Annotated in this window: 49 protein-coding genes and 1 pseudogene (1 of these 50 cut by a window edge); 18 read left to right on the top strand and 32 right to left on the bottom strand. The window is 31.8% G+C overall.

Features of this window, described 5'->3' with window-relative positions; translation table 11 throughout:
• The 3 genes from Q0975_RS11125 to Q0975_RS11115 all read left to right on the top strand — a co-directional run.
• Positions 1-137, top strand: the final stretch of a protein-coding gene (locus Q0975_RS11125; RefSeq protein WP_299436542.1) for a LysR family transcriptional regulator. It extends 763 nt beyond the left edge of the window; only the last 137 of its 900 coding nucleotides appear in the window; the start codon falls outside the window, past its left edge; its stop codon occupies positions 135-137.
• Positions 138-499: 362 nt separating this feature from the next.
• Positions 500-2,065, top strand: coding sequence for a lytic polysaccharide monooxygenase (locus tag Q0975_RS11120; protein ID WP_299436540.1), 1,566 nt, complete (start codon positions 500-502; stop codon positions 2,063-2,065).
• Positions 2,066-3,034: 969 nt separating this feature from the next.
• Positions 3,035-5,314 carry a lytic polysaccharide monooxygenase gene (locus tag Q0975_RS11115; protein ID WP_299436536.1) on the top strand — a complete coding sequence of 760 codons (2,280 nt, stop codon included), beginning with the start codon at positions 3,035-3,037 and terminating at the stop codon, positions 5,312-5,314.
• A gap of 25 nt (positions 5,315-5,339) precedes the next feature.
• Here the strand turns inward: Q0975_RS11115 and Q0975_RS11110 are convergent, their stop codons facing one another.
• A complete protein-coding gene (locus Q0975_RS11110) occupies positions 5,340-5,570 on the bottom strand; it encodes a hypothetical protein (RefSeq protein ID WP_299436533.1) in 231 nt (76 codons plus the stop codon).
• 453 nt (positions 5,571-6,023) lie between these two features.
• On the opposite strand from Q0975_RS11110, the gene Q0975_RS11105 reads away from it, so the two are divergent.
• The 3 genes from Q0975_RS11105 to Q0975_RS11095 all read left to right on the top strand — a co-directional run bounded on the left by Q0975_RS11105 (position 6,024) and on the right by Q0975_RS11095 (position 9,306).
• The gene (locus Q0975_RS11105; RefSeq protein WP_299436530.1) at positions 6,024-7,124 is read left to right on the top strand and encodes a helix-turn-helix domain-containing protein; all 1,101 of its coding nucleotides are present in this window, start codon (positions 6,024-6,026) and stop codon (positions 7,122-7,124) included.
• A 111-nt stretch (positions 7,125-7,235) separates the two neighbouring features.
• Complete coding sequence (locus Q0975_RS11100; protein ID WP_299436527.1) at positions 7,236-7,796, top strand: hypothetical protein; 561 nt, start codon at positions 7,236-7,238, stop codon at positions 7,794-7,796.
• A gap of 100 nt (positions 7,797-7,896) precedes the next feature.
• The gene (locus tag Q0975_RS11095) at positions 7,897-9,306 is read left to right on the top strand and encodes a S41 family peptidase (protein ID WP_299436524.1); all 1,410 of its coding nucleotides are present in this window, start codon (positions 7,897-7,899) and stop codon (positions 9,304-9,306) included.
• A 274-nt stretch (positions 9,307-9,580) separates the two neighbouring features.
• Here Q0975_RS11095 and Q0975_RS11090 read toward each other — a convergent pair whose 3' ends face one another.
• From Q0975_RS11090 to Q0975_RS11075, 4 genes are all read right to left on the bottom strand, one after another.
• On the bottom strand, positions 9,581-10,825 hold the full coding sequence (locus tag Q0975_RS11090; protein WP_299436521.1) for a serine hydrolase: 1,245 nt from the start codon (positions 10,823-10,825) through the stop codon (positions 9,581-9,583).
• Between the two features lie 86 nt (positions 10,826-10,911).
• The gene (locus Q0975_RS11085) at positions 10,912-12,711 is read right to left on the bottom strand and encodes a serine hydrolase domain-containing protein (RefSeq protein WP_299436519.1); all 1,800 of its coding nucleotides are present in this window, start codon (positions 12,709-12,711) and stop codon (positions 10,912-10,914) included.
• Between the two features lie 58 nt (positions 12,712-12,769).
• On the bottom strand, positions 12,770-14,620 hold the full coding sequence (locus tag Q0975_RS11080; RefSeq protein WP_299436516.1) for a serine hydrolase domain-containing protein: 1,851 nt from the start codon (positions 14,618-14,620) through the stop codon (positions 12,770-12,772).
• A 25-nt stretch (positions 14,621-14,645) separates the two neighbouring features.
• A complete protein-coding gene (locus Q0975_RS11075; RefSeq protein ID WP_299436513.1) occupies positions 14,646-16,337 on the bottom strand; it encodes a DUF5050 domain-containing protein in 1,692 nt (563 codons plus the stop codon).
• 251 nt (positions 16,338-16,588) lie between these two features.
• Here Q0975_RS11075 and Q0975_RS11070 point away from each other — a divergent pair, with 251 nt between their 5' ends.
• Together Q0975_RS11070 and Q0975_RS11065 are read left to right on the top strand one after the other, a co-directional pair.
• Positions 16,589-18,268: a histidine kinase gene (locus Q0975_RS11070; RefSeq protein WP_299436510.1), complete on the top strand. Its 1,680-nt coding sequence runs from the start codon at positions 16,589-16,591 to the stop codon at positions 18,266-18,268.
• A 4-nt stretch (positions 18,269-18,272) separates the two neighbouring features.
• Positions 18,273-18,971 (top strand): LytTR family DNA-binding domain-containing protein, encoded by a 699-nt coding sequence (locus Q0975_RS11065; protein ID WP_299436507.1) that lies wholly within the window; start codon positions 18,273-18,275, stop codon positions 18,969-18,971.
• A 147-nt stretch (positions 18,972-19,118) separates the two neighbouring features.
• Here the strand turns inward: Q0975_RS11065 and Q0975_RS11060 are convergent, their stop codons facing one another.
• The 9 genes from Q0975_RS11060 to Q0975_RS11020 form a co-directional block, all read right to left on the bottom strand.
• The gene (locus tag Q0975_RS11060) at positions 19,119-19,415 is read right to left on the bottom strand and encodes a hypothetical protein (RefSeq protein WP_299436504.1); all 297 of its coding nucleotides are present in this window, start codon (positions 19,413-19,415) and stop codon (positions 19,119-19,121) included.
• Between the two features lie 4 nt (positions 19,416-19,419).
• Positions 19,420-20,394, bottom strand: a complete 975-nt coding sequence (locus tag Q0975_RS11055) for a deoxyhypusine synthase family protein (RefSeq protein ID WP_299436501.1) — start codon at positions 20,392-20,394, stop codon at positions 19,420-19,422.
• Positions 20,384-21,325 carry an agmatinase gene (gene speB / locus Q0975_RS11050; protein WP_299436498.1) on the bottom strand — a complete coding sequence of 314 codons (942 nt, stop codon included), beginning with the start codon at positions 21,323-21,325 and terminating at the stop codon, positions 20,384-20,386. The genes Q0975_RS11055 and speB overlap by 11 nt, the downstream gene beginning before the upstream one ends.
• Before the next feature lie 30 nt (positions 21,326-21,355).
• A complete protein-coding gene (locus tag Q0975_RS11045) occupies positions 21,356-22,810 on the bottom strand; it encodes an arginine decarboxylase (RefSeq protein WP_299436495.1) in 1,455 nt (484 codons plus the stop codon).
• A 582-nt stretch (positions 22,811-23,392) separates the two neighbouring features.
• Complete coding sequence (locus tag Q0975_RS11040; RefSeq protein WP_299436492.1) at positions 23,393-23,737, bottom strand: 5-carboxymethyl-2-hydroxymuconate Delta-isomerase; 345 nt, start codon at positions 23,735-23,737, stop codon at positions 23,393-23,395.
• 3 nt (positions 23,738-23,740) lie between these two features.
• Positions 23,741-24,595: an NAD(P)H-binding protein gene (locus Q0975_RS11035; protein WP_299436489.1), complete on the bottom strand. Its 855-nt coding sequence runs from the start codon at positions 24,593-24,595 to the stop codon at positions 23,741-23,743.
• Between the two features lie 96 nt (positions 24,596-24,691).
• Complete coding sequence (locus Q0975_RS11030; protein WP_299436486.1) at positions 24,692-25,186, bottom strand: DUF1772 domain-containing protein; 495 nt, start codon at positions 25,184-25,186, stop codon at positions 24,692-24,694.
• Positions 25,187-25,189: 3 nt separating this feature from the next.
• Complete coding sequence (locus Q0975_RS11025; protein WP_299436483.1) at positions 25,190-25,591, bottom strand: DUF5367 family protein; 402 nt, start codon at positions 25,589-25,591, stop codon at positions 25,190-25,192.
• A gap of 143 nt (positions 25,592-25,734) precedes the next feature.
• The gene (locus Q0975_RS11020) at positions 25,735-26,589 is read right to left on the bottom strand and encodes an AraC family transcriptional regulator (RefSeq protein ID WP_299436480.1); all 855 of its coding nucleotides are present in this window, start codon (positions 26,587-26,589) and stop codon (positions 25,735-25,737) included.
• A 215-nt stretch (positions 26,590-26,804) separates the two neighbouring features.
• Here Q0975_RS11020 and Q0975_RS11015 point away from each other — a divergent pair, with 215 nt between their 5' ends.
• A complete protein-coding gene (locus Q0975_RS11015; protein WP_299436477.1) occupies positions 26,805-27,725 on the top strand; it encodes an ABC transporter ATP-binding protein in 921 nt (306 codons plus the stop codon).
• A 35-nt stretch (positions 27,726-27,760) separates the two neighbouring features.
• Positions 27,761-28,876: an ABC transporter permease gene (locus Q0975_RS11010; protein WP_299436474.1), complete on the top strand. Its 1,116-nt coding sequence runs from the start codon at positions 27,761-27,763 to the stop codon at positions 28,874-28,876.
• A gap of 88 nt (positions 28,877-28,964) precedes the next feature.
• On the opposite strand, the gene Q0975_RS11005 is transcribed toward Q0975_RS11010, so the two are convergent.
• The 8 genes from Q0975_RS11005 to Q0975_RS10970 form a co-directional block, all read right to left on the bottom strand.
• Positions 28,965-30,614, bottom strand: coding sequence for a S41 family peptidase (locus Q0975_RS11005; RefSeq protein WP_299436471.1), 1,650 nt, complete (start codon positions 30,612-30,614; stop codon positions 28,965-28,967).
• A gap of 70 nt (positions 30,615-30,684) precedes the next feature.
• The gene (locus Q0975_RS11000) at positions 30,685-31,971 is read right to left on the bottom strand and encodes a M20 family metallopeptidase (protein ID WP_299436468.1); all 1,287 of its coding nucleotides are present in this window, start codon (positions 31,969-31,971) and stop codon (positions 30,685-30,687) included.
• A gap of 111 nt (positions 31,972-32,082) precedes the next feature.
• The gene (locus Q0975_RS10995; RefSeq protein WP_299436465.1) at positions 32,083-32,838 is read right to left on the bottom strand and encodes a LytTR family DNA-binding domain-containing protein; all 756 of its coding nucleotides are present in this window, start codon (positions 32,836-32,838) and stop codon (positions 32,083-32,085) included.
• On the bottom strand, positions 32,819-33,913 hold the full coding sequence (locus tag Q0975_RS10990) for a histidine kinase (protein WP_299436462.1): 1,095 nt from the start codon (positions 33,911-33,913) through the stop codon (positions 32,819-32,821). The genes Q0975_RS10995 and Q0975_RS10990 overlap by 20 nt, the downstream gene beginning before the upstream one ends.
• Before the next feature lie 3 nt (positions 33,914-33,916).
• Entirely contained in the window at positions 33,917-34,717 is an 801-nt protein-coding gene (locus Q0975_RS10985; RefSeq protein WP_299436458.1) for a hypothetical protein, read from the bottom strand.
• On the bottom strand, positions 34,714-35,136 hold the full coding sequence (locus tag Q0975_RS10980; protein ID WP_299436454.1) for an ABA4-like family protein: 423 nt from the start codon (positions 35,134-35,136) through the stop codon (positions 34,714-34,716). Before Q0975_RS10980 ends, Q0975_RS10985 begins: the two co-directional genes overlap by 4 nt.
• A 380-nt stretch (positions 35,137-35,516) precedes the next feature.
• Positions 35,517-36,188, bottom strand: a complete 672-nt coding sequence (locus Q0975_RS10975; protein WP_299436451.1) for a LytTR family DNA-binding domain-containing protein — start codon at positions 36,186-36,188, stop codon at positions 35,517-35,519.
• Between the two features lie 10 nt (positions 36,189-36,198).
• Positions 36,199-37,224, bottom strand: coding sequence for a histidine kinase (locus Q0975_RS10970; protein ID WP_299436448.1), 1,026 nt, complete (start codon positions 37,222-37,224; stop codon positions 36,199-36,201).
• Positions 37,225-37,365: 141 nt separating this feature from the next.
• Between Q0975_RS10970 and Q0975_RS10965 the strand changes: the two genes are divergently transcribed.
• The 5 genes from Q0975_RS10965 to Q0975_RS10945 all read left to right on the top strand — a co-directional run bounded on the left by Q0975_RS10965 (position 37,366) and on the right by Q0975_RS10945 (position 45,023).
• A complete protein-coding gene (locus Q0975_RS10965; RefSeq protein ID WP_299436445.1) occupies positions 37,366-38,235 on the top strand; it encodes a hypothetical protein in 870 nt (289 codons plus the stop codon).
• A gap of 86 nt (positions 38,236-38,321) precedes the next feature.
• On the top strand, positions 38,322-39,041 hold the full coding sequence (locus Q0975_RS10960) for a hypothetical protein (RefSeq protein WP_299436442.1): 720 nt from the start codon (positions 38,322-38,324) through the stop codon (positions 39,039-39,041).
• A 5-nt stretch (positions 39,042-39,046) separates the two neighbouring features.
• Entirely contained in the window at positions 39,047-39,736 is a 690-nt protein-coding gene (locus tag Q0975_RS10955) for a M23 family metallopeptidase (RefSeq protein ID WP_299436439.1), read from the top strand.
• A gap of 428 nt (positions 39,737-40,164) precedes the next feature.
• Positions 40,165-41,604 carry a LuxR C-terminal-related transcriptional regulator gene (locus Q0975_RS10950; protein WP_299436437.1) on the top strand — a complete coding sequence of 480 codons (1,440 nt, stop codon included), beginning with the start codon at positions 40,165-40,167 and terminating at the stop codon, positions 41,602-41,604.
• A gap of 170 nt (positions 41,605-41,774) precedes the next feature.
• The gene (locus Q0975_RS10945) at positions 41,775-45,023 is read left to right on the top strand and encodes a T9SS type A sorting domain-containing protein (RefSeq protein WP_299436434.1); all 3,249 of its coding nucleotides are present in this window, start codon (positions 41,775-41,777) and stop codon (positions 45,021-45,023) included.
• A gap of 93 nt (positions 45,024-45,116) precedes the next feature.
• Here Q0975_RS10945 and Q0975_RS10940 read toward each other — a convergent pair whose 3' ends face one another.
• From Q0975_RS10940 to Q0975_RS10910, 7 genes are read right to left on the bottom strand one after another with little or no spacing between them, the layout of a single operon-like run.
• Positions 45,117-45,923 (bottom strand): PhzF family phenazine biosynthesis protein, encoded by an 807-nt coding sequence (locus tag Q0975_RS10940; RefSeq protein WP_299436431.1) that lies wholly within the window; start codon positions 45,921-45,923, stop codon positions 45,117-45,119.
• A 10-nt stretch (positions 45,924-45,933) separates the two neighbouring features.
• On the bottom strand, positions 45,934-47,379 hold the full coding sequence (locus tag Q0975_RS10935; protein WP_299436428.1) for a pyridoxal-dependent decarboxylase: 1,446 nt from the start codon (positions 47,377-47,379) through the stop codon (positions 45,934-45,936).
• 55 nt (positions 47,380-47,434) lie between these two features.
• On the bottom strand, positions 47,435-48,556 hold the full coding sequence (locus tag Q0975_RS10930; protein WP_299436425.1) for a PLP-dependent aspartate aminotransferase family protein: 1,122 nt from the start codon (positions 48,554-48,556) through the stop codon (positions 47,435-47,437).
• Complete coding sequence (locus Q0975_RS10925; RefSeq protein ID WP_299436422.1) at positions 48,553-48,897, bottom strand: n-acetylglutamate synthase; 345 nt, start codon at positions 48,895-48,897, stop codon at positions 48,553-48,555. Before Q0975_RS10925 ends, Q0975_RS10930 begins: the two co-directional genes overlap by 4 nt.
• A 6-nt stretch (positions 48,898-48,903) precedes the next feature.
• Positions 48,904-49,356, bottom strand: a complete 453-nt coding sequence (locus Q0975_RS10920; RefSeq protein ID WP_299436419.1) for a GNAT family N-acetyltransferase — start codon at positions 49,354-49,356, stop codon at positions 48,904-48,906.
• Entirely contained in the window at positions 49,356-49,748 is a 393-nt protein-coding gene (locus Q0975_RS10915) for a rhodanese-like domain-containing protein (protein WP_299436416.1), read from the bottom strand. The genes Q0975_RS10920 and Q0975_RS10915 overlap by 1 nt, the downstream gene beginning before the upstream one ends.
• 11 nt (positions 49,749-49,759) lie before the next feature.
• Positions 49,760-50,065 carry an NIPSNAP family protein gene (locus tag Q0975_RS10910; RefSeq protein ID WP_299436413.1) on the bottom strand — a complete coding sequence of 102 codons (306 nt, stop codon included), beginning with the start codon at positions 50,063-50,065 and terminating at the stop codon, positions 49,760-49,762.
• Between the two features lie 246 nt (positions 50,066-50,311).
• Between Q0975_RS10910 and Q0975_RS10905 the strand changes: the two genes are divergently transcribed.
• Positions 50,312-51,199: a LysR family transcriptional regulator gene (locus Q0975_RS10905; protein WP_299436410.1), complete on the top strand. Its 888-nt coding sequence runs from the start codon at positions 50,312-50,314 to the stop codon at positions 51,197-51,199.
• Positions 51,200-51,242: 43 nt separating this feature from the next.
• Here Q0975_RS10905 and Q0975_RS10900 read toward each other — a convergent pair whose 3' ends face one another.
• On the bottom strand, positions 51,243-53,078 hold the full coding sequence (locus tag Q0975_RS10900) for a S41 family peptidase (protein ID WP_299436407.1): 1,836 nt from the start codon (positions 53,076-53,078) through the stop codon (positions 51,243-51,245).
• Positions 53,079-53,236: 158 nt separating this feature from the next.
• Here Q0975_RS10900 and Q0975_RS10895 point away from each other — a divergent pair, with 158 nt between their 5' ends.
• Together Q0975_RS10895 and Q0975_RS10890 are read left to right on the top strand one after the other, a co-directional pair.
• Positions 53,237-54,361 (top strand): histidine kinase, encoded by a 1,125-nt coding sequence (locus Q0975_RS10895; protein ID WP_299436404.1) that lies wholly within the window; start codon positions 53,237-53,239, stop codon positions 54,359-54,361.
• Complete coding sequence (locus tag Q0975_RS10890; protein ID WP_299436401.1) at positions 54,362-55,063, top strand: LytTR family DNA-binding domain-containing protein; 702 nt, start codon at positions 54,362-54,364, stop codon at positions 55,061-55,063.
• Positions 55,064-55,147: 84 nt separating this feature from the next.
• Here Q0975_RS10890 and Q0975_RS10885 read toward each other — a convergent pair.
• Together Q0975_RS10885 and Q0975_RS10880 are read right to left on the bottom strand one after the other, a co-directional pair.
• A pseudogene (locus Q0975_RS10885) lies at positions 55,148-55,339 on the bottom strand (T9SS type A sorting domain-containing protein); the annotation flags it as partial.
• A gap of 266 nt (positions 55,340-55,605) precedes the next feature.
• A complete protein-coding gene (locus tag Q0975_RS10880) occupies positions 55,606-57,588 on the bottom strand; it encodes a T9SS type A sorting domain-containing protein (protein ID WP_299436398.1) in 1,983 nt (660 codons plus the stop codon).
• Positions 57,589-57,671: the final 83 nt, after the last annotated feature.

Below are 57,671 nucleotides of genomic sequence, written 5' to 3'. Positions count from 1 at the left end.
TTTTTAAGCGCATTAGTAAAAATGGTTTAAAACGTAATCATTACTTAGTGGTAAAAACAAAGTATAGAAATAAGAAGTATATCCATGATTTTATATCCAGTTTTGAAGAAGATTTTTTAGAAGTAAAATCCATATAAAATTTGTCTGATGAAGTTTTGGTAGATGAACGCATATTTTTAGTTTTTCTGTTTGGCAGAATCACTAAATTCTATGTATCATATATCAAACTGTGAGTAACTATATAAAAGCCAATTTGCGTCTTATTTCTAATAAAACAAACATTTTGTTAGGAAACTGTTGGAATGAAATCTGTATTAATCCCAGTATAATAAATTAAAAGTGTTTTTATTTTATATAATGTTTCTTTTCTCCAAGATTTTAATCAAATTCATCAAGCCATTTATAACCTTTTCGCAATAAACTGACAAAATTTAAGTTACGAAGACATTATCGCTATGGTTATGTAGCGATGAAATCGTATAACACAAACTATCACGTCATGAAAAGAAAAACTCTAAGAAACCAACATGTAAAAAGAAGATATTGGCAGACTTTAATTTGTCTCTCCTTATCATTAGCTTTTGTACAATCTATATCTCCTCATGGAACGGTCACCAGCCCTCCTAGCCGGGTTTGGACTTGTTTTCAAGAAAACCCTGAAAGTCCAGACTCACCTGCCTGCCAAGATGCTGTTATTGGTTGGGGTACACAAGCTTTTTATGATTGGAACGAAGTTGCCAGAATGGATGCTAACGGAATGCATATGGATATTATTATGGATGGTAACCTAGCCAGTGCTGGACGACCTGACAAATACGGAGGATTGGATCAAGTAAGAGATGATTGGGTCGCAACATCGGTTACTCCTGGTCCATTTACGGTAACTTGGACTAATTCTGCACCACACGAAACCTTGTATTATCGAGTTTATATTACAAAAGCAGATTGGACACCAAATCAACCACTCACTTGGGATAGTCTAGAACTCCTGGTAGAAACAGATCCTAGACCAGCAGCTGAAACTGATAATATTGATGTGGTATTACCTGCAAGAACCGGTAAGCACGTAATCTACAGTATTTGGCAACGCTCACTTACCGGAGAAGCGTTTTACTCAACAAGTGATGTTGATTTTGGAGCAACATCAGAACCTTTACCTCCTATTGCTTCTTTTACAAGCGATAATGGAAGATGTGGTGGTCCTAATGTTAGCTTTAGTGCAGCTGATTCTTATGATCCTAATGGAGATCCATTGACCTATTCTTGGGATTTTGGAGATGGAACAACTGCTGAAGGTGTTGAAGTTTCTCATACATATACTAACTTACAGAGCGCTACAGTTACATTGACTGTTAGTGATGGGGAGTTTAGTAGTGGTGCCGTAGAAACAATTAACTTAATAGCAGATACAGAATGTGAGGAAAACCCTTGTACTTTTGATACACCAAGAACAGCTCCTTTACCTACATTAAACGAAACTTATAACTATGTATATGTGATTGGTGATAATGGACCTGATTTTAGTGATCTTCAGAAATTTTTCATCAATTGGGATTTAAATAACCAGGGCTTATATAATTTTGATTATCAAACTGTAAGTACGTATACTTCGTTTATAGAAATGTCTAATAATTTTGCAGAAGCTAATCCCGAAGTGACCTTTGTAGATACTGAAATTGAAGGATTAGATGGTTCTTATTACGTTACTGTAGATAATGGTAATTTTGTCATGGTTTCTAAAACAAAAGGATTTACGATATATTTTAGTTTAACGGACTCAGAACCTTCGTGTGCTACGCTATCCGTTGGTTCTTTTGACGAATTAGGGCTTACAGTATTTCCTAACCCGTCAAACTCTGTAATCAATATTTCAGGAACTTCTAGCCTTAATGGAGCTATCGTACAACTTGTAAGCCTTACCGGAGCAATACTTAAGTCTGATCGTATTTCTGAAGTATCTACTTATACAATTGATGTAAGTGATGTGGCTTCAGGTTTATATTTATTGACTTTAGAATCAACAACAGGTAAAAAATCAATGACCAAAGTTTTTGTGAATGAATAAGGTATATAGTTAGAAGAAAATACTTTGTTAACTAAAAATTTTGGCAAAACAAAAGCCCTCAACATATTGGGGGCTTTTATTTTATAACATTACTTACACATTTTTATCTACTCATTTTTCAAAGTGTTTAAAAATAGAAACTCTTAGAAATATGTTAAGTGAATCATCCCTTTTATTCCATAATTGTCTATGAGAAAAAATATTGTCTGTTATTTTTTAAATAATAATTTAACTATTTTTATAATGTATGTCTACAAATTATTTCAAAAAACATTTTTTTTCATAATAAATCTGCCGATTTTTATCATTAACGTATATATTTTTACTTAAAAACTAAGGTTTTTGAGCTTGATTTTCTTTTTTCATTCTTAGTCTCTTCTTAACATAAGATGAATATGAACTTATAGTATGCAGTCAATATAATTTTAATACTCTTCTTGAAACACTATGATAGTAGTAAATTATGATATAATTGTTATATAAATAACAACTGTTAAGACTTTATAAAGGTGTCTAAACCAATAATTTCATCTAATTATTCTCTTTTTAGTAAACAATTTTCATAAATTTAAAAGAGACTCTGTATTAATATATGGTTAGCATGTTAATTGGCTAACAATCAAATTTTGTTTGCTATTTATGATAGACGACAGTAAGATTAAAAATTAATAATAATCGTTTCATTTAACCTCTAAAATTTATGTTTGATATGTTTTTTATCACGTAATAAAGCGAAATATAAATAAACAATGATGCGCCGCTGATGGCACATAGTTTAGTAAATCGGCTAACATTGGCTGTACTAATTTTTCGCTTTTTCAGAGTTTTCCATTAATAATATGTCTGTTATAAACTAATAACAAAGAACGTATTAGCACAGAAGCTAAAGCAAACTATACGAACGCACACAGTGCCACTATTTTTTTGACCAATCGGCACAAACCATAATTCTTAAAACCTAAAACTATCATGAAAAAAAAACCTCAAAGAAATGAGATCCTAAAAACTATAGGTTTTCATTTAAAAAGACGTTCCTTACAGATCCTACTATGCACAGGGCTGTTCTTAATTCCTAATCACTCAGTTTCTCCACATGGAACAGTAACAAGTCCACCAAGCCGGGTTTGGATTTGTTTTCAAGAAAATCCTGAAAGTCCAGACTCACCTGCCTGCCAAGATGCAATCATTGGTTGGGGTACACAAGCTTTTTATGATTGGAACGAAGTTGCCAGAATGGATGCTAACGGAATGCATATGGATATTATTATGGATGGTAACCTAGCCAGTGCTGGACGACCTGACAAATACGGGGGATTGGATCAAGTAAGAGATGATTGGGTAACGACATCGGTTACTCCTGGTCCATTTACGGTAACTTGGACCAATTCTGCGCCACATCAAACTTTGTACTATCGAGTTTATATTACAAAAGCAGATTGGGCACCAAATCAACCGCTCACTTGGGATAGTTTAGAACTCCTTGTAGAAACAGATCCAAGACCAGCTGCAGCTATTGATAATATTGATGTGATTTTACCAGCAAGAACCGGTAAGCACGTAATCTACAGTATTTGGCAACGCTCACTTACTGAAGAAGCATTTTACTCAACCAGTGATGTTGATTTTGGAGCAACATCCGAACCTTTACCTCCTATTGCCTCTTTTACAAGCGATAATGGAAGATGTGGGGGCCCTAATGTTAGTTTTAGTGCGGCTGATTCTTATGATCCTAATGGAGATCCATTGACCTATTCTTGGGATTTTGGAGATGGAACAACTGCTGAAGGTGTTGAAGTTTCTCATACATATACTAACTTACAGAGCGCTACAATAACACTTACTGTTAGTGATGGTGAGTTTAGTAGTGGTGTAACAGAAACGATTAGTTTAATTATAGACCCTGACTGCCAAGAAATAATTTGTCCTTTTGATACACCAAGAGCAACGGCATTACCTTCCATAAATTCCTCATATGAAAATGTTTATGTATTAGGAAATAATGGACCAAATTTAGATAATGTTGCGAATAGTTCTATCAACTGGGATTTAGGAAATAATGGTTTATATCAATTTTCTCTAAGTACCAACAACGGTATTCCAGATTGGTATAACAATTTAATATCTGTTTCGACTCAAAACTTTAATTCCGCGGAACCTCAAATCACTATTTCAGGTTCAAGTTTTGTTGGCTTGGATGGTGCATATTACGCCACCGTTGACGGAGATAACCTTGTATTAGTTTCTACTACTGGAGATTTTACTATTTATTTTAGTAATTCGGCAACTGCTCCTGATTGTGATGATCCTACAGGACCTACAAATACCGCTCCTGTTGCAGCTATAACAGCGAGTCCAAATACTGGAGTAGCTCCATTAACAGTCGTTTTTGATGCTTCTGGATCCACCGATGCTGATGGAGATTTATTAACATATAGTATTGATTATGGAGATGGTAATTCTGGAACAGAAATCACTTCTACTCACGTATACAACGTAGGAGAATATATTGCTACCCTTACCGTAGATGATGGTAATGGTGCTACTGACACTGCTTCTATAGCGATAACAGTGGAAGAAGATATCATTATCGGACCACCGACTGGTGATTGTACTTTTGATACACCAATAAGCACTTCATTGGTTAATGTGAATACTTCTTATGAAAATGTGTATGTATTAGGTGTTGGCGGTCCAAATTTAGACAATGTTACTTTGTTTACTCTAAATTGGAATTTAGCTAATAATGGTTTGTATCAGTTTTCATTTAATTTAAATACCGCACCTTGGTATATTGATTTTTCGGATGCTACTCAAAATTTTAATGAAGAAAGTCCGCAAATTTCTTTAACGGGTACAGGTATTTCTGGTTTAGACGGAGATTACTATGTAACTATTGACGAAAGAAACTTTGTATTGGTGGCAGATGGATATACTATTTATTTTAGTAATTCATCAACTGCTCCTGATTGTACAACAGTAACAAATAGAATGAACAATGAGGACGAGCCTTCTTTTAGTATGTCACCAAATCCAGCAGTATCAAGCATTTTTATACAAAATAAAACAGATCTGAAGAATAGCTTAATCACGATCTCAGATCTCAGCGGAAAGGAAATAAAATCATTACAAGTAATTGAAAACACAAAAAGTATGGTTATTGATGTTTCTGATCTTAAAACCGGACTGTATTTAGTGCGGATTTTAGATCGCTCAGGCTCTAAACGTGTCCTAAGATTATTAGTTGAATAATGATCATGTTTGAAAATAATTCGAATTAGTAGTGTACTTCTGGTAATGTAATCAGTGTATTCCTACCCACTATTTTCACAAAAAACGACCTTCTAAATATAAGAAGGTCGTTTTCATTTATCTTTTGGTTTAATCCAGGATATAGTTTATAAAAAAGATAATTATCTCTGGATAAGACATTAAAAAAGGAAAGTAATGTTGCTTCCATTTTTAGATTCAAAGTGTTCATTTTTTTGGTTGATAAATTTCGACTCATTTTATGGCTTTTGGAATCCAAGTTCTTGTTGTCACAGTTTCCTGTGCATACTCCTTAAAGTCAATTGTTTTTCTTCCTATAATAATTTTGTTATTGGTGATTTCAGCATTATTAGGATTATCCAAAACTTCTGATAATAAATACTATACCATGTATTTATGAAATAATAATACCATTCTGCACGAATTTGATCTTATACTGTCATCAAGTCGCAAGATAAATATTACATTAATTAAAAAAAACATTTAGTTCATTGGTAGCTATTAATGTAACTAGTCATACCTCCAATAGATATTAGAAGCTGATTTTTGATCAATTATAAAAACTCTTGTAATATCTCAGAATATTTATAGTTATTGGTATGGATGTATAGCGTATTGAAGACATGAAAGATTCATGCTAAAATAATTTACGCTTCTCATTGAATTTTAATGTCGTTAATTTCTATAAAGATTGAATAAAATAATATTAGACATTGTTATTATTGCTATTATCGCTAGTGGAATTGTAGGATATTTTATTAGTATTGCATTAGTTACTAGTTCTTTTTATAAGAGTCGTGCTAACAACTATCTCGCCTTATCAATATTCTTACTAACAAGTTTGACTCTTCTAGGGTCATTTGATATACAAAATATTGTTTTAGAATTTTTAAATAATCCTACAATGGAGTATCTGTTTGGAGTTACTTTATTTACCTATTTTCTGATTCAAATTCAGCATAAATATCTTAAAGAAAGTTGGCGTAAATTGCTCTATCTTCCTGTTATCTGTTCTTTTATTATAGAAACTGTTTTTTATTTAGGAAATGTTCTTAACCTTTATAATATAAGTTTTGATGATCTGGTATTTGATATTATGGACCAAGCATCATTTGCCTATAATACATTTTTAATTCTTTGGGGAAGGAAATTAATAAAAAGAGCTACTACTATTTCTGAAGATAAAAAACGATGGTTACTAAGATTAAACCTTTTTATTGTATGTGTTATTATATGTTGGCTTTTATCCAACATAGAATTTTATGTATTCGATTCAGAATATACCACGGATTTTTTATGGATATTACTTTCTTTTTTATCGTGGTGGATATTGTACTATGGAGTGTTCAAACTACAGATAGTTGTTCAAAAAGACGAAATACACCAATATTTAATGTCAAAAACATCGAATGATGTTCAAACAAAAAAGAAAGTAAGCGAAACAACAGCTTCTAAGATCATTACTCAGCTCTATATAATAATGGAGGAAGAAGAGTTATACAAAAATCCTCTTTTAAGTCGATTAGATCTAGCAACTCGATTGGGAACAAGTGAAGGGTATTTATCACAGATTATAAATCAGGAAATCAATAAAAGCATCATTCAGTTTGTAAATGAATATCGAATCGAAACTGCTAAAAATCTATTGCATAATCCGATATTTAATAAATATTCTATTGAAGCCATTGGTATGGAATCTGGTTTTAAATCTAAGAGTGCCTTCTATAGTATTTTTAAAACTAGTTTAGGGGTATCTCCAGGAGCTTATAGAAAACTTCAAAAAACGTCCTGATTCGTATAGTTCTACTGTTTTAGCACTTCTCCCGTCGCAAAATTACTTTATTATTTTTTTGATCCTGATACTTTTACATCAGTAAATCAAAAAACATAAATAATGTTTCGTATGAATAAAGTAGTTTTTATTTCCATTTTAATAATGAGTTCCTATTTCGGGTTTTCTCAAAATATACAAGAGGTATCCGTGGAAAAATCAACCTTTGGAATTCAAATCGGAGTTATGGGCGTGTGGGTTCATAATGAATTAAAAATATCCAATCAAGTTGCTTTACAAAGTGAAATAGGAATAGCAATTGTAGGTTTATGGACGGATGGTAATGATACTCAAGTTGGTAATGGTTATTCATTACCTATAGTAGCATTAGAACCTCGTTGGTACTATAATTTAAAAAAACGAGCAAGTCAAGGTAAAAGAATAGATGGTAACAGTGGTAATTATATATCGTTACGAGGTAGTTACTATTTTTATGACCATTCTGATACTGGTACTAATAGAAATTTATCTAGTCATCCATTTACAGCAGTAAGCTGGGGAATTAGAAGAAATATTGGTAATCATTTTAATTATGAAGTTGGAGTTGGTGGTGGGATTGGTTTTGGAAACGAGACTGGCAGAGAAATTGGTTTGACACCTTATATTAATCTTAAAATTGGATATCGTTTCTAAATACAGTCTTATAAGAATTAGGTTCTATTTTCTTCAGTTTTAGTAAAACGCTGCCTTAGTATTTACACAATATTTTACTTCACAAAAAAAATCAAAAATTATGATATTACATATAATCAAAAAAGAAATCCCTTTCGTTATTATTAAAAAATGGCCTGTATGTTTCTTGCTGCTATTTATTTCTTCTTGTCAATCAGATGATGATACCACTCCACCAGCTAAAGATTCGATAAACGGTTTTTGGTTATCCGCTGAAAAAGGATACATTTTTGAGTTTACAGATGGTAAAGATGTATTTTATAATATAAATGCTGTAGGATGTTCCATTCAGGATGATGATTTTATTCCTGAAGATTTTTTTGGATTAAAATTGGACCTAATAAATATAAATGAGCTAATAGCCTCTACAGATTTATCGGATTCAGAAGTGAAATTTACTAGATTATTAAATCAAAATCCATTTTGTCTCCCTGATCAGGTTTCTGAAACAAAAGATCCAAAGGTAAATTTTGACCATTTCTGGAATATTTTTAATGACTACTATGCTTTTTTTGAAACCAGAAATGTAGACTGGTCTCAGTATGAGAGTTTGAGAGATCAAGTAACAGCGGATAACTTCTATGATGTTTTAGAAGAGTTAGCATTTTTGTTAGAAGATGGACATGTAAGTATCTACGATGAAGACAATGGCATTGAAATTCAATCAGGAGATCCAAAACTACTGGAAAGACTCAATGAGAACCTAAGTGGAGATCTCATCATAGAAAATTATGATGATTTTTTTGATCTTGGGAATGAAAAATTAGCAACCATTGTTACCGATTATTTAGGAGGAGATTTTGAAACAGATGAAAATGAGAATATCATATGGGGATTGATCAATGATGATATTGGATACATTAATATCATAACAATGGAAGGATATGGAACTAATTTTATTGATGAACTCTCAGCATTAAATATTGTATTAAATAGAATGATGAATGATCTTTCAGCATCCGGAGTTTCTAAACTAGTTCTCGACATGCGTTTTAATGATGGTGGCTACGATACAGCGGCGTTAGATATGGTTTCTCGTTTTATGGATCAAGAACGAGTTTCATATTTCAAAAAAGCTCGATTAGGTAACAGTTTTACAGAAAATAAATCTTTTTCCGTAGGACCTAAAGGAGATTTTCAATTCACTGGAGATATCATATTACTTACGAGTCCATTTACCATAAGTGCAGGAGAACTTTTAACGCTATGCATGAAAGATTTACCATATGTAACCATCGTGGGAGAGAACACAAATGGTGCTTTTTCTACTATTCTAACACATATCTTGCCTATTGGCGCAGAAGTAGGATTATCTAATGAAATATATAGTGATGCACAGGGAGAAGTTTTTGAAGTAGTTGGTATTGGTCCCCAAAATCAAGAAAACCGAGTGCCATTTTTGTCAACCTCAGATTTCGAAGAAGGAATAGATAGTGGAATAGATCGTGCTATAGAAATATTAGAAAACTAAATAATTTATATACACAATAAACAAAGCTGTCTATAAGAAGATAGCTTTGTTTACTTCCACTTAAGCATAGGATGTTAAACATAAAAAAATTATAGCTATTCACATCAGGATTCTAGATACATTTACTCCTCGTTTTCTGTTTTTTTTAGTATTGTAAGCATTTAAAAATAGAGTCAATACAACTATTAAAAGTAGTTTCCTTTTCTGTTTTTCATAGTTTATAATTGTCTACTAAGGTCTAGATATTTGATGTACTATATCTTTGTTGGTCATTTTATTCAAGATCAAATAGTCCTGATTTGGAAAGCTGTCGAGAAATGACTTCAAGTTGATTCCTTTGACGATCAGTATTAGAAGTTCCGAAAAATGCAATAACCAAATCTTTCGAAGGTGATATATAAAGGCCTTGACCTCCATGTGCTCCTTTATAAAAATCACCATCATCGAATACTGCACCCCATTGATAACTGCTATATATCGTTTCTTTAAAATTCCGTGAAGTCTCCTTGAGGTTTTTATTTACATTCCGTATTTTAAATAAGTGCGCATCAGAAATTATTGGATTGGCACTCTTTCTACCACTAGGCGTAAAAGCAAGACCAAATTTAGCAAGATCTCGAAGTGTTGTTGACATGCCATCAACATATGAAGCAGAGGTCCCATTCTTATTGATTGCTAAAAGGGCACTATGTTCTGATCCTATCTTTCTCCATATTTCCTGTTCCACAAAATCACGAAAAGGAAGATCACTAATTTTTTCAACAAGTAGCGTTAATACCATAGCATCGGCATTCGACCATTGGTACTCCATTCCTGATGGCGTAGCAGACTTTGCTGTAGCTAAATCCTTAATGGGGTCAAAACTCACCTCATACGTATCCAATGGGACACGATCAATTCCGGAACTCATGGAAAGAATATCTAGTACCGGAACACCTTCCCACCCTGAATTTTTAAGGGCATCAAAATAGTAATCAATGGGTTTGCTAGTATCGATTAAACCTCTATCCTCCAAAATAGCAATTGAAGTACTCACAAAAACTTGGGTTATTATCATATTAATATGCAAATCGGTTGGGAACATTCTCGGGTAACCTTCAAAGACGATTTTGCCTTTATGAATTATAATTAACCCATTAACTTCTACTTGCTGTACATAGTCGTTTAATGATAGTCCACCTCCTTTTTTTAAATCTGTTGAGGTAATGAAATTTTTCACATCATCTCTCGGTGTTTCTTCAAGAATTTTTGGTGTATCTGACCTAAGTATGCGTGAATGATTCTTTATTTCGGAGAAGTTTAGGTAAAAATACCGCTCGGTATCACCATATACCGTCCAATCCCCACCTTCATAAATATGTTTATGGATTGCGTAAATTTCTTCTTTTGTAAATCCAGAATAATTATACGTTTCATATTTTGGAGGTGCAGTGTTTAAGGTATCAGAGTCCTTTTTTGACTCGTTTTTACATGCAAGAAAAAGAAGTATTAAAAGTAGTAGTCCTGTTATGTTTTTCATAATGTTCTTAGTTTATAAATGTTTGGAATGACTTGTTAATTACTATTTCTATCATAAAGCACTATTAAATTAGATGAAAGCTTGTTTCATTCACTTTTTTGTAATTCCTTAAGTATATGCTTGGCATTGTTATTTTGAGGATTTAATTCAAGTGATTTCGTATAATTTAAAATTGACAAATCTGTTTCTCCTGCTTTCATACAGGCTTCTGCATAACTATCATATACTTTGTAACTATCAGGATAGAGCATCATATTCACTTTGAAAGTGTTTAGTGATAGTGTCATTCTATCGGAGTGGTAAAAATCATAACCAATGTCATTTATATAGCCTTCTGTCACACTTGGATGGGTAGGATCCAGTTCCATTAAATTCTTATAGGCTACAAGTGCGTTTTCAAAATCGTCTTCAAGAAGGAATTCCACGGGATGCTTTTTATAATTGGGAACCTTAACTATTGTTGAAACTAAGGCCCCATCGTTTCTATTCAGATATTGTAAATTGATCGTTCCATTTTTAGCATCTGATTTAAGCTGAATAAATCGGCTGGAATTTCTTCGGGCGAAAAGGCTATCGGATACTTTAATGAGTTCTACTCCCTGTTCGTCAAGTATGTTTTTGTAAAACAGTTGATTGCCCTTTTGATAGATTTCCACAATTACTTCATCGGATTGGTACCTCCCTGCAATTTCTTCAACTAATGACTCTTCAATTTCCATTTTTTGATGAACCGAAACAAAATTACTCCAATCATACGCCAGGGCTATAGAGCGCATCACTTCAGCATTAAATTCGGGAAAAGTTGAATTTGTAAACACCACCACACCATAACCTTTGTCTCTATGAGCCATAATCTCAGCATAAAAACCTCTATTCCATCCGTGATGCCTTAAGTAGATTTCACCGTTTTTATTGAAAAGCTGAAACCCTAACCCGAGTGTAGCTGACCATCCAGAATTACGCACTCCATATGGTGTACCCATCAATTCTGTCAGCTCTTTTGATTGCTGTATATGGGTTATAAATTTTGCATAGTCCTCGGCAGTTGTCCATAATCCATTTGAAGCCATAACAGGATAGATATGTCTTCTGCCTTTTACCACGGAGCCATCTTGTAAATAACCTGTTGCTACCTTCTCTAATTGCGCTGCTGTAAGAGATTGACTAAATGTGCTGTTGTTCATTTCTAAGGGTTGTAGCACAAGCTCATCCATGATTTCTGGAAATGTTTTCCCCTCAACATCCAGCATCATTTGTTGTATGGACACATAGCTAGCGTATGCAAAACGAACACTTTCGCCTGGCTCTTTATTTACTGTTATTGGCTCGTTTGAGGCTGGAGGAGTCCCATTCAGAATCTCTACAAGTGTTGGAATTTTTGCATTTATATTATATGATCCCGTACCACGAGGATGTATTCCGGCAGAATGATTTAAAAGATTTCTTATAGTGACTTTCTTTTCTTTGGTAAACTTATTTTCTGGCACTTTCCAAGATTTTAAGTAGCTGTTAATGTTTTCATCTAAGGCTAAATTATTTTCTTCTGCAAGTCGCAATGCTCCGTAGGCCGTAACCGGCATAGTAGTTGCTGCTGCCTGGAAAAGGGTTTGTTCTGTCACAGGGACTTTACTTTCTTTATCCACGACACCATAACCTTTTGTCCATGCAATTTTACCATCATGTATTACTGCAATGCTGACACCTGGAATTCCATAGTGTTTCATACGTTGTTCTATAGACCATGTGGAATCACCTTCTATATATACCCGAGTTGTGAGACCTGTTTCTACCTTTTTAATTAAATCAATTGCAGTATCGGTATTTGATTGTGATCCACATGATTGTAAAAGAATTATGATGAAGAGAACTGAGACACTATTTTTCATATTTTTTTATTTATAAATGTTTGTAACCTGAAATCCATTCAAAAAATGGAAGTTCATTTTATTCACTTTTTTGTAATTCCTTAAGCTTATCCTTAGCATTGTTATTTTGAGGATTTAATTCAAGTGATTTCGAATAATTTAAAATGGCCAGATCAATTTCCCCTATTTTCTTGCAGGCTTTTGCATAACTGTCGTATACTTTAAAACTATTTGGATAGAGCATCATATTCACTTTGAACGTGTTTTGTGCTAATTTCAATCTATTCTCGTGGTAAAAACTATCACCAAGATCATTTAGGTAGTCTTCAGTAACTGTAGGATAAGTAGCGTCATGTTCTTTTCTGGTTTTATATGCATTAAGTGCTTTTTCAAATTCACCTTCAAGAAGAAATTCTACGGGTTCTTTTTTATCAGTATCCATCTTTATATAGGTTGATGCTATTGACCCATCGTTGTTATTAATATAATGTAAATTGAGCGCTTTGTTTTCAGAATTTGGCATGAATTGCATAAGTCGAGTATAATTTCTTCTCACAAAACTACTATCCGAGACTTTGACTAGTTCTTCAGGTTTTATGTTAAGTATATTTTTATAGAACAGTTTGTTGTCCTTTTGAAAAACTTTTAAAATTCTGCCATTGGATATATATCTACCATTAATTTTATCGATTAAAGACAGTTCAATTTCTATTTTCTTATATACCGGAACAAAACCATCCCAATCATAGGCTAGGGCTACAGAACGAATCACTTCAGCATTGAATTGTGGAAAATTGGAATTAGTGAATACAACCACACCATAACCTTTGTCTCTATGAGCCATAATCTCAGCAAAAAAACCTGCATTCATTCCGCCATACCTTAAGTAGATTTCATTGTTTCTATTTTGAAGTTGAAACCCTAACCCGTGTGAAGCTGAGCTAGCTGGCCAACCAGAATTCTGGGCTCCAAATCGTGTGCCCATTAATTCTGTTAGATCTTTTGATAATCCTTTAGTACGCTTACCTTTTAGGGTTTGCTGTATGTTGGTTATAAATTTAGCATAGTCTTCAGCGGTTGCCCATAATCCAAATGCAGCCATTGAAGGATATATATTTCTTCTACCTTTTACCATAGAACCATCTCGTAAATAACCTGTTGCTACCATCGTTAATTGTTCTGTAGTAAGTGATTGGTTAAACGTACTGTTGTTCATTTCTAAGGGTTGTAACACGAGTTTATGCATAATCTCTGGGAATGTTTTCCCCTTACCCTCAACATCGAGCATCATTTGTTGAATAGGCACATAGTGTTCATATTCAAAACGAACACTTTCACCAGGCTCTTTCTTTACGGAGATTGGCTCATTTTTAGCTGGATAAATTCCGTTTAGTATCTCCACAAGTGTTGGCGTTTTTTCATTTATACTATAGTTATGTCCTCCTATTATACGAGGATATATTCCTGAAGAATGATTTAAAAGATTTCTTATGGTTACTTTCTTTTCCTTGGTGAATTCATTTTCTGGCAATTTCCAAGACTTTAAGTAGCTGTTAATGTTTTCATCTAATGTTACTTTGTCTTGTTCTACAAGACGTAATGCACCATAGGCTGTTACAGGAATACTCAGTGCTCCTGCTTGGAAAAGTGTTTGTGTAGTTACTGGGGTTTGACTTTCTTTATCCACGACACCGTACCCTTTTGTCCACGCAATTTTACCATTATGTATCACAGCAATACTAACACCTGGAATTCCATAGTGCGTCATACGTTCTTCTATAGACCATGTTGAATCACCTTCTATATATACCCGAGTTGTGAGGCTAGTTTCTACCTTTTTAATTAAATCTACTGTAGTATCCGTATTTGATTCTTCTGCACATGATTGAAAAAAAATTATGATTAACAGTGCTGAGATTATATTTTTCATGTTTTCTTCTTTTTTAAATGAGTTGTTATTGAGGTCTAAGGCTCTCAATAATTTGTGCGTCAACCCAATACATACCCGCATTTTCTTCGCTTATATATCGGTTAAAGAAAAGATATTTTCCGTCTGGTGTTACGTATGCTCCACCTTCCCAAGCGTTTGTGTTTATTGTATCTCCCAAATTAATGGCAGCACCCCATGAACCATCTTTCTGTCGAAAAGAAATGTATAAATCAGAATCACCATACCCACCTTCTCTCTCACTATCCCACATTAAATAGGATTCATCTGGGGCGATGAATGGGTGGGCTGTCCATTTACCTGTGTTAATTTTCTTACCGAGTAGTTTTGGTTCTTCACGCTTGCCGTCTTTGATAGCTGATATGCGGATTACATTATTATTTTTAGCATCGTCAAAAACATAGGTTCCTTTGGCGGATGCAGACAAGCGCATGATGCCCCAGTCTTCTCGGTCGAACATGGGCCCAAGACTTTTTACTTCCGACCATCCCGTTTCGGTACGTTCCATATAATGCTTGCCCAAATGCATAGTCCTACCGTCCGGAGTAATAATGGGTCTACCCACCCTAGGTCCCATCACAGACTCGCGCCACCGATTGTTCTCGGATTTAAAGACAACTAATGACCATTTTCCGTCTTTGAAGCTTCTCCTTGTAAAGTAGAATTCATTCATATCAGGTGTGAAGAAACCGTTACCGTCACGATGCTCTGTAGAAAGTCCACTGGGCGCAAAAACTTCTGGAATTAAACCTGGTGGTTTTTGCCCGAGATAAGGACCTTCGAGGACTGGTAATTTATCTTGGCTATTACTTTGATGGATTTTTAACCATGCCGGACTTGTAGCATTTGATATAATTTTTCTTATTTCATCACCATCCTTGTTCATAATATAAATACCTTTTTCTCCATCCCTAAGTGATGAAAAAATTAGTTTAGAACTATCAGGAGACCATGATGGATACCAATCATCAACATCATTATTCGTTAATCGTTTTTGATTAGAACCATCTATATTCATTACATAAATTTCATGATTTCCATCTCTGTCAGACATAAAAGCGATTTGCTTGCCATCTGGTGAAACCTCTGGATGCCAATCTTCAGATTCATTATCTGTCAAGTGAATGATGTTGTTACCATCAATATCTGCTATGCTTATTTCATTTTTTTTATCTTTGAATTCTGAGTGATAGACTATCCTACCATCTGATGTAAAATAAGGGCCACCACCATTTAATGATTCTATTTGAGCCTGTTCACTACCATCAGAATTCATAATCCAAAGTTCTTTCTGCCAATTTTTATCCGTATCCTTATATGCTCTTGAAAAAACAATTTTTCTTCCATCAGGTGACCATGCTGGTGAATTATCCCATTTGTTTTTTTCATGAGTTAATCTCTTCCTATTCGTGCCATCACTATTCATTGTATGTATAGACCACGTTTTTTTTTCATCATATTTGTGATAAAAAGCAAAATGTTTTCCATCAGGAGACCAAGCTAAGTAACCACCTTTCTCATTTGTACTTTTAATATTTGATGTACCTTCAATATTTCTTTGATAAATTTCTACATTACCTGATTCAATGGATGCATACCCAATTGTATAAGACGTTGATTTAGATTTTTCACTATTCTGGCAATAAGCATTCACAGATAGTAAAATCAAAAAAATGGATAAGATTTTCACATATTTCATATTTTCTTCCTTTTGTATGTTTAGAGTGTTTCTTCAGGTTAAGTCTTTTTTTTTGTGATTATCAGTATTCAAAATTATTTGAAATAGTCCCTTTTGTCGATGTCAATGTATTTTTCATAGTTCTTTATCATACAAAAGTTGTATTTTTCTTCCATGAATTCAATGTAAATTTTGTCAACTGCTCTATGTATAAATGAACTGCTCCAAGAAGCTATTTATAATGATTAGCTTGCATCAGTAAACCTTATCAAATGAATTTGAGACCTCTACTCTATTTTCTTTTAGTATCCACCTTACTACTTGTGACAGCTTGTTCTCAAAATCCTGTTCACAAGGAATACGAAACTGTATTTCAGATCGGAGATCAACAAGAATGGGCTGCTAAAAATTGGAATGATCAGGGTTGGAAAAAACGCATAAGATTAGTGCCGGATGGTCAGATTTACTGGTTCCGGACTCGAATTGATATTTTGAAGGCACCTGATTCATTACAACCTTATGGAATCCAACTGGATGTTTATGGAGAATATGAGGTTTTTTGGGATGGGGTATTGATTGGAAAAAATGGGAATCCAGGTCAGGAAGCGGTATTACCCCCAGAAGGTAAAATGTGGGCTACCTTTAGCATTCCTACTCATCTAACAGGAAAAGGCGAACATCTATTGGCCATACGTTCAAGTCTTTATTATTTCCCGGATCATTTAGGAATATGGGAATTAAAGATGGACTATTACGACGATCTATTAAATGATCGACTCATTGAATCTTCTTATATGCATCTCTTTGCAGGAGCCTTTCTTATCGCCTCTTTCTATTTTCTATTTCTTTTTCTAAGTAATAAAAAGGAATATGCCACATTAATTTTCAGTATTAGCTGTTTTCTCTTTTTCACATTGATATTGGCCGAGTTCATGAAAGCTTATGTGGTTATTCATTACAGTCTACACGTGGTACGTTTACAAATTATAGGCATTCTAATGCTCGGTATTTCTTTTTTGATTCCGTTCTATTTTTCCATGCAGTTTCCTTTCCCCAAACGAAAATTGTTTTTAATTATTTATGCAGGAATTCTATTGTTCTTTTTCCTATCAAGACATGTCTTCGAATTGACAGCCAATAATATGGCCTTAAGCATGTGGTTATTTTCATTTGGGATTGTGATGTTTGGGGTTTATAAAAAGATGAAGGGTGCTCGTCTCGTATTATTAACCCTCCTACTATCCGTGCCAATAGGTTTTGTCACTCCCTTTAACAAAAGCCTATTCGCAGGCTTCAGCCTTATCCTCCTTGGTATGTTTTATTTACTCTCTCTGAGAATCAAAGAGCAACGGTTGGCTTATGAAAACTCCCTCATTCAATCGACACGGCTTCGTCTGGAATTACTTAAAAAGAATATTCAACCTCATTTTCTAATGAACACCTTGACCTCATTGATAGATTGGGTGGAAGAATCACCTAAGAAAGGAGTTTTGTTTATAGAAGCGTTAGCCAAAGAATTTGATCTCTTTAATCAGATAGAAAATCAAAAACTGATCCCTATTTCGCAAGAAATAGCGCTTTGCCGAACACATCTTGAGATTATGGAGTACCGGAAAGAAATAAATTATTCTTTGGAAGAAGAAGGCATCGACCTTGATCAAAAAGTACCTCCTGCTATTCTTCACACACTCTTGGAAAACGGAATTACGCATAGTTTGCCTCTGGAAGATAATAGTATTAAATTTAAACTTATTTTCGAATCGAATAGTCATTATAAATGTTATATTTTTTTGACGTTTGCTGCTAACGTGAGGCGATCAACGAACAATAAAGAAGGTACTGGACTGAAATACATAAAGGCTCGACTTACAGAAAGTTACCATTCGAACTGGGATTTCACCTCCGAACCAACAAATCACGGTTGGAAAAATACCTTAAAAATATATTCCTAAGTAGATGAACATTTTAATCGTTGAAGATGAATCAAGAATCGCAAAAAGAATCGAACGAATGACTCGTGATATTTTTGGCGATGCCTTACAATCGCTAAAACACATTAACACGCTCCATGAGGCATTGAGGTTTATTGAAAATAGCTCATTAGATCTCGTTCTCCTGGATTTAAACCTTAACGGTGATAATGGTTTTGACCTATTAAAAACAGCAGTTTCTGAATCTTTTCACACCATAGTAATTTCCGCCTATAAAGATCAGGCAATTGCTGCTTTTGAATATGGGGTGTTGGATTTTGTACCTAAACCTTTTAACAGAGATAGGTTGGAGCAAGCCTTAAACCGGAGCATTACAAAAGAAAAAACAAAAACGAATGAGATTAAATTTTTGGCTGTAAAAAGAAGAGGCAGGATACAACTAATTCCAATTGAGGATTTACTTTATATAAAAGGAGCTGGTGTTTATACCGAACTCTTTTTGGCTGATGGAAAAAAAGAACTACATGATAAATCACTAGAAAAGCTAGAACAATTATTATCATATTCTTTTGAACGAATCCATAAATCATACTTAGTGAAGATATCAGAGATAAAGGAAATTATTGTAGAATCTGGAAGCAAGTATATGGCCGAGCTAAAAAATGGGCAACTTATACCTATAGGAAGAACTAAATACAAAGACATAAAAGCGAAGTGGTTCTAATATCTCTATTTTCTTCACGTTTTAATTGAAAAGCACCTTTATACGTTCCAAACGAAGATCTATGACTTATTGAATTTAGCTATAATCTTATAAAAAAGAACCTTTAGAGTTATTAGCGAGCTTATATGACTTAGCTGACCCGCTATATTAATCTTCTTCAGTATCTAATTGTTCTGGGAACTCAGTTTTCTTCTCATCATACTCATCATCATGATCTTCCATCGCACTAATTAGTCGTTTACTTACTTTAACTAGATATAAAGTATCCTCAGTTTTTACTTCTACACATTCTACGATTTCGTTTTGCGCGTTTCTAAACGTAATGATATCCTTATCATCATATCCATCGGGGTATTTCGTTACCAGTAAATCTAAAATATTATTAGTTAACTTTTTGAAGTCAACAATAACTTTTTTTAAATGATTGTTTTTTGATCTTTTCATATCCTTACATATTTAAGAGATAAGCAAATATTAAAGGTGCTACAATGGTAGCATCTGATTCAATAATGAATTTTGGGGTATCAATATCTAACTTTCCCCAAGTGATTTTTTCATTGGGTACTGCTCCACTATAAGATCCATAACTAGTAGTTGAGTCACTTATCTGACAAAAATAATTCCAAAATGGAGTATCCGTTCGCTCCATATCTTGATATAACATTGGTACTACACAAATAGGAAAATCTCCTGCAATACCGCCACCTATCTGGAAAAACCCGATACCATCTTTAGAATTTTCTGTATACCAATCTGCGAGAAAAGTCATATACTCAATACCAGATTTCATTGTACTGGCTTGGAGTTCACCTTTCATAACATAACTAGCAAAAATATTACCCATTGTACTATCTTCCCATCCAGGAACTACCATGGGTATATTCGCTTTTGCAGCAGCATACATCCAACTGTCTTCAATATCTATCTCATAGTATTCCTCTAGTACACCAGACAACAACATTTTATACATAAACTCATGCGGAAAATAACGCTCCTCTTTTTCTTCAGCATCTTTCCATATTTTAAAAATATGTTGTTGTAGTCTTCTAAAAGCTTCTTCTTCCGGAATACACGTATCTGTGACACGATTTAATCCTTGTTCTAATAAATCAAACTCTTGTTGTGGAGTTAGGTCACGATAGTTTGGTACACGTTTATAATGACTATGTGCTACCAAATTCATAATATCTTCTTCAAGATTTGCTCCTGTGCAAGAAATAACATGCACTTTGTCTTGACGTATCATCTCTGCAAATATTTTTCCTAATTCTGCAGTACTCATAGCACCTGCAAGAGAAACTAACATTTTAGCTCCTTTATTAATTTGAGATTCATATTCTTTGGCTGCATCAACAACTGTAGCGGCATTAAAATGCAAATAATACTTTTCTATAAATTGTGAGATTGACCCTTTAGTTTTCATCTTTATCGTACTTTAATTTGTTGATATTATTTTCTTTTTGATAGCTATACAAGTTTTCATTTTCCTCAAACTCATCCTGTTTTGCAAATTTGTAACTCAACATTTTATAGTATAATTTGGCAGCAGTAAAATCTGAAGATTTATCATTTTTATTGGGACATAATTCTACAATATCGAAACCAACCACATTTTTTTCTTTAAATATTTTCTTAAGAAACTCAAGAGTTTCATACCAAAATAACCCTCCTGGTTCTGGAGTACCCGTAGAAGGCAAAATTGAAGGGTCTAAAGCATCTAGATCAAAAGTGATATAGACATTATCTGTCATTAATTCGATAACATTATCCATCCAGTAATCATCCGTAGCCATTTCGTGAGCGAAAAAGACATTTTCATTGTTCATCACTAATCTTTCTGAAGCATCCATACTACGAATCCCAACTTGAATAAGATTGGTATTCGCATTAGCCTCATAAAGTGCACAAGCATGATTGTATTTAGAACCTTCATATTCCTTTCTTAGATCAGCATGAGCATCTATTTGTACCACTGTTAAATCATTGAAACATTCATCAAAAGCGCGTATAGCTCCTATAGAAATAGAATGCTCTCCTCCAAAAAGTGTGACAAACTTGTTACGTTTAATATTAGTTTTCACAGTATTGTGTACAGCCGTAACCATTGCATCCGGCGAACTATTTTCTTCCAATGGATCTGTGAGATAAATACCCTGCTTGTATACTTCACTATCCGTTTCAATATCGTAAAGTTCCATATTTTCCGAAGCATGTAAAAATGCTTCAGGGCCTTTATCTGCTCCTTTGCCCCAAGTACTAGTACCATCATAAGGAACAGGGATTAATACTACTTTTGACGTATCATAGCCAGCATATTCTTTTGGAATACCAGCATATGTTTTCTTAATTTCCATTGTAAAAATATTTGGATTTAATGATTTTGCTTAATTAGAATTGATAATTATTTCTTTTTGCGAATATTCTAAAACATCTTCTTTGGATGTTTTTTGATATCCAAGAATAGATAATAACTGCTCTGAGGTTTGTTGTGCAGCAAAAACTTCTGTAGTTAGATTTCCATTCTTGTCATGGTTTATCAAAATATGTTTAGGTTGTGGAATAAGACAATGTTGTAATCCTCCAAAACCACCAATAGTTTCTTGATATGCCCCTGTATTGAAAAAACCAATATATAATGGTTTTTCTTTTTTATATTTAGGTAGATATATAGCGTTCATATGTTGCTCAGAGTTATAGTAATCATCACTATCACAGGTTAACCCACCAAGTAACACGCGTTCATATTCTTCTTGCCATCTATTAATAGGAAGCATCACAAAACGCTTATTTATTGCCCAAGTGTCTGGCATTGTTGTAATGAAAGAAGAATTGATCATATTCCATTTTTCACGATCGTTTTGTTGTTTTTGATATAGTACCTCGTAAATAGCACCGCCACTTTCACCAACGGTAAAACTTCCAAATTCTGTAAAGATATTCGGAACATCTACTCGTGCTTCTTCGCATGCAATTTGGATTTGATTTACAATTTCATTAATCATATACTGATAATCATAATCGAATGCCAAAGAATTTTTTATTGGAAAACCACCTCCTATATTTAAACTATCTAAGGATGGGCATATTTTCTTGAGGTTGATATACACTTTTAAGCATTTTAAGAGCTCATTCCAATAATAGGCAGTATCACGAATACCCGTGTTAATAAAGAAGTGAAGCATTTTAAGTTTCACTTTTGGATTGTTCTTAATTTGATTGTTATAAAAAGACACAATATTTTTATACCCAATTCCTAATCTAGAAGTATAAAATTCAAACTTTGGTTCTTCTTCCGCGGCAATACGGATACCAACCTGAAAATCTTTATTAATAACATCACTTAACAGATCTAATTCTTCATAATTATCAATTATTGGAATGCAGTTACGATGTCCATTATTCATAAATCGCGCGATATTTTGTATGTATTGATCACGTTTAAAACCATTGCTAATAACATAAGTATCGTCATTGATTTTACCTTGCGCCTTTAAGTTTTCAACGATATCAATATCAAAAGCTGAAGAAGTTTCTATATGAATATCATTTTTTAAGGCTTCGTTCAATACATGTTGAAAATGCGAGCTTTTTGTACAATAACAATAGTTATAATTACCAGCATAATTATTATCCTTTATTGCATTTTCAAACCAACCTTTTGCTCGGTTAATATTTTCGGATATTTTAGGGAGATATGTGAATTTTAAAGGTGCTCCATATTGAGCAATCAACTCCATAAGGTTGATATCATGAAACTGTAATTGGTTATCTTCCAATTTAAATTCTTCCTGAGGAAAATGAAAGGTTTGATCGATAAGATCTATATATTTTGTTTTCATCTGTTTTGTTTTTGATTTGCAGATGAAATTCACCATTGGGAACACAGACTAAAAAAGGCCGAAAACCGTATGGATTATTCCATTATACGAGATTTAAAAAAATAGAAAATGATAAAATAAATGGCAACACCATTTATTTTAATTATCTCATACCCGAATAATGGAAATAGTATAGGGAACGAATTTTATTCGCTCTAAAGATTTTAGTGCAGTAGCATATTTTTCGGAAGTCAGCCTGAGAATTCGGTTCCCCATCCCTGAGGCAGCTTTTGGAGTAGACTTCTTTATGCTCCTAAGCCCGAATCTGAAAAACGTTTCCATTTATGTAGGCAATGCGTCCTTAATGGACTCATTATTGTTTATTTTCAAATTTAATAAAAAACTAATATCAAAAAATTTTTTTACTTTTTTTTTGAAAATATTTTTTTTTGTTTTTCATTTCAAAAGTGGTTATCAAAGTATAAAATTACTCATACCAACCACTTTATTGTTTTGCGAAAAAAAATGCTTCTTGGACTAATCACTATTATTATAGTTTTATTCTTCAAACTATTGATGTTATAATTAAAATTGATTTAATATTTAATCCATCAAGCGGTTTCGATACCCTGCTTTATCAAAATCTCTAATATTAATTGAAATAATTGAAACCTCTGGAAACATTAATTTCAGTTCCGAAATAATCCGTTTAGAAAGCATATTCTTTTGTATACTATTTCTTCCTTCCATTATGTTTCCAAAAATGTGAATAAAATCTTTATCAGGGCTTCCATTGTTATAGTATTTAAATGGATTTATCCTGACCTTAATATCACCTTTTGCAAATAGTCCTGTTGCTTCTGCTGAATCATATACTTTCTGCATAATCTCGTTTGGTGATTTTAAGGTTGTTATATTTTCTGAACAATCAATTACAAAATGTGGCATAGTTTATTCCGTTTTAAGTATTTCTGTTTTTACATTCCAAACTCCAGTTACCGCAGTTTCCCTAACATAGTCTAAAAAATCTTTAGGCTTCCTTCCCAATACCTTTTCTATATCGTTTGTGATTTCAGAAATAATAGGATTACCCAAAACTTCTGAGAATAAATACTCTACTAACCACACAAAATTTTCTGGAACTCCTTGATCTTTCATTGCTTTTACATAAGCTGCAAGAGAAATTGATGTAAACGTTATCTGTTTTTCAATAGCTTCAGAAATTTCTGCAACTACTTCCCTAAAGGTAAGTAATCTTGGCCCTGTAAGTTGATAAATGTTTCCATTATGTTTTTCATTTAACAATGCTTCGACGGCAACATCTGCAATATCATCTGTATCCACAAAAGGTATCTTAACGTCTGCTTGTGGTAAAGCTACAAATCCTTCTAAAATAGGCTCTAAAAAGAAGCTTTCACTAAAGTTTTGATTAAACCAACTAGCACGAACGATCGTATAATCCATTCCGGAGTGAATAACGACTTGCTCACAAAGTTCTGCTTCTCTTTCTCCTTTTCCAGATAATAACACTAGCTTTTTTACATTACTTTGTTTTGCCTTTTTCGTCAACTTTTCTATAGCTTCTAAAGCTCCAGGAACTGCTAAATCTGGTTGAAAAGTAATATACACTTTGTCCATACCTTGTAATGCTTCAGTCCAGGTTTCTGAATTATCCCAATCGAATGCTGGCATTGTAGAACGTGAACCAATTCTAACCTTATGTCCTAAATCTATTAACTTGTTGGCTACTTTACGTCCTGTTTTTCCAGTTCCGCCAATTACTAAAATGTTGTCTTGATTTTTCATCTTAATTTATTATTATTAATTTTTGTTCAATAGTATTTTGCTTTAAAAACATCATTGAACTTTTTTTTAGTGTTTTACACCTTGCTTATATTGTCTTCATTTTCTTGCCAATAGTGCCAATAATAGTAATAGAAAAGAACTAGTTGAACTTATAGTTCTAATCAAGTGCAAGCGATTCCACTTAACTTCAAAAGTATTTCTCAACGTTTTTAAGTCTTCGGCACTTGTCGAAATTAAATCCGTTTCATCCAGGATTTCATTCAGTGGCACATTTCCAAAAATGGTTACTAACACTACTCCAAAAAAGTAAATTATCGTTGCTAAAAGTAATGCCCAGACTAATGAATTTGAAGCATTCTTAAAAACATACAAATTGATTAGTCCAAGAAAGAAAGGACCAAAAAAGACACTAAAAAAAGTGAGGTTCAATATGGTTCTATTCATTTGTTGAAAAGCACTCAAATACCCATAGTTTTCTAAATTTCCGATTCCAATTGTAATCGTGTTAGACCAGGTAAAACATAAACCTGCTGATAATCCTGTTAAAAGTGTACACGCAATAATTGAGATGTTCTGAAAAGTAAAATCCATAATTTATAGTTTTACTGTTGCGTTTTTAGAATATACCCGTGCAGACCAATAAAGTGCAGCTACTACTAAAAACTCGAAAGCTATAATCCAGAAACCTAAAGAGGTAAAAAAGCTATAATGGTTTCCTCCATTCGGAATCACAAAAAATGGAACTGTAATTAATGCATCTAAGGCAACCGCTGTTAACAATAGTGTCTGACCAACTTTTAATCCGTGAGTTTTATTATCTTTTTTATAATAGAAATGACAGCCAAACCAAACTAATGGCATCACTACTACAAATAACACGATGTTTGCTTGTATATCTGGGTTTTCTAAAATGAATACTGAATAAGAAATTGAATAAAATAGTATGCCGATAATCCAAATGGCGATGCCTAATAAAATTGCGTATGTAAGTTTCATATCTAATTAATTTTAAATTATGATACAAAACTACTGTGAAGGTATATGTTTGATTTGTTGTAAAAGGATAAAGATTTGTTCGAAAAGGAGCGGACACAATTCTCTATTAAAAATGTTATATTCATTTAAAAATAGAAACGATACTACTTAATCTGACTTGGGCGATAACCAAATTTTTTTTCGAAAGCATTAGAAAAAGAACTCAAGCTGTCGTAACCAACGTGCCAAGCTGCTTCTTGAACAGTAGACTCTTGATTACTAATCATTTTATGAGCTAACGTCAGACGTTCATTTTGAAGATATTTAAATACAGGAACGCCAAAGAAGGCTTTAAATTCTTTTTTTAATTTAAAGGTATTCAGCCCTATTTGATTAGAAATTTCATTTAAAGAAGGTGGATTATCAATATTTTCCAATAAGATATCCCTAGCATGATTCAATTTTTTACGTTCAGAAGTATTTATTTTTTCAGTTTTCAAAGATGCCAATTGACCAAAAAAATGTGAAAGTAATGTTGTTATTTGGCTTCTAAAAAACATCATTTTTGTTTTTCCAGTATATTGAATATTAAAGAGCGAATCTACAATTGATTGCATTTCTGGTGTCATTATAAAGCTTGGTCCTTCAACGTAATGGTCTGATGGATTTACTAATTGGTTGAGCATTTCACTAAATAACTCGCCTTCTTCATTTGGAAGTTTTTCAATTGTTTTTGCGGTTGTTGCTATTACCAAACATTGTAATGGTTTTAATGCAGAAACTGTATGTATAAATTCTACTTTTTCGTCTGCATAAAATGAAAGTGCTAATCCTTTAGTGTGATTAAACTCTTTTTTTGTTTCGATGTACTTAACTGTTAAATCGACATTCCCGGATCCATAAAACGCTACAGCAATAATAGGCTCATCAAAAAAACAGGAGTCTATTGTTGGCTTATTTACTTGGGCTTCTTCAACCAAAATGGTGAAATCATTTATATCTATAACATCTCTAGTCATATAAAGACTATTAAATTCTCAACAAAATCGAGGTTGGTATTTTATGGTCAACTTGATTTTCTGAATACTTTAATTTCTTCTAAATTTATTAAAAATAAAGATATAGTAAATCATTCTACACACAATTCATCCTTTAAAAAATACAATTCAGTAAAATCAATTCTATAGATCGAAATGCTTAGACGACATTTGAATAATCAATTAGCAAACTATCTATGATTCAAGTACAAAACCTTTCCAAATCATTTCAAAACATACAAGCAGTAAACGATATTAGTTTTACCATTAAAAAAGGAGAAATCTTCGGACTCTTAGGTCCCAATGGAGCTGGAAAATCTACCACACTAAATATGATGAGTACTATTTTAAAAAGTGATGCAGGAACTATTCATATTGATGGTAAAAACAGTAGAGAAAATTCAAAGGAATGCAAACATTTGATTGGTGTTGTACCTCAAGAAATATCTTTATATGAAGACCTTTCTGCATATCAGAACTTGTTGTTTTGGGGAGATTTATATGGAATTCCTTCCAAAATACTGAAAGAAAGAATCCATACCACCCTAGAATTGATTGGCTTGTTAGATCGGAAAAAAGATTTGATTAAAACCTATTCTGGAGGAATGAAACGCAGAATCAATATTGCTGCGGCATTATTACATCATCCGAAAATATTATTTATGGACGAGCCAACTGTAGGAATCGATCCGCAAAGTAGAAATCACATTTTCGAAGTAATCGAAACCTTAAATAAGCAAGGAATGACCATCGTCTATACTACACATTACATGGAAGAAGTAGAACGTTTATGCGATCGTATTGCAATTATAGACTCAGGCAAAATCATCGCACAAGGAACTCAATCTCAATTGAAAGAATTGGTGCAGACCAAAGAAAGCATTCAGTTCGAATTTAATTTCCTTTCTGAAAGTAATGTAGATCAACTAAGAGAATTACTTCCTTATACAGTGGCGCAGAACGAAAACAAGTTATTGGTAGAAACTACGGTGCAAGAGCTTTCTAAAGTGATTACAACGTGTAATGAATTGCAATTAAGTATCAAAGACATACAACTTAACAAAGTAAACCTAGAAGCGATCTTTTTAAACCTGACAGGAAAACAACTAAGAGATTAATAAACCTCATATCCATCAATTATAAAATAACTAGTATGATATTTACTATTTTAAGAAAAGATCTAAGATTATATTTCTCAGATAAAAAAGGGATCCTCGTTACTTTTTTATTACCTATTATTATGATTACGCTATTTGCATTTGCTTTTGGTGGTGTTGGAAAAAAGAAAAGCCCCCCAAAACCTTTAAAGGTTTTGGTTGTGGATAAAGATGCGACAACAGCTTCTCAAGAATTAATTGCAAAATTAAATTCAATAAAAACCATTCAGTTGATTACTTCTGAAGAAGAGAAAGCCGTAGACCTTGTCAGAAAAGGGAAGAATATAGCCGCTTTAATTTTTGAAAAAGGATTTTCTGATGCTGTCGCTGCTGATACAGATTTGCCTATAGAATTAAAATACGACGCAGCAAGAGATTTTCAGATGCGAATTATACATTCAGTTCTAAAAGAAGGGTTCAAATATCACTTAGGAAAAGTAGATGTGATTAACAATATAAAACTAAAAACCACTTCATTAATCAAAGAGAGCTCTACCAAAGCACATCCCGGTTTGGTACAAGCTGTAGGAGGAACTGCAATCATGATGTTGTTGTTTAGTATTGCTGCAATTGGCGGTGGATTGTTAGATGAAAAAGAAGCAGGTACTTTAAAACGTCTATTAATTGCTCCTGTAAAACCATTGTACATTTTATTGGCAAAAATGGGAACAGCCATGGTGGTTTCTATTTTACAATTGAGCGCTATGTTTGTCTTTGCTTGGTTAGCATTCGGATTACCAATTTTTATGGATGTATTCTCATTGATATTATTGATTTTATGCATCTCGTTTGCAGTTTCTAGTTTTGGCGTTTTCTTAGTGTCTACCGTAAAAACACGTCAGCAATTACAAGGAATGAGTACTATTATTATTATTCTGATGTCTGCAATTGGAGGTAGTATGATTCCGATTAATATGATGCCAGCATTCATGCAAAAAATTGCGATTATTAGCGTTAATTATTGGGGAATTGAAGGCTTCTTTGATATTTTTTGGAGACAATTACCTTTGATTGCCATGCTTCCTAAAATGGGAATTCTATTAGCCATTGGTTTGGGAATGACTTTGGTTTCTACTGTATTGTTTAAGAAGAATATTATTGCGATAGAGTAACTTATTCATATATAAAATATAACAAGTGTACAGATTATAATTTCTGTACACTTGTTATATTTAGAGGTCTTCTTAATGTTGTTTTTCATCAATTAATCTCGTTAAGTATTTCTTTAGCAACTTTACCTATTGCTCCATCGGTATCTAAAGAAATAGCCTTTTTGAGTACTTCTTTTGCTTTTTGAGTGTCTCCTGCTGCGATATACGATTCTCCTAGATATTTATTAGCGTTTGCTGAATTTGGAAATAACTCTAAAATCATAGAAAATACTTGAATGGAAGCCTGAATTTGTGGTACACGACCACTTTGTAATAAAATGTTTCCTAGTGCAATTAGCCCTGTCTCAAAATCATAAAAAGCATACAGTGGGTCTTGAATCATTTTAGGAAGTTCTTCAGCCAACTTTTGTGTTTGCCCAGATAAATACAAGCTTACGACATAATCCATTGGCTTAGGCTTAAAATCAGGTACATCAAACGTTAATGCTGCTTGTAATACAGGATCCTGATTGTTTGCATACTCATCAAAACTCATAGTAACCGGAATACTAGGGGCTATCCAATCTGCATTTTCTAAAGCCGGCTTATCTTGCCACCATAAATACGACAAAGAGATATCAATAGTACTGTTTGGTAGTGTTACAGGACGGTTATCACCCCAAAAATTGATATTTTCTGCTGTGGGCTCACCCACAAAAATAACATTGGTATAATTGTCTATTTCATTAACGAGGTTTTGGCAAGCAGAAAAGGTTCGTTTTCCAATAATAACAAATAGCTTTCCAATTTTATTTACCTTTTCAGCTTTAATAAGAGCTTTTATAACATCTTTATTTAAATAGTTATTTCCACCTCCATTTAAACGCAAATCAATAATTAGTTTCTCGGTATCGTTCGTTTCTATTTCATTTAAAACACGGGTGTAAAAATCCTTGGTACTTTCTTCGGCTTCATCTCTAATTCTACTATGTCTAACATACATCGCCTTGTCTTTGGCTAAGTATTCAGAGAAGTACACCTTATCTAGCTGCTGTAAATATAAAGGTGTTGTTGATTGATCTCTGGCATCTAACCAATTTTCATTTTGATGAACATAGCCTCGATGTGTAGGCACACGTTCTCCTTTAGCCAATGCAGTAAAAGATTGTGTAAATACTTTTCCATCTTTCTCTAACGTAAGTGCCACCTTATTTTGAAGGGTTTTTGTGATTTTTTGAGCATGTAATACTTCAGGATATCGTATATTATTAATTCCGTATGCTTTAAAATATTGTGAATTCTCTACTTCTACAGTCGGTTCAATTGCTTTTAGAACCTCTGAAATTGGTTTCCCTTCTATCGCTATGACCTTTGCCCCAACTGCTTCTGGGTAGTTCTTGTGCGCTCCCTGAATATAAATTCCATCACTATACTGATATAAATTGAAAGGTAATTGTGAAAATTCAAAAGGCTTTTGATGAAAACTAACATAGGTATGCCCGTATTTGAATAAAGATATGAGTCGAGACATCCCAACAATAATTTCATGTTCTTGTAAATTGGGAATGTCTTTGTATAATGTTTCCGCTTCGGTATCAAAAATTTCTTTTGTTGTTTTTACAAAAAGAAACGAATAATCTTTATGTATGGTTTTTTGAATAAAACGAAGATCTTCTTGCCATTGAGCTGTGGTTAAAGTTTCTTGAGACCATAGTTGAGAAAATAGAAATAGGTTGAGTATGATTAGTATTTTTTTCATGATGCGGTTTTTTGACCTGAATTTATTTCAGAAGTTTTGATAATATATTGATGAATAAAAAGTGATTGTTTTATTTACTGTTAGTTCTTTCTAAGATTAAAGAAGCAAACGATTGCACACCAAATTTTATGGTTGTTTCATCTATAGCAAAATTTGGTGTATGTGGCATAGAAACAATGCCTTTTTCAATGTTAGATCCTCCTAAGAAAAAGAAAACTCCTGGTACTTTTTGCTGATAGAATATAAAATCTTCGCCAAAATAAGGAGTTTGTCCATACAATTGCTTCACCATATCCTTCTTATACGTATTGCGAAGTGTCTTTGCACTAATCGTTGTAAGTTCAGGATCATTTATAGGAGTTCCTGAATAATCCTTTGAATATTCAATGGAGATAAAAGCATCTTTAAATTTAGAATTGAGGATTTGTTTTTTTATTTCAAGAGGTGTGCTATTCACTTTTTTTACATCAGTTTCAAGAAAACTAGCATTATAAAAAGTAACCCCATTATCTGTATTAAGTCTTGCTCCCTGAAAAATAAAGTAATCCTTAAAAATTGTTTCTTTGTTTGCCAACCCTATTTTTGGATCTGAAATCTTATTGATGATATCCCATGGTGAACCATTCTGTTCAATATTACGACCATAACCTTTCAATATAGTATTCATAAAGTTTTCTAACTCTTTTTCATTGGCGCTAGGTTTGAATTTCACCTTGAGTGTTTTTATGTACGCAAATAACTCATTAGCCTTCACATTAATAACTCCTGATGCTTCTGGACCAATATGTAGTCCATAAACTTCATCTGGCTTAATAATATCAAAAAGACCGTCTTCAATCATATCTTTTGCACCCGTAAAGGTTTCTTCAGCGGGTTGAAAAATGAAATAAACGGTGCCTTCTAGATCTTCTTTTTGTTGCGATAAAACATTCGCTATCCCTAAAGCTATTGTGGTATGTACATCATGACCACAGATATGTCGTATTCCTTCATTCTTAGATTTAAAATCTACAACATCTGCTTCGTCTGTTTTTATAGCATCCATATCTGCTCTCCATGCTATTTTTCGGCCTTTTTTACCACCTTTTAGGATTCCCACTACTCCATATCCTCCAACATTCGTTTTTACTTCTAATCCTAAATTTCTTAAATATTCAGCAACGATTTCTGAAGTTCTTTTTTCTTGTTTAGATATTTCTGGATTCATGTGTAAATCCCTTCTAATCTTTACTAGATCATCATAAATCTCATTAGTTTTCTGTGCTATTTCTTGGTGAGAATTTGTGTTTTTATCTGATTGTGCGCAAAGTATTCCAGTTGTTAGCACAAGCATTATTGTTATAAGTTTTAATTTCATGATATAATTTTTAAGGTTATTATTATATCACAAAGATTGTCTTATTATAGCGCGAAGAATAGTACTTTTTGTTGAAGTGTTGTATTTAGTACTTGAAACATCACAGGAACATTATTTGTTCATCCATTCTTTAAAATCACTGGTCTTTTGTCTACTAACAATGAATTCTTGATCCCGAGGATTTGAAATAGATAATTTTACGCGGTGGTTGAAATAAGGATCTATTTTCTGGATTGACATTTTAGAGATAATCTGCCCTCTATTAATTCTATAAAATTTAGTATCATCTAATGAATCAAATAATTGATCCATAGTTTCATCAATAATATATCGTTTACTATGTGTTACACCAAAAGTGATACTCTCTTGAGAATATATGTATAAGAGTTCTGAAGTTCTAATTTGAACAAATCCACTTCCATCTTTAACAAGTATACCTGATCGTTGTTGAGGGGTTTGCATACTGTTTAGAAGCTCTTTTAGAATTACAGGTTCAATTATCGTAGATGGTGTATTAGATTTCATGAACTTGTTTAATGCCGCATTCAATTCATTCTGCTGAATAGGTTTTAATAGATAATCTATACTATTTACTTTGAACGCTTGAATAGCATATTGATCAAAAGCTGTTGTGAAAATAATTGGAGCCACTACCTCTATTTTCTGAAAAATCTCAAAACTTAAGCCATCTGCTAATTGAATATCCATAAATACTAAATCAGGTGTTGTATTATTTCTAAACCATAGTACAGCATCTTCGACCGAATCAATAACCTCCAATAATTCAAAATCTACTGCACTTTTATGTATTAAATTTTGTAATTGATTAGCCGCTCGAGGTTCATCTTCAATGATTAGTATTTTCATAGTATTTCTTTTGATCGGATAATTTTAATAAAGGAAGAGAAACGATAAATTGATTTCCATCATTTATGATATCGGGTGATTCACTTGAAATCAATGCGTATCGTTTTTGAATATTCTTTAATCCAATTTTTGTTGATGATATTTGAGTTGATTTAGCTTGAATTTTATTACTAACTACTAGGCAGTTATCATTTATTTCAACTTTTATAATTAATGGTTTTGCTTTAGAAACTATATTGTGCTTTATAGCATTCTCTATTAAAAGCTGTAAACTCATAGGAACTATCATAGCCATTAATTTATTATCTGGAATATTCCAATTCAATTTCAGGTTATCACCAAATCTTTCTGATTGGATATGAATATAGGCTCTCGTAAATTTTAACTCCTCAGTTAACGTTATTAAATTAGTATTTGCTGATTCTAATATAAAACGATACACATCAGATAGGTTATCAACAAATCCTTTTGCATCTTCTTTAGAATCTTGATCAATAATATCACGTAATGTATTCAGGCTATTGAATAAAAAATGTGGTTGTGCTTGATTTCTTAGCGTATCTAATTGTGCTTCAATCATCACTTGTTTAGCTTGTTCTTCTTCCCGAATTGATTTTTTAAGTCGTACATAATAATAAATCGCCTCATATATTGCCATTGTCATAATGATTATTAATATAATTGGTATAAGTACCTTTAATTGTACTGTATGACTAGCATTTAAACCAAATAAATTAAAAATGATAGGTAATAAATTTCCACCAACGAAATCTACGATTATTACAGTACTAATTATAGCTACAAGAATGATTACAATACGTTTTATATCATCTCGGAAATCAGGATATTTTTTTCGTAATGAAATCAAAATAACTCGTAAAATAAACCAATCACAAATTGTAAAGAATAGCGAAGCACTCCAACTTATAAATAGTATTCCAAAAGGTTGTTCTCCTGTAGTATCATTAAAAAGGAAATTTGTAATAACACTTAAAATTAGAATACCAATGACAGAAAACCAAACATCATTAAATCCTAAGTATTGTATGCGTTTCTTTTTATTAAATAACATCATGATTTATAAGCTTATTAATGGAATTCCTTGTTTAGCTTGATAGAATACAAATCCAATCCATGAGGCATACGATAGCCCAAAGATAGTTACTGCAATAATTTGCTTTCTATTAGTTATTTTCCATTTTTTGGACACCCATAATGCGAATAACGGTATTATTTGTATACCATGCAATCCAAAAAAATGTGCTATTCTCAAATCTCCTCCAACGGTACTCCAATTAACTAATGGTAATCCGGTTCCTCCGTCTACTACTCCAACGCTATGAGATAATTGATTTATCATTTGTCCACCTATCCAGCTACCAACAACTATCACTATCCATCCTATTAATATCGCCCATTGAATGGATTTTGTAGTGTTTAATTTTAGTCTAATCGTATCGAATATAAACAAAATCATTATTAAAACGTTTATCGCTATCATAATGCCCATTCCTAAAAAAAGTAAAGCACTTAATACATTTGATTCATTATAATGAGATTGAACGCCTTGTGATGCCTGATACCCTATAATAAGCATTTCTATAAGCAATGTCCACGAAACAATAGTGCTAAGAATATTTTTCTTTCTATTAGAATAAGGGTATAAAGAAATAAGGTATCCTACAGTAAAAATATAGATGGCAATGGAAATTGAAAATTTTAATGGTTTAATCCATGTATTGACTCCCAACACGGTCCTATCATCAATAAACAAACCTATGATGCAACCAATTGCTATTGTTAAATGGAGCATTACAATTCCATAAAGTATAGGACTTTGATTCCTTACTTTGGTGAGTATTTGTTTTATATATTTCATGACTGTTTTTGTTTAATAGTTTTAATAATCTTAAAAAGCAAAAAACCAAGAGGACCGAACATAAATGTTGCGAACAAACAAGGAGCCATTATTAATTGATGAAGCTCAAGTTTCTTATTTTGATCTAGCATCCACATACCTACGATAAGGTCAAAAGCGAGATAGTGTATCCAGCCAGCCAAAGCGGCATTTTCTTCTGTAAACAATGCCATAACAGATGTTAGGCTTCCAAAATCCATCATCCCTCCTATTTGTATAGCTTGAAAAATATGAATCACATATAGTAATGACAGTACTAAAGGGATTACTTTAAAATCAATCAAGAATTTGGTTACTTTCCATTTTGGAAAAAAAATCATTAGTATCCACATAGGCATAGTGATCATACCTGCTATGGAAAAAATTGCTGCTGGAGTCATATTTTAGTTATTTAGAAAAAGTTAGATTTTGATTAATCGATGATCAAATATTCGATTACTAGAATGAAAATGAAACAACTTTAGCTTCAATCATCGTAAAAGGCTTTTGAATTGTGATATTTATTCTTTAGCTGTATTTTTTCTTGATGTAACAGGTTTATGAAGGGTACGTATACACTATAGAACCAGTTGTGTAGATACTTAAGGTAATATGCTTCTATATTTATTTATAGAAGCAAATCATTACATTTTTAAAGAAATTTTGAAAAAATAAAAAAAGTCTGAGTTAAAAACTTGATGAATTTAGGATATAAATATTGAGATGGTGTGTTTACAGAATAAACTCACAGATAGTTGCAGATACAAATAAAATAATATGATTAAAAACTACCTAATACTTCTTTTTTTAAACGGACACTGATAGGGATTTTATAATCCTTAATAATAACTTGATTCCCTACAATTTCATCTACTTTATATTTTGATACTACATAAGACTTATGAGTTTGTATAAAATAATCTGGTAATAATTCTTTAATCGTCTTTAAAGACATATGAACGGTTATGGATTGTTCGGATGTTACGATTTTAATATAATTCTGCATTGCTTCCACAAACAATATATTATCTATATTAACCTTTTTAAGCTGTTTCTCACTTTTAATAAATAGCACCTCTTTTGAAGTTTCGTTTTCACAATACCTATTGACTTTATTAATTGATTGCAGAAAACGTTCAAATGAAATGGGCTTTACTAAATAATCTATTACATCATATGAAAAACTTTCTAAGGCATATTCAGAATAAGCGGTTGTCATAATTATTAATGGAGAATCTTTTATGTCTTTTAGCCAATCTATTCCGGATAATAAAGGCATATTGATATCTAAAAAAATTAAATCAATTTGATGTGTTTGTAGATATTGATTTGCTTGCAAAGCATTTTTGCACAGTGCAACAATATTTAAAAATGAAAACGCTGTACAATACTCAGCGATAGCTTCTCGAGCTATCGGTTCGTCATCAATAATTAAACAGTTAATTCTTTTCATTTTTTGTTTCTTATAGCATAATGGTCAAATCAACAACAAAATTGTTTTTTTCCTTTCTAATATCTAATTGGTATTTATCTGGATATAATAATGCCATTCGTCTTTTTACATTATTTAATCCAATTCCACCTATGGGTTTTTCAGAAATTAAATTATCAAAACTATTCGTAATATGTAATGTTAGCGTACCTCCTTTTTCTATAATTTTTATATAAATCGTATTCATAACACTATCGTTATGATTACTACAATGTTTAAATGCATTTTCTATAAATGGAATTAATAATAAAGGAGCTATTCTTCTGGTGGAATTTTCAAAATCTATAGTATACTCTAGTTGGATATCAGACCCTCTTCTGGTTTCTTCGATTTTGATATATTGTGATACATAATCAAGTTCTTTTTCTAACAAAATGGTAGTTCCACTTTCATATAATTGATAACGTAGTAGCTCTGAAAATTGGAGTAAAGTATCTTTAGCTAAGTCATTATTTTTACCAATTAAATGGTAGACACTATTGATACCATTAAATAGAAAATGAGGGTTCAATTGTGCTTTCAAGTATTTTAATTCTGTTTTGTAACTTTCTTCTAAAAGTTGTTGCTTTATTTTTTCAGATTTTTTGTGTTCTAATTTAAAAAGAAAGTAAAAACCAGCCATACTATATACTATGTGAAATATAGCGTTAGTTATAAAACCTCCTAGCAAATCTTCTGTTTCTATTTTATAAAAACCATAAAGTAATTGATCAAAGTAAGTTTCAATAATAGAAATCACTAGTATTACAACAATAGAAAACAAATAAAATTTCACCTTTTCATTATGCATATAAATCTTCGGAACTAACCAAAATACTTGCATATAAAATAAGGCGGCATTAAAAAAAAGACCATAAGCATAGGCATACCTTAGACTACCAGAAGTATAAGTAAAACCATTCCAATTAAAATCCGATCCAATAGCAATAAACCAATAATTCAATAACCAGATCAATAGGTGTACTCCTACAATTCTTATTGTTTTGAATAAATTCATTTAATTGTTTTGAGCAAAGTAAAGCATAATTTATTTGTATTAAAATGTCATGCAACGTTCATCAATAAATATTCTACGCTTATCAAATTATTATTTTTTAAACGGTCTTTTTCTGTTCTTTTACTTCAAAAAGCAACAAGGATGATCAAAAAAACTAATTTAATTCTAGTTCTATATGTAACAATCTTTATATTCTCTTGTGCTAATGATGATGAGAAACCTCCTATTGTAGAACCAGATCTTGGAATATCTCAGGAAATTAAAGATTTAATTGTTTTCGAAGGAGATGAAAATGCACCTATAGTAATAGTCAATGCACAATCCGGTGCGGACGATGAACTTCATAGAGATGATGTTGAAGCAATCATACAAATCTTGGGATCTACAGGATTTTTAGCAGTAAATGTACACCAGGCACAAACCTTAAATCCAAGCATATTAGACAACAATGATATAACATTAGATCAGGCTATTAATTTTAATACTGAAAGTATCGAAATGCTGTATAAAGTTATTAAGTATTTCAAAGATGACGGTAGAACCGTTTATGTTTTTGGAAGTTCATTTGGAGGATTAGTGACACAAGGACTAATCGCAAAAAAAGGAATAGATGTCGCTGATAAATATCTAATTGTAGCAAATAGATTAGATATTGATGAAGTCATATGGGAAGGACTTAGTGAAGGAAGATTTGGATTTTTTGAAAATGGAATCAACCCTGTAGTATCTCCAACTCCAGATGAAGATGTAATAGAAAGGAATTCTGCCAGAATAATTGCTGGATTTACAATGTATAGGTATACGCAGCTTTTTAACGTTTTTGAAGATTTATCCAAAATCACATATGTTTATGGAAAAACGGACGAAATTGTTGGTAGACTTACGGCATCAGAAATTGAATTTATGGAGTCTAAACAAATTACTATAATCGAAGGAAATGGAGATCATGATCAAACCACTAGTGGTGATAATATAATTCCAATCTTCATAGATTTATTTGGAACAGAATAACTGCCATCAACCATGGCTCTGAAAAAAGCCTTAAATGAATTCTCTAAACTTAATTTCTATTTTCTTCTTTACTTAACTCACTTTCTATGAAAACAAAACTGTTCTTTCTAATTTCAGTTTTTATACTTTCTTATACAATTGGATTTTCCCAAACAGAAACCAATACTAAAAAGAAACGACTTGAATTTTCTATAGGAGCTAATTTAGGTTCTTTAAAAAATCTAGAACTTGCGCCTGTAGCACGATACGATTATAACGGTATGGTTTACAAATTGAACTATGAAAGCAGAAGTAAAACTCAAAATATATTTGAAATAGGTCTAGATTTCCTAGGGAAAACGGAATTAAAAACTGATAGATTATCAAATTTTAATACAGAAATTTTAAAAGCAGGTTTAGAATTCTCATATTTAAAACAACTTTATAATAAAAGTTCTTTATCAATACATGTAGGGGTACAATCACGATCAAATTTTTCTTTTTTTTATAATTACAGTGACTCTTTTGATTTACAACAAGAGTTTAGTATTGCTGGTCGCTTTGGATATCAACTAAATGAAAAACAATATCTATCCTCAAAAATTACTATTCCGTTTGTGTTCGGTAGAATTACTAATGTTAATGGAGGTCTGTATTCCTTCAATCGTTATCAAAGTATTTTATGGAATTTAAAATATGGCTATAAACTTTTAGATAGCTTTGATATAATAGCAGCTTATAACTTTAATTATAAGAGACTTCAAGTACCTAGTGCATATAGAGAATTACAACATCAATTAAACCTTGGTATCATCTATAAATTTTAGAACTCATGAAACTTATAACCTATATTTTTTCTTTTTTATTGATTTTATTATTGAGCTCTTGTACTGATACTTTAATAGGAGATGAAGGACAAGCTGAAGAAGATAATTTTTTGAATTACCAAACAAAAACAGCTTTAGAATTGCCTTTTGAAAACGAATGGTATGTAGTTTGGGGAGGAAGATCAGTTGTACAGAATCAACATTTTAATAATCGTAATGAGCGATATGCTATGGACATTCTTCAAATAGTAAACAGGACTTCTTTTACTGGCGATGGTACTCAAAATGAAGATTATTATTGTTTTGGTAAACGTTTAAATGCGCCTGGTGATGGAAAAATAATAGCTATGGAAAATAATATTGAAGATAATATTCCTGGGGCTCTTAATAGAAGACAAGCTCCTGGTAATTATATCATAATTGATCACTTAAATGGAGAGTTTTCTTTTATGGCACATTTTAAAAAGAATTCTATAATTGTCTCCATAGGAGATACTATTCAGAAAGGTCAGGAAGTTGGAAAAGTTGGAAATAGCGGGAATTCTACTGAACCACATTTACATTATCATTTGCAAACAACATCTGATAGTTCAAATGGTGTTGGACTTCCTATTCAATTTTTAAATTATTATGAAGATAATGTATTTGTAGAAATAGGTGAGCCAGTAAGAGGCCAATTGGTGAGAAAAAACTAAGTCAATGTATAGATGAATTCCTTATGTATATTAAAATAAATAATCGAGATAATTATTTTTTATTGGATATACCTATCCAGTATTAAATAGTAATCTCATATTCTGAGATCAATTTGTAAAAGTTTTTTGCTATGGATTACTAAATTTTGATAATCACATTTTATGTTTAATATTTTCTTAATTTGATATGTTTTTAAGATTACTATAAAATTTAAAAAAAAATTGAATTACTTTTTATTAATAACAGATTAAGCATTAGTTTAGCCATAATAATTTGATAGTTAAATCTACCTGCATCCTGTTTTAGTTGATTTATTATAGTTATTTAAAATTTATATTAACTATCATAAACTAAATAAACTGGAGAGTTGTTTTAAATTTCTTAACCAAAGAAATTTATATTGATTGCTTGTAACTGACCAAATATAATGCTCATAAATAATAGGCACTCATTCTTGTTTGGAATATCTCTATTTTTATTAATTAGTTTTAATCCAGTATTTGCTTTTCAAACATTTGATCTATCTTATCATCACGATAATAATCAAGATACTAATTTGCAAAATATTCTTGATGAAGATTTTTTAGAGATGCCATCAAGTAACAGCTTTGGGATTGAAAATGGTACTTATTGGTTCCGTCTAAATATAGATCCAACTGGTTTTCCTGACCGAGCTGTAGTATACGTACCTACACACAATATTGATTATATAGAGCTATATAGTTTGGTTAATGATAAACTTCGATATGTTTCAAAAACTGGAAATATCGTAGTGAAAGATGAATTAGCATTTAACTATAAATTTCCCTCTTTTGTTATTAACCATGATGATCTGAAAAACACATATTATATGAAAGTAAGCTTTCCTAAGGGAGCAAACTTTCCTTTAAAAATTGTATCTGAAAAGACTTTCAATACTAATAATACAACTTCTCTCATTTATTTAAGTTTTTTCTATGGTATTTCATTGATTGTTTTACTAATTCACCTATTCTACTTCTTTAAGTTCAAAAACCCGTACTATCTCTATTACTTTGGGTTTTTATTTACATTAATGTTCAATTTACTTATGTTTGATGGAACATTACCTCATTTACTTAGGCCTTTTATAAATTTAGGAGAAATAGAACTTGTCTTTCATGTAATTGAGGAGATATGCTTACTTGCTTTCTCTATCCATTTTCTTGGCCTAAAGAAACGGATGCCATCCTTTGTTAAGTTCTCTTATAGTTTCCCTATATTATTAGCAATCGCTTATTTCTCTTTTTCAATAATTGATAATTTTAAAATTGTAGCAATTGCAGATTCTTTAGGTATTTGCACGATGTTAGTATTATGGATTATAGGAATCTATTATTGGAAAGAAAATGCTTATGCTAAATTTTACGTTATTGGGTATTTAATACTGATGCCTTTAGGACTATATTATTTTATAGGTTATGGATTTGGATGGTGGCCCGTTACTGGAGAAGATAAAATTGTTAAAATTGGTAGCGCTATAGATATGTTAGTCTTTACTTATGCCATCACTTTTAGAATGAAAACTAAGGCTGATGAAAATGAAAAAAAAATAAGCGCACTTGAAGAAGAAATAAGTATTACAAAATCTCAAATCAAAAGTCAAGATCCATATTTTATTTTTCTCAAAAAAAATGAATTTTCAGAAACACCTCTTACATTAAAGGAATTAGAAGTTTTAGAATGTATTTATGAAGGGTTATCCAATAATGAGATTGCTAAAAAACTCTTTATTTCTTTAAGTACAGTAAAAACACATATTAGCAATATCTTTCAAAAGTTTGGTGTCAAAAATCGGATCGATTTAAAATCATTAGTCACAGGTGCAATAAAAGAACACTACTCATAAAAATCTTTCTATCAATTACTTAATGAGGAAGTACTAGAAATATCATACCTGTAAAACTAGCTTTTCTTTTTGTTTAATGATATACTTACATAACAATTTGGACACAGATATGTCCCATCAAGAAATACTCAATAAATTTATTAAGTAACTATCATAAAAAAACCAAATCTATGAGAAGAACATTACTATCACTATTTTTACTTTTTTCATCATATATTTTTGCTCAAAATATTGATTATGAAAGTAGAATAACATCATTTTACGCAAATGATAATAACGAATTTGGAGAAGAAGAATATGCTTGGCTTGGATGGATTAGAGATAATGTAAATACAGTAGAAACAGCTTCAGGCTGTGTTGCAAAAAGTTCTAGTAGTGCTGCAACTCAAACGGGAAACTATGCTGTACGTAATCAAAGTAATACCGCTGCAACAGAGATCATAGGACGTATCGATGCTTGGGAAGATGACTCTGTCATTGACGATAACTGTGTGTATGGTAGTGGAGATGACTCTAGATTACAAACATCTGGCAATTATAGTTTTGTGAATCCCATAGAAGATGTATTCACAACTGCTAATCAAACTATAGGTTCGAATTCATTTAACATGAATCTATTCTATCAATACAAATACGCCAACACAACAATAGCTAATGCTGTAGAAAATACTACTGAAACATTCACAACTGGAGGTACAAAACCTTTTTGGGGGTCTAATGGAGCTTGGTCAAATGACGGCACAGATGCCGCAACTTCTGGAACTATTACAGACAATCAAATATCTTCATTTTCTACAACAGTATCAGGCAAAAGTCAAGTTATTTTTGACTGGAGAGTTTCATCAGAAGCCAATGATTTTTTGCAAGTGTATGTAAATGGTGTTTTAGATGAACAAATCTCTGGTAACGTAGCTTGGGCAACAAAAACAATAAATCTTACAGCTTATACAAATACCATAGAATGGAGATACTCAAAAGATGGTACAGGAAGTGCCTTAGAAGATAGAGGTCATATAGATACTATCTCTTTTACAAATGCAACTCCTTTAACAATTTCGGCAATAAATGAATTTAGCACAACTAATGGTATTGGCGAAAAAGCAACATTTACGGTTACTTTTAACCAAAATGTTGATGTAGATCTTACAGGAGGTACTCCTAGTTTATCATTAGGATTAACACCATCAGGAATGAGACAAGCATCTTATGCTACGGGAACAGGAACTTCGACCTTAACCTTTGAATACACTGTAGTAGCACTAGATCCAGAAAGTCAGCTGACTTTAACTTTTATGGGTACGAATGGAGGTTCTATTGTTAGTAGTTCTAATAATGTACCCGCAAATTTAAATTATAGTTTCCCTATTACTACAAATACCTATATTGATGGTATTATACCTGCAATATCAAATGCAGTAATTTCTACTGATTCTGCAAATCAATCAGGAAGAAAAGCTGCAGGTGATAATGTAATAATTACTGTTAATTTTCCCGAAATAGTTATTAATAATTCTTTCCAGGGTTATATTCCATTTACAATAGACGGTGAAACCCGAACTGCTAGTTTTACAGAAGTTTCTGGAACAACGGCAATATTCAATTATTCAATTGTAGCTGGAGAAAATGGTCCAGTCTCAGTATTAGATACTGATATAATTACAGCTACATCTGGCTCATTAGATGATGTTGCAGGAAATTCATATGCTGATACGGCTTTTAACTCCGTAAGTGGTATAGTAATAGTTGATACGACACCAATAATCCTAAGTACTACATTATCAGGCAGTGATACTAATATTGTCATAGATGGAGAAAGTATAATAGTAACAGTAACTTTTTCTGAAGATCTGATTGATAATTCCTTTATGGGTTCAGTTCCTTTAACAATTGGTGGTGTTTCACGTACCGCTAGTTTCATCAGTGTATCTGGGAGTACTGCGACATTCGAATATGTGGTTGCTGCCGGAGAAAATGGTACTGTATCTGTATTAAATACCAATGCTATTACAATTACTACTGGTTCACTTGAGGATAACTTAGGAAACCAATATGCAGGTGCCTCATTTAATTCTGTAAGCGGAATGGTTATAGTGGATACAATACCTATTATTCGTTTTGTATCTGTTTCCAGTGATAGCGCTATACCGGGATTAGCCTTAGAAGGAGATAAAATAAGAATATCAGCTGTATTTTCTGAACCAGCTACCGATAATTCTTTTGTGGGCCATATCCCTTTTAAAATAGGAGGAGTTTCACGGTCTGCAGATTATATATTTTTATCCGGATCTCTAATAGAATTTGAATATCAAATTGTATCTGGAGATAATGGTCCTGTAGTCGTACTAGGAACAGATTCTATTGTAATTACAACAGGTTCATTAAATGATGCTAATGGAAATTCTTATGTTGATGCTCCAATTTCTTCTGTAAGTGGAGCTAGTATTATAGTAGACACTGAATCACCTAGTATTAATAATCTACTAATTTCAAGTAGTTCATCTACTCAACCTGCCAATGCAGGACGCATCATAAAATTGAAGGCTACCTTTTCTGAAGATGTTACAAACAACAGTTTTACAGGAACAGTTCCTTTTACAATAGGAGGTGTTTCTAAAATCGCAAGTTTTAATGGCCTATTATCTGCAACAGAAGCAGAATTTGTATATACAGTTGTATCAGGAGATAATGGTATTGTTATGGCATTACCTGCTGACAATATTAATATTACTAATGGCCTATTACTAGATAATGTTGGGAATCCATACGTAGATGCATCATTTTCTTCTGTAACTGGATCAGTGCTGGTTGATACAACTGCACCTAGTATTGATAGTGCCTTAATTTCTAGCAATAGTTCAATACCCGGAACGGCAATCGAAGGAGATAATATTATAATAAGAGTCACCTTTGCCGAAAATATTGCGGAAGACGGTTTCAACGGTTCAATACCTTTTACAATTGGTGGAATACCCAGAGTGGCTAACTATAATGAATTCGAAAGTTCCACAGAAATAGATTTTACCTATACTGTTTTATCAGGGGATAGTGGCCTTATTGCCGTTTCTGATATTGATAACATTACGATTACAAGCGGTTCACTCGAAGATGCTGCAGGAAATCTGTATATCGATGCTCCATTTTCTTCGATTACTGGAACAGTGACAGTTGATAACACCACATTATCCGCGAATGATTATGTTGGCTTTCAGAACATTGTGTTATACCCGAATCCAACGGAAGGAATGGTTAGTATTAATAATAATGAGATCCTGAAAGTAACAGTATTCAATATAACTGGTCAAAAGGTATGGGAATCATTCAAAAATAATTTTGACACTTCAACACTAAAGTCGGGAGTTTATTTTGTAAACATTGAAACAGAAAAGGGAAGTATAATAAAGCGTCTTATACGAAAGTAATCTTAAACATTTAGTTTTATTGTATTGGCAAAATACTTTCCTAATAGTAAATGGGAAAGTATTTTACCAACACTCTTTCTTTTATTGTTTTTCTCATACCATTAATTTTCCCTCAAATACAATTACTGCTTGACTCTTTATGATGAACTTTTTATCATTAATTAGTTCAACTTCCATAAAGCCAGTTCTTTTTGAAGATTGAAAAGATTTCATTTTTGTTTTTCCTAACCGCTTACTCCAATAGGGCGTTAAAAAAGTATGTGTACCTCCGGTTACAGGGTCTTCATTGGTACCACTCCAAGGCCAAAAATATCTGGAATAAAAATCTAATTCACTACTAGATGACGCTGCTGCTGTCACTAATACTCCATTAAAACTATTCGTTGATTTATAAAGAGCATTAAAATCAGGATTTAATTCTTTAAGTTTTCTAGAATCGTTAATTTCTAAAAGCAAAATATTAGTCTCTACATTGTATTCAGCATTTTTAATTTCATCTATAGTAAGAGCTTTTAATAAAGCGGAAGGCACTTCTGAAGGTATTGTTTTATACACAGGAAATTCCATGATAATTTCATTACCTTCTTTCTGAATGTACAAATCAATATCCTGGATGTTTATAAAATGAATTTCTTCACAATCAGTTATTTCAAAAACTACTTTAGATGCTGCGAGCGTTGCATGACCACACAATGGAATTTCCATTTTTGGTGAGAAATATCTAATAGAATATTGATTACTTTTTTCTGATTTCTGAATAAACGCTGTTTCAGATAATCCCAATTCTTGTGCAATTAGCAGCATTTTTTCTTCAGTCAATGTACTATCTAAAATGCAAACTCCTGCTGGATTACCCTTAAATGCTTCATCAGTAAATGAATCTACTATATATGTTTTCATTATTTTATTTTTAAATTAATTGATTACCTAAAGATCTTAAAACATCGATTAAATACTCTACATGTTTAGCTTCCCTTCTAAAGTTAGTACAACAAGCTCTTAGAACTACCATTCTGTTTAACGTCGTTTCCCTAATAAAAACACGTTTATCGGTTTCAGTTAATTTAACAAGTTTAAGGTTTAGATTATTTATTTCTTCTAAATTTAGTTTCTTATCATTACCGATATATCTAAAACATACTATAGATAAACCACTAGCCATAAACTCAAAGTCATTAGATTTTTGAATGAGCACTGTTAAGAAATTCATTACTTTAATACTACCGTCTATTGCTTGTTTAAGGTTTTCCTGACCATAAACTTTAAAATTCATCCAAACTTTTAAGGCCTTAAAATTCCTAGATTGCTGAAAACTATATTCAGAAAAATCAACTTGTAACTCTTGATTATAATCAAACTTTTGATATTCTGGTATCACACTAAAAGTTTCTTTTAAATGATTTTTATCTTTTACCAAAATACATCCAGCTTCAAAAGGAACAAACAACCATTTATGTAAATCAATAGCAACCGAATCTGCTTGATTTAAACCTTTGAATGAGCTTTTTGTAGCCTCCAAATTGGCCGCACAACCTCCATATGCTGCGTCTACGTGAAACCAAACATCATATTTTTCACATAACTCAGCCAACTGATATAAAGGATCAATGGCTCCTGTATTCACGGTACCTGCATTTCCCACAATACACATTGGTGTATAACCAAATGCCAAATCTTCTTTTATTTGAGCTTCTAATTCCTTTACATTTATAGTAAAGTCAGAAAGTGTAGCAATTTTTCGCAGATGTTTTTTCCCAATTCCTAAAGCATCTATACTTTTATCAATACAATAATGGGTTTCCTCAGATGCGTATACCGTAAATTGTGATTGTTCTTTTAATCCATCTATTGAAATATCAATGTTTGATTTTAGTCGTCTTGCAACTTGTATTCCTGTTAAGTTTGCAGTAGAACCTCCGCTTAAAAATACACCTGAAGCATTATTGCTATAACCACAAAATTGACCAATCCATTCTATAACTTGTTTTTCAATTTCACTTGATGCAGCAGAATTCATCCAAGTTGTGGCATTTACGTTTAATGCTGTTGCTAAAAAATCACCAATAATACTTGCCTGTGATGCACAAGATGTTACCCAAGGATAAAAATGAGGACTGTAATGTATTGTAGAATTTGGAATGACATTTTTCTTTATAATAGAAAGAATATCTTCTACTTCTGATGAATCTGATGGGATTGACTCTTTAAAAAAATCTTTAATTTCTTGTGGATTGGGGTTATTATAGACTTTTTGATTATCGATATTCGAATACATATCAGCAACCATATTAGCTGCCTGATATAGTTGTGACCGAAAATTTGTTATAGGTTGATCTAAATTAGTTTTAATATTCATCAGCGATATACTTTTATATAATCCTATCTATAAGATCAGTTATTTCATTTGTTTCTTATTCTAATGCTTGTTCCCAATCAGCTATTAAATCATCTATATGTTCAAGTCCTACAGAAATGCGTAGTAAATTATCTGGGGTTGTTGTATGAGGTCCTTCAACAGATTCACGATGTTCTATAAGACTTTCCACACCTCCCAAACTTGTAGCTGTCGTAAATAGTTTTAAATTATTAGAGATGCTAATTGCTGTATTTTTATTTCCACTTATTAGTACCGAAAGCATAGCGCCATATCCATTTTTCATTTGCTTTTTTGAGATTTCATACTGTGCATTGTTCTTTAATCCTGGATAATTTACTTTTTTAATTTTTGGGTGACTCTCTAAATAATTGGCTAATTTCTCAGCACTTTTGGATTGTTCTTTAATTCGTAAGGGCAACGTTTTAATACCACGAATGATCAACCAACAATCAAAAGGAGATGGAACTGCACCCGACAATAATTGAATTTGTTTTATTTTTTCGCTTAGTTCATTATTCTTCTTTAAAACTAAACAACCTCCCATAACATCACTATGTCCACCAAAATATTTTGTAGTTGAATGCATTACAATATCTACCCCTAATTCAATTGGATTTAGCAAAACTGGTGTCAGCCACGTATTGTCAACACCAACACGTATATTATTAGACTTAGCTATTTTTACAATTGCTTCAATATTGATTACTTTTAATAAAGGATTAGAAGGGGTCTCTATCCATATTAATTTAGTATTGGATTGAATAGCTTTAGAAACATCCTCTAAATCAGACATATCAACTTTGGTTAATCTCAAATTCCATCTATTGAATACATCGTTAAGAAGCATATGTACATTAAAAAATACATCATCCGGAATCAGTATGTGATCTCCAGATTTTAAAGATTGAAAAACAGCATTAATTGCTCCCATTCCTGAAGAAAATGTATAGGCAACTTCTCCTTTTTCCAGGATAGCCAAACTTTTTTCTAATTGGCGCCTATTTGGATTATCTAGTCTTGAGTATCTATAATCATTTGTAAAACGCCCATCTTCATTGCGTAGATATGTCGTAGATAGATGTATGGAAGAACTTACTGCTTTAATTTCTTCAGTACTGTCTTTTGTATGATGTATAGCTAATGTTTCTGGTTTCATGAAGATTTAATTTCTTCTAATAAAGAATCTCCTTTAGAATAATCTTTACAAGTCCATTGCCATTTTTCGTTTAATTGAATTTTTTCATTTTTAATGGTTATTTCAGTATTACAAACACCTGTCAAAAATTCGCCTTTTAGATTTAATTGTTGATAAATCAAAATGATCTTGTTATCATTTAATTTCCCTATTAATGTCCCTAATTCAATATTTCCTCCAGCATAGGAAGCCCAAATTTTATCACCTTCTTGCCTATAATGAAATATTGTATCTGCAGTAACATCACCATTACTGGAGTTATCCAAAGCTTTGAATTTTTTATTATTAAGATTAATATTCATATCTATTTATATTATGTTCCAAAAGAAACGTTCCTTTGTATTATGTTCCGCTCCTAATGCGTTATAAAACTCAATCGCATTTGTATTAAAATAAGGAGTTTGCCATTGCAAGTTATAGTTTTTTTTGAGCGCATATTTTTTTAGTTCTTTCATCATCATGCTACCTAATCCTTTCCCTCTAGCTTCTTCAGTAAGAAATAAGCAATCCATATAAAAGTAAAAGTTAGCATCCCAGGTTGAAAATTGTTTGAGAATTGTGGAATATCCTAGCAACCTACCGTTTTGTTCAACGACCAAGCATTTGATATTTTCATTTAATGGAAATAGATGTTCAGAAAGTAATTTCTCCTTATGTGATTCATCGTAATTCGTTTTTTCGTAGGTAGCATGTTCTTTACATAAAATGACAAGCTGCTGGATATCCTCTTTTTTAGCTAATCGAATAATTGGTATATTCATTAGCAAGCGCATTCGAACATTGATCCCGAAACTGCTTTTGTACCTTCAGTAGCATACCCATCAAATTTCCACCATTCTATACCTCCTATCAACTCTTTAACTTTAAAACCTAATCTCGCCATTCTGAGTGCTCCTTTGGTTGAGGCATTACAACCGATACCATCACAATAACAAATGTATGTTTTGGATTTATCTAGATGCTTTGTAGTTTCATCAGTCATGTCTCTATGAGGAATGTTTATAGCTGTTGGAATATGTTCTTTGTCATATCCGAATGTTTGTCTAGTGTCTAATGCTATTAAATCTTCTCCATTTTCAAACCCTGCATATAAGTCTGATGGATCCATTTCGTAGGCTAATTTGTTTTCGTAATGTTTAATTTGATTATTCATAATTCTATTGTTTAATTAAATATGGGTTTTAGAAAATTTCGTTTATAACTGATTATACATTTTGTTTCATCTGCATAGGCATATGCTTTAATACAATCATCGTCCAAAAGGCTATCTATTCTGTAGTTTTCATAAGCGGCTAACGAAGAGAAACTAAATAACGCATACGCTTTATTGCTTGCTCCTTCATGTGGTAAAAAATACCCATGATGTTGCCCTCCAAATTTATTTACTAAAGGAATCCACATTTTAGCGTAGGTAATAAATTCTTTGATTTTGAACGTATCAATTGTATAATCCAGATAACAGCTAACCATAGATATTCTTTTAAGATGGAATCAAAGTTATATTGAATGGAAGAAATCATTATGAAAATTATATGAAGAGTTTTTGAAGAACTTATGAATTATTTTCATTTCTAAACAATTCATTATTCAAGTTTATGATATGTATCTTTATTTCTTGTGTTATACCATTTACATATTGTCTAACTGAATTATTTTCAATAGTTCTATGATTATATTTCAGATATAAAAAAGGTCTAATGTTGTAAATTTGTATCTATGGAGATAAAATATTTTAGGCTGATAAAGACGATTGCAGAAGAAGGAAATATTGTTAATTCTTCGGAAAAGTTATTTTTGACACAATCGGCATTAAGTCACCAATTGATTGTATTAGAAGAACGTCTTGGTTTTAAGGTATTTCATAGGTCAAGAAACAAATGGAAATTAACTGAAGAAGGAGAGGAACTTTATAAGTTGGCAAATGAAGTTCTTCAATCCATTGAGAAGGGATTCAATAATATCAAGCATATAAAAGAAGGTTCTAAAGGTACTATACGATTAAGTACTGAATGTTCTACTTTTTATCAAGGTATACCAAGGTTTATACAGAAAATGGGAATTCTATACCCAGAAATAACAATAGAATTAACCGAAGCAACTCATCAGTCATTTACAAAATTACTTTCGAAAGATATTGATATCGCTATAGTTACTTCACCTTCCTCTTCTAAAGAATTGTTGTCTATAAAATTTTATGAAGATGATGTAATGGCTTTAATGAATAATGAACATTCACTAGCTTCGAAAAAATTTCTTGAAGCATCTGATTTTTTGAATGAGCATTTAATCATTCAATCATTTCCATTATCAACAGTTTCGGTTTATAAGCATTTTCTTGAACCTAATAACGTTGATCCTATTAAAATTTCTGCAGGAATTCACACTGAGATTTGTCTAGAAATGATAGCAGCAAATATGGGAATTATGTGTTTACCTAAATGGGTTTTAACTCCTTTTAAATTACCTGATAATGTTACGTACAAACAAATTGGTGTTAATGGCCTTAAACGAGTACATTATTTAGTTGTTAGAACAGCTGATAGAGATAAAAAATATATTGATGATTTCGTGAGTAATTTTGAAGAGGATTTTTCTTCGAAGTAATTTCTATTCTAACATATATTGATAATATACGATTCGTAATATTCTATCTATTATTAATAATTTCAATCAATTTTTTCAACTGAGTATCATTCCCTTTTAGAACCTGTTCTTCGTCTTCCGGAATATAGATATCAGGTTTAGTTCCGTTGCCATCTAATGTTTTTCCATTTCTTTGAAACGATAACATAGTGGAAATTCTAACTCGGATTTTTGAATGCTTTAAATTCATCTTTTTCGAGTTTCCGCTAGAACCATCTGTAGTAACACCGACTATCTTAATATTAGGCAACCCTTTAAATGCGCTGGTAAAAACTGTTGCAGCACTAAAACTATGCTCATTTACCAGGATATAAATCGGTTTCGCATATGGCATATTTCCGCTTTCTAAAACCATATAATGAGGGTTACTGAATTTTGATGAATCAAATTCCTTTTGTAATACAAAGTCTTTAGAAAATTCATCGATAGCTTTTTTATCAAAAGCATTAAAATTACTTGACGTATGTCTATATAAAAATCGATTAGACATAGATGTATGAATATTCGCCTTCTCTTCAGTCCGCAAATAAGCCACATTAGCAACCCAAGGAGCGTTTGATTTTGGAATATTATACTTTGCCAATTTTTGAATTAAATCTCTACCTCCACCAGGATTAAATCTGAGGTCTATTACAAGTGCCTTTGTATTATAAAAAGCAGCAAGTGTTGAGTTAATACATTGTTCTAAACCTTCAATTTCACCAAAATGATACATTTCCGGTAATGATATATAGCCAATATTCCCTGTTAATAATTTAGAGATCTGTTTAAAGTTTCCTTCTTTAATATCCCTGGATTTTAGAAAAGTGTTTTGTTTTAATTTAGAGTAATATTGAAACTGTTCTTTTTGTAGTTGAACTATTTCTGTTTTATCTTTTTTACCATTGGTGAAAACAACTTTAATCTGTTTTGGCAACGGTAAGTTATTAGTGAAGTAAAGTTTTCCAAGCTGTTGTATTTCAGACAGTCCCCTTCTAAATTTTGTTTCTTTTGGAGCTTTTTTAGATCTATACACTAATGAGTCTATCATTCTATCAATAGCTACATTATTTATAGATTTTATATAAGGATAATCAGGATGAAAATATTCGTATATCCCTTCTTTTTCTATGCGTTTTAAAGCTATCGCTTTTCCCTTTAACGCAGCTATTGAAAATGGTAATTGCAATGCATATGTGGGATGTTCCTTTTTTATAAAAGATTCATTTTTAACACTCGAATGTCTATCTCCTATTTCGGCCATTATTTTTGCTAATTCATATGCTAGATAATTGATATCGATATCATTTTTTGAAATCGATATTTTAGTTTTTAACGAGTTTATAGCACTTTTATAATTATAACTAGATACTTGTACATATGAAGAACGTTTTTCAAGAATCTGTTGAAACTCTTCTATATCTTCAATAGCCTGAGAAAGCGTTATTTTTTTCAACTTATTCCGTTTGTTTTCAATTTGGTAATTATATTTTAAAACTTTTTGCCTGTTTTCAAAGCTGTATATTCCTATTACATTTTTTTGTTGTTCACCAAAAGAAAGTACTAGGTTTACTTTTTCTTTTGGTCGAGATCCCATTTTTTTTAGTACTTCAATCAGATCTTCTGAAAAACGTTTTTTCCATTTAGTACCAAATTGACTCTTGCAAAAATCTAACAATTCTTTAGTAGTATATATATCAAGTTTTTCTAAAGTATACCATTCATTATTGAATTGTACAATTGGTTGTTTGTTTTCCCATGTAACCGCTGTAAAAGGAGATGCTTTTTCTAATTGCAATTGCTGACCAAACCCAATTAATGAAATGAAACATAAAGCAAATAGTACAAAGTAAGTTCTCATATTTTTAAATTAAAATCTTATCAAACGTATCTTTATTAGACTTTGTTTAAAAATATTATCGACAAACCTGAGTTCACAATAGATAATACTCATCTCCTACTCGACTTAACTGAAGAGCATTTCTCTATATTTATATTATAATTTATTAATGGTCAATAATGTTACAACTATCACATAAAACTATACAGACAATTAAAATTACATTTAATGCTGTTTTTATTGGATTTATAACTTTTAGCCTTTTAAGAAGAGCCTTCGTTTCACTTCCTGATAATTGGCTTTTCTTTTTAACAAGTGATGCTGTAGAGAATTTTTTATGCGCTTTTATTGGCTATTCCTTATATTATTATATACTAAAATTGAAAGGTATTTGGAAAAAAATAGGATATATAATTCTGTTTGTTATACTTCTTATAACATTAGCTTCACTTAAAAATTACAGAATACAGGAAAGAATAGAAACTGAGATGCTTTCCAACGAAAAAGAGGATAAAGTTCAAGTAAATAAAGAAGTCTTCTTGAGTGAAATTAATAAACTTAAAAACAGTTTTCATCAAAAAAGAAAGAGCGATGGATCTCGTAAAATATTCGAATACTTTACAAGTTTTTTGGGACAAGTACTTTTATTTTATTCACTCATCTATTTTGTAAATCGATTAGAATACCTTAATCGCTATAGAAAATTAGAAAACGAATTAAATCAAACGAAAGCGCAATTACTGCGTAACCAATTACATCCACATTTTTTGTTTAATGCATTTAACTCTTTGTATAGTTTGTCTTTAAAAAACCATCCAGACACCTCTGATTATATTCTAAAACTATCTAGTATGATGCGCTATTTAACGGATGAAACAGATCTTAATAAAGTACCGTTGACTAAAGAGTTAGATTTTATCAAAAAGTATATAGCAATAGAAAAAATACGATTTGGCAAAGATGCACGTATTAAACTTACGATCAATAACACCATCAATGATTCGATATTCATAGAACCTTTTCTTTTAATTACACTCGTAGAAAATGCTTTTAAGCATGGATTTTATACCAACTCGAAAGATGCATTCGTAAATATCAATTTGAATATTGAGAATAACGAACTTTTATTTACTGTTGAAAATAGTCTTTTTAATAAACAGCATTTTCAAGAAAGTAGCCGTAAAGGGAAAGGACTTAAAAACTTAAAGCAACGCTTGCAATTGTTATATCCCAAAAAATCAAGTTTACATATAAGTAGTACCAAAGAAAACTACACAACACAGCTTAAAATAACACTAACTTAAATGAAATTTTATAAAACGATAATAATTGATGATGAACCTTTAGCTATTGATGTTATAGCCCACCATTTAAAACGATTTTCTAATATTGAATTGGTTAAAACATTTACCGATTCTGTGGAAGCTTTTAATTACTTAAAGCAAGGACATCATATAGATATTGCTTTTACAGATATTGCTATGCCTGAAATTTCTGGGATTGAACTTGTAAAACTTTCTAAGGACAATACTAAGTTCATAATGACTACTTCTTTTAGTGAGTATGCCGTTGAAAGTTTTGATTTGGAGGTCGTGGATTATCTTTTAAAACCTATTTCTTTTGAACGTCTTACAAAAGCGATTACTCGTTTTGAAGATTTAGAAAAAGGTGCAAATCACAACACATTAGAACCTTCATTTTTTGTAAAAGAAGGTGATGAGTTTACTAAAATCCTAGTAAAAGATATTGATTACATCGAAGGCTTAAAAGATTATGCTAAGATTGTTATTGGAAATAATTATTGTTTAGCATTAAAAACATTAAAATCAATAGAAGAAGTATTAAGTACCTATAAATTTATGAGGATTCATAAATCATACATTGTTCCTTTACCTAAAATAAGTCAGTACAATGGTAAATGTGTATTAATCAATGATTCCGAAATCCCTGTAGGTAGTAGTTATAGAGAAGCTTTAAAAACATACCTAAATAACAACAAACTATAATTCTGTGTGACTTAAAAATAATAGATGCTTCAATCATAAAATTGAAGCATCTATTCATGAATAATTAGTTAGTACTTAATTATTTTATTTAACAATTAGTTTTTTAGTAACATCTTCATTGCCTTCGGATTGGATTTTTACTACATAAATACCAGAACTGAGTCCTAAGTTACTAGCAGAGAAATTATTTACACCTGGTTGTAATTTAGTTTCATATTTTTTCTGTCCTAATATGGTATAAATACTTACCATAGTTTCTACAGTACTTTCCGAGTTTAGGTTTAGAGAAAATAAATTTCTGGATTTATACTATAAGAAAAGCTTTCAGAAAAACCTCTGAAAGCTTTTATATTATACGCTATACCTATTTAAAAGAAGATCGTTGTATTCAAAACATATTTGTTTCACAAAAATTTAAATTATTTCAATAAAACCAGTGATACTTCTATGAAAACAAAGAAAACACAAAAACAAACAGTGCAGTATACATAATTAGCAGAACTGCTTTTAGCCTGTGCTTTATTATTAAATTTTCAATGTAATTATTGCTTAAATATTTTTTCAACTGTAATTCCATCATGATGTTCCGCTTTTATAAAATAAGTTCCTGATGATAGTTCATCAATAGCATACATTGGTAAACTTTGTGTAAATGTTTTTACCGCCTTACCCTGTAAATTGTATACGGTAATACTATTTACTTTTGTCTTAGATTGGATATAGAAAGAGTTTTTAACAGGATTTGGATAAACCACGAAACCTTTTAAAAATGTATTATCTTGGGTACTTAATAGAGGGGAATCGAACTCATAAGCTCCCAAATCTACCGTAGTATTAAAAATACGTTGGTTACCCAATAAATCGGCAGTAATACCTGATGGAATCCAAGAGTTATCACCATTATCTATTGCAGGGGATGTTGCTTGTAAATTATAATCGTTTTGAGATGCATTTACAAATAAAGGATTACTGTTTATTCCTATTTGCTGTCCACCTTCAACAATAGTAGCTAGTACTTGTGTGGTATTGCCCGAAATTAAAAAAGGGGCTGTAGAACCATTACCCCAAATAATAGAGTTAAACATATAGTATTGCAAACTTGTACCACTATTGTTATTTATTCTTATTACATTACCATTTACACCTGTGTTATTAGAAAATGTAGAATTTACAACCCTAACATTTATACCTTCTGGTCCTGGATTAGCCGCTCCGCTGGTTGTAATATAAAATACAGATGCCCCGTTGGCTGATATATTATTGTAGAATAAACAATTATTTATTACAGAATTTAATTTTTGATTAAACCCATCGCTACCATTAAGTAAAAAGGCTGAATTTGTATCAGAATAATTATCTTTTACTATACAAGATTCAAAGTTAATTGTAGATAAAATATTCTGCTCGCCACAAGGATAAAAACTTGAAAATACAGCAGTATCATTTGCTGTATTTTTTTCGAATATACAGTTTACTATTTCAGCTTCAATACTTCCAGAATTGTAAGGTTGCGTGTATAAAGCGCTACCTCTTCTGTTATCGTATTGTGCACTAGGTGTTACAGCACAATCAGATAATACAATCCCATTTGCATTTCCGCCAGAAATAGTAAATCCGTCTACAATTATATTTTTCACATCTTCTTTTAGTGTTATTACATGAAATGAGTTATCTTGCCTCGTAGCTTCAGTATCTATTAAGTTAGTAGTATCATCGCTGTTAAAATCACCACTTAAAGTTGTAATGTTAGTTCTAAAATTACGTTGAGAAATATTTGTCTCTGTACCTATAAAACCACCATATAATTTTGCGTTATCTGGTAAACTAAAGGTGCGATTTCTCCCTGTTCCTCCAGTTGGTACATATGTACCTTGAGCTACCCAAATTTCGTTAGATGAGCTAGCTAAAGCAATAGCACTAGTTAGATCTGTAAATGCATCTGCCCAAGAAGTTCCATCATTATTTCCTGTTGCATTTTGGTTGACATAAATTATTGGTTGGGGAGATATGGGTGTAAACACGATATCATCTACACCAAAATTAGTTTGAGAGCCATTTGTCCTAGTTATTTCTATTAGCTTAACATTGGTCCAATTTAAAGTTACTACTACGGCATTTTGCCCTACTGTAGATGTTGTAGTTTCTAAAACATTTCCCTGATTATCAAGAGAATTAAACGTCCAACCTTGATTATTAGCTACATCAAACACCTTAATACTTTGTATATTAAGTCCATTAACTGTAGTGCCCACACTTTCATTTACACCAATTTGAACCGAGAGTTCATTCTGCTGGTTTCTTACCGATAAGCCTGATGTACCTTGACCAGCTGTTGTTAACAAAATAGGCGTTAAGCTTGGTGCGTTAAAAACTACAAAGTACCGTCCATTAACGACTTGACTAACTGATGAATTTGGGTTTTGACTGGATCCATTTATTGTTGCAGTTTCCCAATCAAAGGTTTGCGCATTTGCACTAATAGTAAAAACTGCAAGCAGCATAAAATAAAGTAGTTTGTTTTTCATCTTAAATAATTTATCTGTTTTATAAAATCAAAGAAACTATACTCGTATAACATAGTTGTAAAGAACTTTATAAATAGCAATTT

The sequence above is a fragment of the uncultured Aquimarina sp. genome (assembly GCF_947500065.1).
Lineage (GTDB): Bacteria > Bacteroidota > Bacteroidia > Flavobacteriales > Flavobacteriaceae > Aquimarina.
The sequence above is the reverse complement of the archived record's forward strand: the minus strand, read 5'-3'. Positions and strand labels throughout refer to the sequence as shown.

Coding starts and splice junctions, on each gene's coding strand:
- Q0975_RS11055 (WP_299436501.1), bottom strand. CDS start 20,394: ATGAAAACTAAAGGGTCAATCTCACAATTTATAGAAAAGTATTATTTG.
- Q0975_RS10940 (WP_299436431.1), bottom strand. CDS start 45,923: ATGAAAACATATATAGTAGATTCATTTACTGATGAAGCATTTAAGGGT.
- Q0975_RS11115 (WP_299436536.1), top strand. CDS start 3,035: ATGAAAAAAAAACCTCAAAGAAATGAGATCCTAAAAACTATAGGTTTT.
- Q0975_RS10990 (WP_299436462.1), bottom strand. CDS start 33,913: ATGATGTTATTTAATAAAAAGAAACGCATACAATACTTAGGATTTAAT.
- Q0975_RS11060 (WP_299436504.1), bottom strand. CDS start 19,415: ATGAAAAGATCAAAAAACAATCATTTAAAAAAAGTTATTGTTGACTTC.
- Q0975_RS11000 (WP_299436468.1), bottom strand. CDS start 31,971: ATGAAATTAAAACTTATAACAATAATGCTTGTGCTAACAACTGGAATA.
- Q0975_RS11080 (WP_299436516.1), bottom strand. CDS start 14,620: ATGAAAAATATAATCTCAGCACTGTTAATCATAATTTTTTTTCAATCA.
- Q0975_RS11120 (WP_299436540.1), top strand. CDS start 500: ATGAAAAGAAAAACTCTAAGAAACCAACATGTAAAAAGAAGATATTGG.
- Q0975_RS10935 (WP_299436428.1), bottom strand. CDS start 47,379: ATGAATATTAAAACTAATTTAGATCAACCTATAACAAATTTTCGGTCA.
- Q0975_RS10995 (WP_299436465.1), bottom strand. CDS start 32,838: ATGAAAATACTAATCATTGAAGATGAACCTCGAGCGGCTAATCAATTA.
- Q0975_RS10945 (WP_299436434.1), top strand. CDS start 41,775: ATGAGAAGAACATTACTATCACTATTTTTACTTTTTTCATCATATATT.
- Q0975_RS11035 (WP_299436489.1), bottom strand. CDS start 24,595: ATGAAAAATCAAGACAACATTTTAGTAATTGGCGGAACTGGAAAAACA.
- Q0975_RS11070 (WP_299436510.1), top strand. CDS start 16,589: ATGAATTTGAGACCTCTACTCTATTTTCTTTTAGTATCCACCTTACTA.
- Q0975_RS11075 (WP_299436513.1), bottom strand. CDS start 16,337: ATGAAATATGTGAAAATCTTATCCATTTTTTTGATTTTACTATCTGTG.
- Q0975_RS11095 (WP_299436524.1), top strand. CDS start 7,897: ATGATATTACATATAATCAAAAAAGAAATCCCTTTCGTTATTATTAAA.
- Q0975_RS11085 (WP_299436519.1), bottom strand. CDS start 12,711: ATGAAAAATAGTGTCTCAGTTCTCTTCATCATAATTCTTTTACAATCA.
- Q0975_RS10960 (WP_299436442.1), top strand. CDS start 38,322: ATGAAAACAAAACTGTTCTTTCTAATTTCAGTTTTTATACTTTCTTAT.
- Q0975_RS10920 (WP_299436419.1), bottom strand. CDS start 49,356: ATGAATATACCAATTATTCGATTAGCTAAAAAAGAGGATATCCAGCAG.
- Q0975_RS10900 (WP_299436407.1), bottom strand. CDS start 53,078: ATGAGAACTTACTTTGTACTATTTGCTTTATGTTTCATTTCATTAATT.
- Q0975_RS10980 (WP_299436454.1), bottom strand. CDS start 35,136: ATGACTCCAGCAGCAATTTTTTCCATAGCAGGTATGATCACTATGCCT.
- Q0975_RS10905 (WP_299436410.1), top strand. CDS start 50,312: ATGGAGATAAAATATTTTAGGCTGATAAAGACGATTGCAGAAGAAGGA.
- Q0975_RS10975 (WP_299436451.1), bottom strand. CDS start 36,188: ATGAAAAGAATTAACTGTTTAATTATTGATGACGAACCGATAGCTCGA.
- Q0975_RS10930 (WP_299436425.1), bottom strand. CDS start 48,556: ATGAAACCAGAAACATTAGCTATACATCATACAAAAGACAGTACTGAA.
- Q0975_RS10985 (WP_299436458.1), bottom strand. CDS start 34,717: ATGAAATATATAAAACAAATACTCACCAAAGTAAGGAATCAAAGTCCT.
- Q0975_RS10895 (WP_299436404.1), top strand. CDS start 53,237: ATGTTACAACTATCACATAAAACTATACAGACAATTAAAATTACATTT.
- Q0975_RS11100 (WP_299436527.1), top strand. CDS start 7,236: ATGAATAAAGTAGTTTTTATTTCCATTTTAATAATGAGTTCCTATTTC.
- Q0975_RS11030 (WP_299436486.1), bottom strand. CDS start 25,186: ATGGATTTTACTTTTCAGAACATCTCAATTATTGCGTGTACACTTTTA.
- Q0975_RS10880 (WP_299436398.1), bottom strand. CDS start 57,588: ATGAAAAACAAACTACTTTATTTTATGCTGCTTGCAGTTTTTACTATT.
- Q0975_RS11045 (WP_299436495.1), bottom strand. CDS start 22,810: ATGAAAACAAAATATATAGATCTTATCGATCAAACCTTTCATTTTCCT.
- Q0975_RS11010 (WP_299436474.1), top strand. CDS start 27,761: ATGATATTTACTATTTTAAGAAAAGATCTAAGATTATATTTCTCAGAT.
- Q0975_RS10970 (WP_299436448.1), bottom strand. CDS start 37,224: ATGAATTTATTCAAAACAATAAGAATTGTAGGAGTACACCTATTGATC.
- Q0975_RS10890 (WP_299436401.1), top strand. CDS start 54,362: ATGAAATTTTATAAAACGATAATAATTGATGATGAACCTTTAGCTATT.
- speB (WP_299436498.1), bottom strand. CDS start 21,325: ATGGAAATTAAGAAAACATATGCTGGTATTCCAAAAGAATATGCTGGC.
- Q0975_RS11090 (WP_299436521.1), bottom strand. CDS start 10,825: ATGAAAAACATAACAGGACTACTACTTTTAATACTTCTTTTTCTTGCA.
- Q0975_RS11005 (WP_299436471.1), bottom strand. CDS start 30,614: ATGAAAAAAATACTAATCATACTCAACCTATTTCTATTTTCTCAACTA.
- Q0975_RS11025 (WP_299436483.1), bottom strand. CDS start 25,591: ATGAAACTTACATACGCAATTTTATTAGGCATCGCCATTTGGATTATC.
- Q0975_RS11020 (WP_299436480.1), bottom strand. CDS start 26,589: ATGACTAGAGATGTTATAGATATAAATGATTTCACCATTTTGGTTGAA.
- Q0975_RS10910 (WP_299436413.1), bottom strand. CDS start 50,065: ATGGTTAGCTGTTATCTGGATTATACAATTGATACGTTCAAAATCAAA.
- Q0975_RS11015 (WP_299436477.1), top strand. CDS start 26,805: ATGATTCAAGTACAAAACCTTTCCAAATCATTTCAAAACATACAAGCA.
- Q0975_RS11040 (WP_299436492.1), bottom strand. CDS start 23,737: ATGCCACATTTTGTAATTGATTGTTCAGAAAATATAACAACCTTAAAA.
- Q0975_RS10965 (WP_299436445.1), top strand. CDS start 37,366: ATGATCAAAAAAACTAATTTAATTCTAGTTCTATATGTAACAATCTTT.
- Q0975_RS11110 (WP_299436533.1), bottom strand. CDS start 5,570: ATGAGTCGAAATTTATCAACCAAAAAAATGAACACTTTGAATCTAAAA.
- Q0975_RS10950 (WP_299436437.1), top strand. CDS start 40,165: ATGCTCATAAATAATAGGCACTCATTCTTGTTTGGAATATCTCTATTT.
- Q0975_RS11065 (WP_299436507.1), top strand. CDS start 18,273: ATGAACATTTTAATCGTTGAAGATGAATCAAGAATCGCAAAAAGAATC.
- Q0975_RS10925 (WP_299436422.1), bottom strand. CDS start 48,897: ATGAATATTAATCTTAATAATAAAAAATTCAAAGCTTTGGATAACTCC.
- Q0975_RS10955 (WP_299436439.1), top strand. CDS start 39,047: ATGAAACTTATAACCTATATTTTTTCTTTTTTATTGATTTTATTATTG.
- Q0975_RS10915 (WP_299436416.1), bottom strand. CDS start 49,748: ATGAATAATCAAATTAAACATTACGAAAACAAATTAGCCTACGAAATG.